This is a genomic window from Maribellus sediminis (genome assembly GCF_011799805.1).
GTDB classification, from domain to species: Bacteria; Bacteroidota; Bacteroidia; order Bacteroidales; family Prolixibacteraceae; genus Draconibacterium; species Draconibacterium sediminis_A.
The window spans coordinates 865,072-922,742 of record NZ_WXUB01000001.1; the positions used below are offsets into that span (position 1 = coordinate 865,072).

At 42.3% G+C, this 57,671-nt stretch carries 45 protein-coding genes (2 of these 45 only partly in view); 13 read left to right on the top strand and 32 right to left on the bottom strand.

Going from position 1 to position 57,671, the window contains the following annotated elements:
* Nucleotides 1-887: the 3' portion of a DUF885 domain-containing protein gene (locus tag HFD85_RS03365; protein ID WP_167605189.1), read on the top strand. It extends 832 nt beyond the left edge of the window; the window shows 887 of its 1,719 coding nt (coding positions 833-1,719); its start codon lies beyond the left edge, outside the window; it ends in the stop codon at nt 885-887.
* Nucleotides 888-1,226: 339 nt separating this feature from the next.
* Here the strand turns inward: HFD85_RS03365 and HFD85_RS03370 are convergent, their stop codons facing one another.
* The 7 genes from HFD85_RS03370 to HFD85_RS03400 form a co-directional block, all read right to left on the bottom strand.
* On the bottom strand, nt 1,227-2,978 hold the full coding sequence (locus HFD85_RS03370) for a tetratricopeptide repeat protein (RefSeq protein WP_167605190.1): 1,752 nt from the start codon (nt 2,976-2,978) through the stop codon (nt 1,227-1,229).
* Between the two features lie 97 nt (nt 2,979-3,075).
* A complete protein-coding gene (locus HFD85_RS03375) occupies nt 3,076-3,705 on the bottom strand; it encodes a deoxynucleoside kinase (protein ID WP_167605191.1) in 630 nt (209 codons plus the stop codon).
* Nucleotides 3,706-4,001: 296 nt separating this feature from the next.
* A complete protein-coding gene (locus HFD85_RS03380; protein WP_167605192.1) occupies nt 4,002-4,484 on the bottom strand; it encodes a hypothetical protein in 483 nt (160 codons plus the stop codon).
* A gap of 415 nt (nt 4,485-4,899) precedes the next feature.
* A complete protein-coding gene (gene pnp, locus HFD85_RS03385) occupies nt 4,900-7,200 on the bottom strand; it encodes a polyribonucleotide nucleotidyltransferase (RefSeq protein WP_167605193.1) in 2,301 nt (766 codons plus the stop codon).
* Nucleotides 7,201-7,302: 102 nt separating this feature from the next.
* Entirely contained in the window at nt 7,303-7,572 is a 270-nt protein-coding gene (gene rpsO, locus HFD85_RS03390) for a 30S ribosomal protein S15 (RefSeq protein ID WP_167605194.1), read from the bottom strand.
* A gap of 536 nt (nt 7,573-8,108) precedes the next feature.
* Nucleotides 8,109-8,858 carry a hypothetical protein gene (locus tag HFD85_RS03395; RefSeq protein WP_167605195.1) on the bottom strand — a complete coding sequence of 250 codons (750 nt, stop codon included), beginning with the start codon at nt 8,856-8,858 and terminating at the stop codon, nt 8,109-8,111.
* 61 nt (nt 8,859-8,919) lie between these two features.
* A complete protein-coding gene (locus HFD85_RS03400; protein WP_167605196.1) occupies nt 8,920-10,224 on the bottom strand; it encodes a DUF4153 domain-containing protein in 1,305 nt (434 codons plus the stop codon).
* Between the two features lie 237 nt (nt 10,225-10,461).
* On the opposite strand from HFD85_RS03400, the gene HFD85_RS03405 reads away from it, so the two are divergent.
* Nucleotides 10,462-10,893 carry a hypothetical protein gene (locus HFD85_RS03405; protein WP_167605197.1) on the top strand — a complete coding sequence of 144 codons (432 nt, stop codon included), beginning with the start codon at nt 10,462-10,464 and terminating at the stop codon, nt 10,891-10,893.
* Here the strand turns inward: HFD85_RS03405 and kynU are convergent.
* The 13 genes from kynU to sigZ all read right to left on the bottom strand — a co-directional run bounded on the left by kynU (nt 10,886) and on the right by sigZ (nt 26,571).
* Nucleotides 10,886-12,166 (bottom strand): kynureninase, encoded by a 1,281-nt coding sequence (gene kynU / locus HFD85_RS03410; RefSeq protein ID WP_167605198.1) that lies wholly within the window; start codon nt 12,164-12,166, stop codon nt 10,886-10,888. The two genes, HFD85_RS03405 and kynU, sit on opposite strands and share 8 nt — an antisense overlap.
* Nucleotides 12,167-12,895: an SGNH/GDSL hydrolase family protein gene (locus tag HFD85_RS03415; protein ID WP_167605199.1), complete on the bottom strand. Its 729-nt coding sequence runs from the start codon at nt 12,893-12,895 to the stop codon at nt 12,167-12,169.
* A 105-nt stretch (nt 12,896-13,000) separates the two neighbouring features.
* Nucleotides 13,001-16,222 carry a WD40/YVTN/BNR-like repeat-containing protein gene (locus tag HFD85_RS03420; RefSeq protein ID WP_167605200.1) on the bottom strand — a complete coding sequence of 1,074 codons (3,222 nt, stop codon included), beginning with the start codon at nt 16,220-16,222 and terminating at the stop codon, nt 13,001-13,003.
* A gap of 129 nt (nt 16,223-16,351) precedes the next feature.
* Nucleotides 16,352-17,587, bottom strand: coding sequence for a [FeFe] hydrogenase H-cluster maturation GTPase HydF (gene hydF / locus HFD85_RS03425; RefSeq protein ID WP_167605201.1), 1,236 nt, complete (start codon nt 17,585-17,587; stop codon nt 16,352-16,354).
* Nucleotides 17,588-17,692: 105 nt separating this feature from the next.
* Nucleotides 17,693-18,016, bottom strand: coding sequence for a hypothetical protein (locus HFD85_RS03430; RefSeq protein ID WP_167605202.1), 324 nt, complete (start codon nt 18,014-18,016; stop codon nt 17,693-17,695).
* Between the two features lie 193 nt (nt 18,017-18,209).
* On the bottom strand, nt 18,210-18,533 hold the full coding sequence (locus tag HFD85_RS03435) for a hypothetical protein (protein WP_167605203.1): 324 nt from the start codon (nt 18,531-18,533) through the stop codon (nt 18,210-18,212).
* Between the two features lie 188 nt (nt 18,534-18,721).
* On the bottom strand, nt 18,722-20,116 hold the full coding sequence (locus HFD85_RS03440; RefSeq protein WP_167605204.1) for an aspartate ammonia-lyase: 1,395 nt from the start codon (nt 20,114-20,116) through the stop codon (nt 18,722-18,724).
* Between the two features lie 69 nt (nt 20,117-20,185).
* Nucleotides 20,186-21,577 (bottom strand): [FeFe] hydrogenase H-cluster radical SAM maturase HydG, encoded by a 1,392-nt coding sequence (gene hydG, locus HFD85_RS03445; protein ID WP_167605205.1) that lies wholly within the window; start codon nt 21,575-21,577, stop codon nt 20,186-20,188.
* A gap of 143 nt (nt 21,578-21,720) precedes the next feature.
* Nucleotides 21,721-21,966, bottom strand: coding sequence for a TM1266 family iron-only hydrogenase system putative regulator (locus HFD85_RS03450; RefSeq protein WP_167605206.1), 246 nt, complete (start codon nt 21,964-21,966; stop codon nt 21,721-21,723).
* A gap of 238 nt (nt 21,967-22,204) precedes the next feature.
* On the bottom strand, nt 22,205-24,463 hold the full coding sequence (locus HFD85_RS03455; protein ID WP_167605207.1) for a VIT domain-containing protein: 2,259 nt from the start codon (nt 24,461-24,463) through the stop codon (nt 22,205-22,207).
* Between the two features lie 278 nt (nt 24,464-24,741).
* Nucleotides 24,742-25,176 (bottom strand): arsenic resistance N-acetyltransferase ArsN2, encoded by a 435-nt coding sequence (arsN2, locus tag HFD85_RS03460; protein WP_167605208.1) that lies wholly within the window; start codon nt 25,174-25,176, stop codon nt 24,742-24,744.
* Complete coding sequence (gene arsM, locus HFD85_RS03465) at nt 25,176-25,949, bottom strand: arsenite methyltransferase (RefSeq protein ID WP_206081848.1); 774 nt, start codon at nt 25,947-25,949, stop codon at nt 25,176-25,178. The genes arsN2 and arsM overlap by 1 nt, the downstream gene beginning before the upstream one ends.
* Before the next feature lie 67 nt (nt 25,950-26,016).
* Entirely contained in the window at nt 26,017-26,571 is a 555-nt protein-coding gene (gene sigZ / locus HFD85_RS03470; protein ID WP_167605210.1) for an RNA polymerase sigma factor SigZ, read from the bottom strand.
* 156 nt (nt 26,572-26,727) lie between these two features.
* Between sigZ and hydE the strand changes: the two genes are divergently transcribed.
* Nucleotides 26,728-27,843 (top strand): [FeFe] hydrogenase H-cluster radical SAM maturase HydE, encoded by a 1,116-nt coding sequence (hydE, locus tag HFD85_RS03475; protein WP_167605211.1) that lies wholly within the window; start codon nt 26,728-26,730, stop codon nt 27,841-27,843.
* 29 nt (nt 27,844-27,872) lie between these two features.
* Here hydE and HFD85_RS03480 read toward each other — a convergent pair whose 3' ends face one another.
* Together HFD85_RS03480 and HFD85_RS03485 are read right to left on the bottom strand one after the other, a co-directional pair.
* Nucleotides 27,873-29,075: a hypothetical protein gene (locus HFD85_RS03480; protein ID WP_167605212.1), complete on the bottom strand. Its 1,203-nt coding sequence runs from the start codon at nt 29,073-29,075 to the stop codon at nt 27,873-27,875.
* Nucleotides 29,076-29,266: 191 nt separating this feature from the next.
* Complete coding sequence (locus tag HFD85_RS03485) at nt 29,267-30,862, bottom strand: SulP family inorganic anion transporter (RefSeq protein ID WP_167605213.1); 1,596 nt, start codon at nt 30,860-30,862, stop codon at nt 29,267-29,269.
* A 246-nt stretch (nt 30,863-31,108) separates the two neighbouring features.
* Here HFD85_RS03485 and HFD85_RS03490 point away from each other — a divergent pair, with 246 nt between their 5' ends.
* The gene (locus tag HFD85_RS03490; protein WP_167605214.1) at nt 31,109-33,070 is read left to right on the top strand and encodes an ATP-binding protein; all 1,962 of its coding nucleotides are present in this window, start codon (nt 31,109-31,111) and stop codon (nt 33,068-33,070) included.
* A 15-nt stretch (nt 33,071-33,085) separates the two neighbouring features.
* Here HFD85_RS03490 and HFD85_RS03495 read toward each other — a convergent pair whose 3' ends face one another.
* The 3 genes from HFD85_RS03495 to HFD85_RS03505 all read right to left on the bottom strand — a co-directional run bounded on the left by HFD85_RS03495 (nt 33,086) and on the right by HFD85_RS03505 (nt 36,533).
* Nucleotides 33,086-34,282 carry a hypothetical protein gene (locus HFD85_RS03495; protein WP_167605215.1) on the bottom strand — a complete coding sequence of 399 codons (1,197 nt, stop codon included), beginning with the start codon at nt 34,280-34,282 and terminating at the stop codon, nt 33,086-33,088.
* A gap of 111 nt (nt 34,283-34,393) precedes the next feature.
* The gene (locus HFD85_RS03500; protein ID WP_167605216.1) at nt 34,394-35,872 is read right to left on the bottom strand and encodes an alpha-L-fucosidase; all 1,479 of its coding nucleotides are present in this window, start codon (nt 35,870-35,872) and stop codon (nt 34,394-34,396) included.
* Nucleotides 35,873-35,909: 37 nt separating this feature from the next.
* Entirely contained in the window at nt 35,910-36,533 is a 624-nt protein-coding gene (locus tag HFD85_RS03505; protein ID WP_167605217.1) for a copper homeostasis protein CutC, read from the bottom strand.
* A 168-nt stretch (nt 36,534-36,701) separates the two neighbouring features.
* Between HFD85_RS03505 and miaA the strand changes: the two genes are divergently transcribed.
* Nucleotides 36,702-37,619, top strand: coding sequence for a tRNA (adenosine(37)-N6)-dimethylallyltransferase MiaA (miaA, locus tag HFD85_RS03510; protein WP_167605218.1), 918 nt, complete (start codon nt 36,702-36,704; stop codon nt 37,617-37,619).
* A 56-nt stretch (nt 37,620-37,675) separates the two neighbouring features.
* Here the strand turns inward: miaA and HFD85_RS03515 are convergent, their stop codons facing one another.
* Both HFD85_RS03515 and HFD85_RS03520 read right to left on the bottom strand, forming a co-directional pair.
* Nucleotides 37,676-39,811, bottom strand: a complete 2,136-nt coding sequence (locus HFD85_RS03515; protein WP_167605219.1) for a glycoside hydrolase family 97 protein — start codon at nt 39,809-39,811, stop codon at nt 37,676-37,678.
* 235 nt (nt 39,812-40,046) lie between these two features.
* Nucleotides 40,047-40,781 carry an acyl-[acyl-carrier-protein] thioesterase gene (locus tag HFD85_RS03520; RefSeq protein ID WP_167605220.1) on the bottom strand — a complete coding sequence of 245 codons (735 nt, stop codon included), beginning with the start codon at nt 40,779-40,781 and terminating at the stop codon, nt 40,047-40,049.
* 138 nt (nt 40,782-40,919) lie between these two features.
* Between HFD85_RS03520 and map the strand changes: the two genes are divergently transcribed.
* Complete coding sequence (map, locus tag HFD85_RS03525; protein WP_277345444.1) at nt 40,920-41,720, top strand: type I methionyl aminopeptidase; 801 nt, start codon at nt 40,920-40,922, stop codon at nt 41,718-41,720.
* 83 nt (nt 41,721-41,803) lie between these two features.
* On the opposite strand, the gene HFD85_RS03530 is transcribed toward map, so the two are convergent.
* Nucleotides 41,804-42,322, bottom strand: coding sequence for a hypothetical protein (locus HFD85_RS03530; RefSeq protein WP_167605222.1), 519 nt, complete (start codon nt 42,320-42,322; stop codon nt 41,804-41,806).
* Between the two features lie 355 nt (nt 42,323-42,677).
* On the opposite strand from HFD85_RS03530, the gene HFD85_RS03535 reads away from it, so the two are divergent.
* The gene (locus tag HFD85_RS03535; RefSeq protein ID WP_167605223.1) at nt 42,678-43,061 is read left to right on the top strand and encodes a co-chaperone GroES; all 384 of its coding nucleotides are present in this window, start codon (nt 42,678-42,680) and stop codon (nt 43,059-43,061) included.
* Between the two features lie 33 nt (nt 43,062-43,094).
* Here the strand turns inward: HFD85_RS03535 and HFD85_RS03540 are convergent, their stop codons facing one another.
* The 3 genes from HFD85_RS03540 to HFD85_RS03550 form a co-directional block, all read right to left on the bottom strand.
* Nucleotides 43,095-43,865: a patatin-like phospholipase family protein gene (locus HFD85_RS03540; RefSeq protein WP_167605224.1), complete on the bottom strand. Its 771-nt coding sequence runs from the start codon at nt 43,863-43,865 to the stop codon at nt 43,095-43,097.
* Nucleotides 43,866-43,955: 90 nt separating this feature from the next.
* Nucleotides 43,956-45,425 (bottom strand): aminotransferase class V-fold PLP-dependent enzyme, encoded by a 1,470-nt coding sequence (locus tag HFD85_RS03545; RefSeq protein WP_167605225.1) that lies wholly within the window; start codon nt 45,423-45,425, stop codon nt 43,956-43,958.
* 428 nt (nt 45,426-45,853) lie between these two features.
* Nucleotides 45,854-46,204 (bottom strand): hypothetical protein, encoded by a 351-nt coding sequence (locus HFD85_RS03550; RefSeq protein WP_206081849.1) that lies wholly within the window; start codon nt 46,202-46,204, stop codon nt 45,854-45,856.
* A 56-nt stretch (nt 46,205-46,260) separates the two neighbouring features.
* Here HFD85_RS03550 and htpG point away from each other — a divergent pair, with 56 nt between their 5' ends.
* Together htpG and HFD85_RS03560 are read left to right on the top strand one after the other, a co-directional pair.
* A complete protein-coding gene (htpG, locus tag HFD85_RS03555) occupies nt 46,261-48,315 on the top strand; it encodes a molecular chaperone HtpG (protein WP_167605226.1) in 2,055 nt (684 codons plus the stop codon).
* A gap of 152 nt (nt 48,316-48,467) precedes the next feature.
* On the top strand, nt 48,468-49,103 hold the full coding sequence (locus HFD85_RS03560) for a hypothetical protein (protein WP_167605227.1): 636 nt from the start codon (nt 48,468-48,470) through the stop codon (nt 49,101-49,103).
* 56 nt (nt 49,104-49,159) lie between these two features.
* Here HFD85_RS03560 and HFD85_RS03565 read toward each other — a convergent pair whose 3' ends face one another.
* Entirely contained in the window at nt 49,160-50,368 is a 1,209-nt protein-coding gene (locus tag HFD85_RS03565; protein ID WP_167605228.1) for an NAD(P)-dependent oxidoreductase, read from the bottom strand.
* 173 nt (nt 50,369-50,541) lie between these two features.
* On the opposite strand from HFD85_RS03565, the gene HFD85_RS03570 reads away from it, so the two are divergent.
* The 4 genes from HFD85_RS03570 to HFD85_RS03585 all read left to right on the top strand — a co-directional run.
* Nucleotides 50,542-52,455, top strand: coding sequence for a sulfatase family protein (locus HFD85_RS03570; RefSeq protein WP_167605229.1), 1,914 nt, complete (start codon nt 50,542-50,544; stop codon nt 52,453-52,455).
* 96 nt (nt 52,456-52,551) lie between these two features.
* Nucleotides 52,552-54,918 carry an ammonia-forming cytochrome c nitrite reductase subunit c552 gene (locus HFD85_RS03575; protein WP_167605230.1) on the top strand — a complete coding sequence of 789 codons (2,367 nt, stop codon included), beginning with the start codon at nt 52,552-52,554 and terminating at the stop codon, nt 54,916-54,918.
* A 120-nt stretch (nt 54,919-55,038) separates the two neighbouring features.
* Nucleotides 55,039-57,237 (top strand): alpha-galactosidase, encoded by a 2,199-nt coding sequence (locus HFD85_RS03580; protein WP_167605231.1) that lies wholly within the window; start codon nt 55,039-55,041, stop codon nt 57,235-57,237.
* A gap of 325 nt (nt 57,238-57,562) precedes the next feature.
* Nucleotides 57,563-57,671: the beginning of a DUF7793 family protein gene (locus HFD85_RS03585; protein WP_167605232.1), read on the top strand. Its footprint extends 287 nt past the window's final position; only the first 109 of its 396 coding nucleotides appear in the window; the start codon lies at nt 57,563-57,565; the stop codon falls past the right edge of the window.

The following is a 57,671-nucleotide window of genomic DNA, read 5'->3' on the forward strand; positions in this document are numbered from 1 at the left end:
ACGAACTCGGACAGCAACTGGTTTCCTCAAATGTTTCAGCAATAAAAGCTCTTGGAAGTGAACTTTACGGAACTGATCAGTTCCCGGAAATTATCCAACATTTGCGTAATGATTCTTTAAATTTCTTTCATAGCAAGAATGAACTGATGACTTGTGTGGATTCTGTTCTTCTTTATTCAAAAGAAGAGTGCACATCATATTTCGCCAATTTACCGACCAAAGACATTCTGATAGACGAATATAAACCTTATGAAAATGGTGCCGGTGAAATGGATCCGGCAACTGGTAATCTGCAGGCATACATTAGAATAAATACCGGTTATCAGCTTGAATCAACCAAAACCGATTGCGAAAGATTGATTTTTCATGAGGCTTATCCCGGTCATCATTTGCAAATAGGAATTGAGCAGGCACAGATAAAGATGCACCCTATTTCGAAAATCATTTCCTTTGAAAGTTATACCGAAGGTTGGGCAATTTATGCGGAACAGTTGGCTGAAGAAATGGGGCTATATTCCAGTGAAGCCGCTACGATTGAGCGACGAAGTGAAATTGGAAGGTTCATGGTAATTGATGCAGGAATTCATTTACATGGTTGGACCAGGGAGCAAGTAGTTGATTATTGTGCAGAGATTGGCTTGGACCGGAAGGTTGGCCTGGGGATGTACTATAGAAGTGCAGTTTGGCCGGGTCAGTTAGTTGCCTATAATTACGGTGGGGAAGAGATTAAGTCGCTGAGAAAGCTGGCAGAGGAACAACTGGGTGATAGGTTTGACATTGCAGAGTTTCATACCAAAGTGTTGGAAAACGGTTCTGTTCCTTTAGATATTCTGCGTGATAATATTGTGGAATGGATTGCTCTTGACGTTAATTCACAGGGAGATTAAGTTAGAAGTGAACTGGATCTTTGGGAATTCTTTCAACCAGCTCCAGCCTATACCGGGTTGCCGGGACAATGACTCTAATGATTTTACTAATATCAAATCCGTACCGGATTGTTTTGTGGTCAACGCAGTAAGCGTTGGTTTATCGTAGTATGTGCAGATGAATGAGAGCGAAAACCCTGTATGGGTTTGATAAACTAGAGTTTAAAGTTCAGGTTTCAAAGCAGGATCATTAGCCAATTATACAGTTTTTCAATTTAGCAGTTTCACAATTTATCAGTGTTCCGGGAAATAAAAAAGGCAGCCCGAAGACTGCCTTTCCTTAAGCTTATCACAACTTAATTAGTCAACGATTGCCTTGAATTTAGGATCGTTGAAATATTTTGCAAATTCCATGTCAACTTTAGCTGCTTCTTTCAGTTCTGGTTTGATGTCGCAGGCAGCCTTCAGGCTGTCGAAAAGCAATGCTTCTTTAGCAGTGCGGGCACCAACAACAGCTTTCAGGTATTCAGCCATCCAGCAATTTGGTATTTCGCAAGCTTCCAGATCTTTTAAAGCACCGTTGTTGTCGCCGGCTAAAATTTTAGCAAGACCGGTGTTCGGATCCTGGTATTTTCCGTAGTAACGAACTGCTTTGTCGTATTCAGCTTTTTTCACGCTAACGATTCCCAGGTTGTAATTAACCTCGTCGCCGCTTCCGGCTGCTGCACCAAACAGTGTTTCTGCTTTTGCAACATCACCTTCAGTTAATGCAATGGCACCCAGGTTATTTTTGATAACCGGCTCGTTGTTTTTTAGCGTTTCAGCTTTTTCGAAATAAGGTTTTGCATCGGCATATTTCATTTGGCTGGCCAGCACATAACCTACGTTGTTTGGTCCACGCCAGTCGTTAGGGTAAGCTTTTACGAATGATTCGTAAACTTCTTTCTGATCGGCTTTGTCGGCAAACAAAGTAGCAGCGTAAAGCAATTCTGCAGGATTTAATGAAGCGGGATTAGCTTTGGCAGCAGCTTTCAGTTCTTCGTCGGTTTTACCAATCAAATCAACGCTGGTAACCAATTTTGCACGACGCAACTGAGGAAGGATCTCTTCAGCAACTTCGGTGAAAGTTTCACTCAGGTTACGGATTTCACGCTCACGAACTTCAGGATCGTTGTACATTGAAAGTACGCGGAGAATAAGTTCTTTATCCTGAATATTCGATTGTTCCATTTTTTCTTTGAACCCGTCCCAGTCTTCAGGAGTGTATTTTGTTTTCAGTTCGATATCAACGCCGGCTTCTTTCAGTTTTTTAGCTAAAAACTCTGATGAAGTGCTTTTACGTGCAGCAGCCAGTTCAGTGTTGAAATCAATGGTACCGTCAGGTGAAGCATAAGCCGAAACTTCAACATCTTTCAGGTCGATTCTTTCGTCTTCGTTTGCTTTTTTAGTATAATCTTCAAGCGCTTTTACTTCGCTTTTTTCGGTTTCGTCTCTTCTTAGGTTCGAACGGTTGATCAGGTATTTGATGTCAGCCATTTGCTCATCAGGAACAACACGTTGGAAAGCATCGATATTCGGATCGTATTTGCCCGAATTGTTGGCTTCGCGGGTAACACCCAAAATGGCTTTTGGTACCACTGCTACTCTTTCGCTGGTTGCAAGTACACCGTCGGCAATTTTGATTGGCGAGAAATCAACTGATTTTTTGCCTTGTGAAGCAGTAATGTTTACATACAATTCCGATTTAGCCATTGCTTTGTTGTAAGCAACTGCATCTTTGTAAGTAACGTTACCACCGCTGTTGGCAATAACTTTGTTGTTTGCCTGAACACTTTCGCCCTGAACAGTTACAGGTTGAAATTCAGTTTCTCCTTCAGCGTATTTCAATACCGGGGTAGCTGTCAGAGTAACTTTTTTATGGAAATATTTTGAGGGAAATCTTCCGGTAATTGCCACATCAACTTCGCTTGCATGCGCTTCAAGTACTTCCGGAGTAACCTTGAAATTAATTTGATCGGCATTCTTCTTCATTTTATTAAGCCCTGAACAGCTCGACAACACCACAGCCACAGCAACGATCAGTGCAAAAGGTTTAAAGTTGATCCTTTTCATAACAGACTAAAAATTAATAAGAGTTTAAAATTCTACGAAATCAGTCCACAAAAATATAAAGCTTTTTAAGATATGAAAGCTGCTAAGCAGGTTTTTATCACAATATTAGACGGTTTATCCCCAATTCATATTTTTGGTCGAAAATGGCCGTTTTAAGAAGCTGATATTCATCATGATTTTGCACAAAATCGATGTTGTTGATATCGATGATCAGCACCGGGAACGGGTGTTTCTGTTTCAAAAAACTGAAATAACCTTTTTCTATTTTCGAAAGGTATTCTGATGTAATGTGCTTTTCGTAATCGCGACCTCTGCTTGCGATGTTTTTCATCAGGCGGTTCACATCGGCATGGAGGTAAACATAGAGGTCGGGTTTGGGCATCGACTCCGAAACCATATCGAAAATTTGCCGAAACAAATGGTACTCATTGCCCTGCAGAGTGTTCTGAGCAAAAATGGCAGTTTTCGAGAAGTAGTAATCCGATATCAAAAAAGAATGAAAAAGGTCGAGGTTCAGAATCTCTTTTTTGATCTGTCTGTACCGGTCGGCCAGAAAAGATAATTCAAGTGGGAAAGAGTAGCGTTCCTGGTTTTCGTAAAACTTCGGAAGAAAAGGATTGTCGGCAAATTGTTCCAACACCAACTTGGCATTGAATTCCTCAGCCACCATTCCCGACAAGGTCGTTTTCCCGGCTCCAATATTTCCTTCGATTACCAAAAATTGCATGTGTTCTTTGCGTTTTCTTAAAGAATTAAGTTATTAAATGCAAATACGTTAACTAGCTGTCTGATATAGAATAATAACGTTTGATATATATGAAAATACATGTCACTTTGCTTTGAATACTCACCCTGATCGTGTCTTCGACACAATCGTCCCTCTCTTCATGCAGAGAGGGAGAAGAGGGAGAGTCAAAGAATATACATGTATAAATAATCTATCAAATTTTAAATTTAGCTTCTGACAGTTTGAATTTCAAAAATAACGGCTTTTAGCGATTCATCCCCGAAATGTTGAAAACTCTACATCAGTTTATTGTCGTTTCTTACTTTTTTGTCTTTAAAATTTCCTGCGAAGTAGGCGACGACTAATCCGATAGAAATTCCGATAGCAAACATTTCGAGCTTGTGCAGCGGTTGAAGTTTCATGAAAAGTAAACCGAGTGCTGTACCTGCAATGGCTCCGTATAAGGCGTAAATATAACTGTAATAATATGGGGCATAAAAACCATGCTCTTTTCGCATATGGCTCGAAAGGCGGCTAATCAGACGATCGTATTCGCGGCGCTTTCTACCGGGAACATCCACTGCCACATCAATGCTTTCAACCACCTCGGCAATGTCGATCATTTCTTTTTTACAGGAGGGACAGGAAGTTGAAAATTCATCAACGCGCTCTATGTTTCGCTTAAATTCTTTTATTCTGAAAAAGATGATGTCTTTATCGCGTGCGCTTTCCAGTTTGCTGTCAATTTTTGCAGTAATTTCTTCCGACCAGTTTCCCATGATTGCAATTTTGATGCGAAGTTAATGAAAGGAGAGAAATGAGTTTAAAGTTTAGGGTTTAAAGTTCAGAGTAGTCTCAGTTTTCAGTCGCAGTCGGCAGTCACAGTTTTCAGTCTCAGTCTCAGTGAGCAGATATGATTATTGAACTACAATTTTTCAATTCAACAATTTTTCAATTTAGCAGTTTAACATTGAAGCATTCCCGCATTTAAGCAATAAAGCATTTCCTTTAGCCCTTCAATCCATCAGTCCTTCAATGTTCAAGTAGGCAATTGGCATTATACAGTTGGCAGTCTCAGTGAACAGTTTTGTTTGTTAAACTACAATTTTTCAATTTAACAATCTTCCAATTCTTCCATAAAAAACGCCCCACCAACTGGCAGAGCGTTTTATATGTTTTTGAAAATCAATTCAATTAATCGTTGTCGCGACGCGGACGGAAGTCCCTGCTTTCGCCCCCACGGCTGTCTCTGCGGTCGCCCCCACGGTTATCGCGACGGTCGCCACCACGGAAATCTCTGCGATCTCCACCACGACGATCACCTCCACGGTCGCCACGGTTTTCTCTTGGCGGACGTTCTACATAACCTTCAGGTTTTGGCAGCAATACTTTGCGTGAAAGTTTCAGTTTACCGGTTTTTTCGTCAACACCGATCAGCTTCACTTCCATTTCTTCGCCTTCTTTGGTAAATCCTTCGGCTGATTCTACACGGGCCCAATCCATTTCAGACACGTGCAGCAAGCCTTCTTTACCCGGCATAATTTCGATGAAAGCACCAAACGATACTACCGATTTAACTTTTCCTTTGTAAACTTCGCCAACTTCAGGAAGTGCGGTAATGGCTTTGATTTTAGCTTTTGCAGCTTCAATCGGCTCTAATCCGGCACCTGAAATCTGTACATAACCAAGATCGTCTTTTTCTTCGATTACGATTACGGTTTGAGTTTCTTCCTGGATAGCCTGAATAACTTTTCCACCAGGTCCGATCACCGCACCAATCATATCTTTCGGAATCTGAATGGTTTCGATACGTGGCACGTTTGGTTTGTAATCCTCACGTGGTTCCGAAATCGTTTCCATCATTTTACCCAGAATGTGCATACGGCCTTCTTTGGCTTGTTGCAAGGCTTGCGACAGTACTTCGTAAGAAAGACCGTCAACTTTGATGTCCATTTGAGTAGCAGTGATACCGTCAGCAGTTCCGGTTACTTTAAAGTCCATGTCACCCAGGTGGTCTTCGTCACCCAGAATGTCAGACAGTACAGCAAATTTATCCGAACCTTTGTCGGTGATCAATCCCATGGCGATACCCGATACCGGTTTTTTAATTTTGATACCGGAATCCATCATGGCCATTGTACCTGAACATACTGTTGCCATCGATGAAGAACCATTTGACTCAAGTATGTCGGTAACAATACGTACTACATATGGGAATTCATCAGGAATCATATTTTTTAATGCACGAAGAGCAAGGTTACCGTGACCAATTTCACGACGACCCACTCCGCGAGGTGTTTTAGGCTCGCCAACACTGAAAGGAGGGAAGTTGTAGTGTAAGAGGAAACGCTCTTTTCCCTGGACGGTAACACCATCGATGATTTTTTCATCCATTTTGGTTCCCATGGTCACTGATGTAAGTGCCTGGGTTTCACCACGGGTGAAAATTGATGAACCGTGTGCTCCCGGAAGGTAATCTACTTCACCCCAAATTGGGCGGATTTCGTGAGTCTTTCTACCATCCAAACGTATGCCTTCGTCCAGAATCATCCGGCGCATGGCTTCTTTTTCTACATCGTGGTAGTATCTTTTAATCAGATTAACTTTTTTGTCAAGCTCTTCGTCTTCAGCATTTTCTGCTTTAAACTTTTCGATCCACTCATCGCGAAGGGTTTCGAAAGCTCCGTAACGTTCACTTTTGTTAGTGATCTGCTGTGTTGCAATTGCAAAACACTGTTCGTATAGCTCAGTTTTTACACGTTCGCGTAGTTCTTCGTCATTGTTTTCGTGCGAGTATTCGCGTTTAACAACTCCGAGTTCCGCAGCAAGTTCTTCCTGTACTTTACAATGTTTTTTAATTTCTTCGTGTGCCACTTTAATGGCTTCGAGCATAACATCTTCTGTTACCTCTTTCATTTCACCTTCCACCATCATAATGTTGTCGTGCGAAGCACCAACCATAATGTCGAGGTCGGCTTCAGCCAACTGCGTGTAAGTAGGGTTGATAATGAATTCGCCGTTTACGCGAACCACACGAACTTCTGAGATAGGGGTTGTAAAAGGTACATCAGAAACTGCAATTGCAGCTGATGCAGCAAGTCCTGCCAGTTGGTCAGGCATTTCGTCGATTCCTGAAGAGATTAGTGAGATCATCACTGCAGTTTCAGCGTGATAATCATCGGGGAAAAGCGGGCGTAGTGCACGGTCAACTAAACGTGCTACCAGAATTTCATCGTCGCTCGGACGGGCTTCTCTTTTCATGAATCCACCGGGGAAACGGCCCGCGGCAGAAAATTTTTCGCGGTAATCAACCGATACCGGCATAAAATCTACATCTTCTTTGGCTTCTTTGGCTGAAACAACCGTAGCCAGCAACATGGTGTCACCCATACGTACCACTACCGAGCCATCGGCTTGTTTTGCCAATTTGCCGGTTTCAATGGTAATCGACCTGCCATCTGCAAGTTCGATTGTCTTAACTGTTGCGTTTACCATAATTTCAAATAAATCTTTAAAGTTTAAATTACAACGGGTGGTGAGGTTTTGCAATTTACAAAAAAAGAAAGGCAATACCTATGCATTGCCTTTCAATATAATTTACTTACGTAAGTTCAATTCTTTGATGATCGCACGGTAACGTTCGATATCCTTCTTGATGAGGTAGTCGAGCAAGCTTCTGCGCTTTCCTACCAGTTTAATCAATGCACGACGGGTGCTGTGGTCTTTTTTGTTTTTCTTCAGGTGTTCTGTCAGGTGATTGATTCTGAATGTGAACAATGCAATCTGACCTTCTGCACTACCTGTGTTCTTAGCATCTTTGCCATGTTGGGCAAAAAGCTCCTGTTTTTTTTCGCTTGTTAAATACATTTTAAAAGAACTTTGTGTTATACAATGTTTAAGCCGTAGCATCGCGTTAAATAACAACAGCTTAAAATTAATTCGGCGCAAAAGTATATAAAAGATTTTGATTTACAAATAGATAATGCAAAGATATCAACATTGTTTTTAGCGGCAAGAACAAACGAAAATAAAGGAAAACAGGTGTTCATAACTATCGTACCAGACCCGGAGAACGCCCTGAATTTTCCTTATTCACTTTAAGTTGTTAATAACTAGCACTTTGAAAATCGCTAATTTTTTTAATGGTTTTGTAATATTGTAGTACCCTTATTTTTTATCATTAATTACAGTTGAGGGGGTGGTCAGAGGGCTACCCTTTTCTTTTTGTATATACTGGTTTTATCGGACATGTGAAACCCCACACGGACAAGCCAGAAAAGATTGATTATAGATTGAAAACAGATTGAAGTAGATTAATTCAATCCCATCAATCTCATCAATCCTTCAATCTTAATCCGGTTGAAAATATATTGCCGGATAGTACACGAGCTATATTGATGGTCCTATAATTCCAGGGTGGAATTAAAATTCACCGTGGCTCCCTGCTGCTCTAAAATGCTGGTCCACAGTTGTTCCGAAAGGTTGATCTTTTCGTCGTTTTCCGGATTTCGGGTAACCACAACAAAAATCTCAAACTCGCTTAAGTCGGGTAAAGCCGGACCATTTTTTGCCAGTTGGTCCAGGGTAAGCTCCGGATCTTCAGCCAGCTTTTCTATTTGTTGCTTCCAGTTCAATCCGTAAAAACTAAACAACTTGCTATTCTCTAGCATATCAGAATAAATGATCAGGTACTTTCGGTCAGCCTCATTTCTTTTCATTTTTAGCAGTTCGCGACTTACCTTTTGGTAGATCTTCGATGCGTCGGTTCCCCAGTCGGCATTTTCCAGAATTGTTGTAAACGATTCCTTTAGTTCGGTGCTGAAACGCTGCACTTCATCGCGCCGGTTAAGGGGATTTTCGCCCAGCATTCCGGTTTCAGCCGTGGCGATTTTTATGGTTTTCGATTTCGAATCAGAAACTTCGTTAATCAAGGAAAGTTTGATCTCGCCTCCCGAGAAGCCGTCACTTTCCTGGTCGAGCTTCATCAATTTCAGAAATTTAGGCAGGTTTTCGGTAACGAAATTGTCGTCTCTGAATTTTTCGTCGGTTACGTCGATCAGAACACAGACCTGTGTGTACTGTACTTCCTGTTTTTTACAGGATGAAAAAATCAAAACAAGAAGAAGTGCAATTATGGAATATTTAATCTTCATTTTGCCGGTATAAATTAGAAGTTCGTTCTACACAAATCAAAGGGTATCTTCGGGAAGTGGATTAGACGTCCTCTTTCCCAATTTCAATTGGCGATCTTTCGCTGAATTTTGAAAAATGTCCCTGAAGATCAGGAACGATTTCGCCCCACGATTTAGGCTGTTTATGGTTGTTTCGGAAGGTCAGGTTGGTATCGCGGTAGTTAAAGATCACCTCTTTGTAATGCGAGTTGATCTTGCGCTCCATTCCCTGGCAAAATGCAAGTATCTTATTATAGTTCCCCTCGATCTCTGTTTTTTGGGTTTTTAAAGCTTGCAGCTTGTTTTTCAGACTTTCAACTTTATCCGAAAATTCTTTCTGAATTCGTTTTCGCTCCGCATCATAATGCTCTTTTTCTGTTGACCGTTTATCGCTTACTTCTTTTTGAAACTTCAGAAACTGCTCTTCTTCCCGGTGGTATTTTTTATAAACGGTGGCAAATTCGTGGCTGCTGTCGTGAGCAAAAAATGACGCCATGGTTCCAACCATGAACAGGATAACTCCGATGGTAAAAAAGGTCCACTGATCAAGAAAAAGCTGACTTTCCTGTACTCCGAGTTCAGAAAGATAATTCGTTCGCAGAAGTGCCGTGAAGTAACTGATGGTTCCCACAGTTAAGAACAAGGCGATAAACACAAAGGGATAAATGCTGCGTTCTTTGGCTTGTTTTAAAACTTTACCCGCAGCGTGTGCCAGAAAGGGGAGTGTGATCACCAAAACGCCGGCCATGATCAAGGTGAGCAACGGAGTTTCGCGGAAGGAAATAAATACCTGGTTATTCAAGGGAAATTCGGCAATGCCAATACCAAACAACAGTAAAATATATGCCCAGTATGGTCGGAGCTGAATGTTCAGTTCCTGTCGATTGTGCTTCTCAGTAATCTGTTCCCAGCGGGCTTTTATTTTTTCGAAACGTTTTTTCCCATCCTGATAATGCGGTGAATTTTCAATGTCCTTCACTGTATCCAGATGATTCGTGTTTAATTCATTCAATTGTTTATTTTTTGCTGATTCAGCTTCATTAATCAGGACTTCAATTTTATCGGAGTCAAGTTCTCCGAGTTCCTGTTCAACCGATTTCAGCTTTTTTTTGCTTAAATCATTTAAAGCTTGTTGACCGGTCTGGTACAAAGCTTCCACTTCGGCCTGGTACTTGCTCCGGATCTCGTGTTCTACCGGCGTGGTAAAATCATCATCAACGGCGGGCAGGTTACGTTTACCGTCTTCTTCGCCTTTTTCTTTGATTTTATGCAACTGCTGGCGGTGGTTTTCGGCCAGTTTACTTTCGAGGGTTGACTGGTATTCTATTAAAAAATTATCTGCTTCCATGGCTTTATGGTTTTAGATGCGTACTGATTAAAACGATTATCCCAAGTTTAAAGTATTCAAATGCAGTGAAATACACGAGTTATTTCGTTTAACCATTTTAAAACATCGATGAAATGATACGGTACTTCGACAAAATTGTTGAGGAAAACCTGTGGAGGACAATTTCAGTACAAATGAAATGAGGCAGACATTAAACTTTTAAGGCATAAGTAGGTCAAACAGAAATACACGTGAATTATGGCAGCTGATTCTCTTTTTTCAAAACTAATAACCTGGCTGAAATCACCTGAAGTTTTTGGGAGTATTACGAAAAAAATACCCGGTGAGTGGCGCCTGTATGAATATTATATTGATTTGGAGGAAAGCCTGATCAATCTGAAAGAAGAGGATTTGAAGATCAACAAGGAATCTTTGTTGATAGCTTTCGACGAGGAAGAACAGTTCTTTTTAGAGGCTAGTCTTCCACTGTCGCTTTTCAAAAATCTTGGTAAAGGAAGTTGGAGCGTTCAACGGAACTATATTACACTTATCGATCCTGAGAACTTTAGAAACAATCTTGAATTTCAGTTTGCATTTGAAAAGGGCAACCTGAAATTGCTAAAAAAGGATAAGGCTGGGAAGATTGAGTTTTTTGGATTCTTTCGTTCCGCCCAAAAAACGCCTAAGTAACATCCGACCTTTTGGCAGAATATTCCTCGAATTCACTGTTTTCAACAATTTCCTGCATGCGTTGCACGGTTTGCCACACTTCGGTGAAAGTGGTATACAGGGGTGTAAATCCGAAACGAAGGTTGTCCGGTTCGCGAAAATCAGGAATCACCTTTATTGCTGAAGATCTTGGATGTATCAGCGCCTGGCAGATCCGGTAAGCCTCGGGATGCTTTAGTGCGATGTGCGATCCTCTGTTGCCGGGATCTGTCGGAGATCCTAATTCAAAACCAATTTGGCTGAGCTGCGATTCTACAAGTGACAGGAAGAAATCTGAAAGTTGAATGCTTTTTTTGTGTATGTTTTTTATTCCTGCCTCGTTGATTATATCAAGACCCGGTTCTATGGCCATCAGGTTGAGTACCGGCGGGGTGCCCGAAAGGAACCTTCGAATGCCGGGAGCCGGACGGTAATTCAGATCGAATTCAAAAGGTTGGGCATCGCCAAACCATCCCTGTATGGGTGAATGGAGTTTCTCCTGCAGATCGTGACGAACAAATAAAAAAGCAGGCGAGCCCGGACCGCCATTCAGGTATTTGTAGGTGCAGCCCACTGCCAAATCAACATTGTTTTGGTTGAGTTTGATTTCAACGGCACCTGCAGCATGACTAAGATCCAGTAGCACAAGCGCACCCATTTTATGAGCGTACTCTGTAATTTCATCGAGCTGATACATAAAAGCGCTTTTGAATGCTACCAGCGACAATACTACCAATGCAGTGTTTTCAGTAATTTTCGATTTTATCTCGTCTGTTACAATGCTTATGTTGTCGTTTGATCCGGCAAGCCCGAGTGTGTATTTTGGCCCAAATTCCCTGATCAGTCCCTGCAAAATATACAGGTCGGTTGGGAAATTAAGGACATCACTTACAATAGTTGTTTTCTCTTTTTGATATTTCAGGGCGGCATGTGCCAGTTTGTAGATGTTTAGCGAAGTGCTGTCGGAAACGATAACTTCACCCTTTGTAGCGCCGATTATAGGAGCGATCTTGTCGCCCAAATGAATCGCCTTTTGGTACCAGTGGCGGTTCCAGCTTTCTATCAGTTCGCGGCCCCATTGATTTTCCACTACATCAGAAATTAAGGCTTTGCTTTTTAGCGGAAGGCGGCCCAGCGAGTTTCCATCCAAATAAATTGTGCTCTCAGAATCAATATAAAACCGTTTTCTGAAGTGATATAAAGGATCCTCCTTGTCGAGTTTTTCAGCTATGGTTTTGCTTTGGTTCGTGGTCATCTATTTTTGGTTTTCCAGTATTTCGATGGCTCCAGTTAGTATTTTTTCAACCCAGCGCCGGTACATTTCTCCTGATGGGTGCAGACCATCACTTGCCACAAGAGTTTCATCGTTTAATGCTTCGCGCGATATGGCTGTTATTCCGACATAGCGAACATTGGCCTGCTTTGACTCCTCCATGTTGATCGCATTGAATTGATCGATTTCTTTTGCAATCTTATCAGAATCTCTCATTTTCCCGAATGGTGTAACTCCGTAGTCGGGGATAGAGATGACAATAACATGTTGTGGCTGCTGGTTTGCCAATTCAACAGCGGTTTTCAGAAGGTCTCTGAATTCGCCTCGGTATTCATCTGCACTTCTGCCGCGGTATTGATTATTTACTCCAATCAACAAGGTTACCAGGTTATATGATTTTTCTAAAGATTCATTTTGGATGGCTTCTGCAAGTTTATCGGTTGTCCAGCCAGTGCGTGCCACAATCTTTGCAGGTTTTATACGAAATCCCTTGCCTTTTAATTGCTCTGTCAATTGAACCGGAAAACGTTCATTCTCGGTAACACTTTCACCGATAGTGTATGAATCTCCCAAGGCGAGATAAGACAAGGTTGAATCAACATTTTCAGTAGTAAAATCTGGCTTCGGTTGCTCAATCATTAGTAAACAATTTTCTGAATTGGAACAGGCCAGTCCTGCAAAAAACAAAAGAATAAAAAGTATCCGGTCCATGTATTAAAATGTTTTACGTGCTTAACACCATGTTTCGGTTTAAAGTTGAAGAAAGCCCCCGTAAATATACGGAGGCTTTACTATATTTTCTGCTGTTGTATCAGCTTAATCGAGTTCCAGTGGTTTGTATTCCTTAAACAGGGATATTTGTGTTTCTTCCACTTTAGTTCTAAATCCGGGCCATGTATTTTCATAGAAAGCATTGATGGCATCTACTCCTTCCCTGATTTTGAGCTTAGCAAATTCGGTCAATCTTTCCTCGGTTGCTGTTGGCATTCCGGGACGTGAAGTGATCTGTCGGATGGCCATAAAAACTTTGCCATTTACATACTTATCGTAATCACGTGAAGTGATTCCCTGTGCATTCAGGTCCTGTTTGCCAAAAATCATATCCTGTATTGCAGCAATGGAATCCTGAACCGCTTTTACCTCTTTTTGCAGTGCTTTAATTTCATCACCCTCCAATCCTTTTAGCTGCGTAGAGATTTTATCAGTGACGCTTTTGCTTTCAATAAGGCGTTCAGTTCCGTTGTAAAGCACTTCAAGGTTTTTGGTCAATTCATCCACCATGGCATTTTGGGCCAGCATTACTTCATCCGATTTCGGAACTCTTGGATCCATAACAACTTTTAATTCGGTTGAATCTTTTAAGTCCTTGTATTCTGCCACAAGTTTGTAAGTTCCCGGAAGGACTGTTTTAGAGCTTCTGCTTCTACGCATGTACCTGCTCAATTCTCCTTCCTGTCCACCTCTGCGTGGCATCTTCAGATCTCCGCTATCCAATCTCCAGCGAACAATGTTCAGTCCGTTTTCCGGAATCATATCAACTGTTTTAACCAGGGTGTTTTCTGCATCGTAAACGTAAACTTTTAGCGAATCGGCTTTTGCTCCGCCGCGACGACCTCTGCTCTCACTATCCGATTCTTTTTCTTCCTTCTCTTCTTTTGCAACCAGCACTTTTATTTGCGCTCCGGTTGGCTTGTTCTCGCCCGAGAAAATAGCATCAGCAGGGAAATGTGATCCCATATTTGATAGTTCTCCATTCACGATTATGGCATTATTTGGTTCGAAAATTGCCAATTTTTGATCCAGGATTTCCCCGGAAGTAGCTGCTGTTTTTCGTAAAGGACGAATATCGTCGAGGATGTATATTGAACGGCCAAAGGTTGCAATGACAAGGTCAGCTTCTCTCTCCTGAATTGCAAGATCCATTGTTGAAACGGCAGGAAAACCGTGACTCCATCTTGTCCAGCTTTCGCCTTTATCAATACTTACCCACAAACCATGCTCTGTTCCCATGAAAACCAGGTTTGGTTCAACCGGATCCTGCAGAATTGTTAGTGTGTACCCAAAAACTTTATCATCGTTTACAATTCGTTTCCATGTTTTTCCGAAATCGTTAGTTAAGTATGCGTAAGCGGTAAAATCACCACGGCGATAATTATTGGCAACAACCCAGGCTGTTCCGGCGTCGTATGTTGAAGCGCGAACCTGGGGAATCCAGCTTGCTTCCGGAAGACCCGGCAGTTTGTTTACGTTGGCCCAGGTTTTGCCGCCGTCGCGTGTTACTTGCAGGTTTCCGTCATCAGTACCCACCCAGATCACATTTTTATCCAATTTACTGGGGGCGATGGTCAGAATGCACGTGTGATTTTCTGCTCCGGTAACATCAAAAGTTAATCCTCCACTTTCGCTAAACTTTTGTTTGGTGGTATCGTTGGTAGTCAGGTCGGGTGAAATGATTTCCCAGGTCAAACCCTTGTCGGTACTTTTGTGAACGAATTGCGAACCAAAGTATATGGTGTTGTTATCATTTGGATCCTGAGCCATGGCGGCATTCCAGTGGAACCGTAGCTGGGTGTCCATTTCGGGAGCAACCGGTTTGATGGAATAGGTGTTCCCGGTTTTTGAGTCGTATCTTCCAACATTGCCCTGTTGCGACATAGCGTATCCCCACCTGGCATCATCAGGGTCCGGAATAACATCAAAGCCATCACCAAACATTACTTCCAGCCACATCTGGTTAAGAATACCTCCGGTTTGATAAATATAACCCGGGCCTTTCCACGATCCGTTATCCTGCATTCCTCCGTAAACGTGGTAAGGCAGTTCGTTGTCAACATTAATATGGTAAAACTGACCAACAGGCAGATTCTCTACAAAACGCCAGGTTTTTCCATAATCGTACGAAATATTCATCCCTCCATCGTTGCCCTCTATCAGATGTGCCGGATTTTCGGGATTGATCCACATAGCGTGGTGGTCGGAGTGTGTCCCGCCTTCAATGGAAGTGAAGCTGCGTCCGCCATCTTCACTCATAGTAATTCCGGTGTGCAGGCTGTACAAGCGGTTGTGATCTTTAGGATCGGCATAAATTTCACAATAGTAGAACGGCCGGTTGCCGATTTCACTCTTGTCGTTTATTTTTTTGAAATTTTTTCCTCCGTCGGTTGATTTATAAAGGGCATTCTTTTTCGATTCAATAAGCGCATAAACCACATTCGGATTGCTGGGGGCAATGGCCAGTCCCATTCTACCCAGATCACCATCCGGAATGCCATTGTCTTTCGAAGTCAGTTTGGTCCAGTTTTTTCCTCCGTCCTGAGTCACGTACAAACCGGAACCCGGTCCACCTGATGTGAAGAACCACGGCCAGCGGTGATGTTCCCACATGTTCACAAAAAGTTTGTTCGGATTGGTAGGATCCATGATCATTTCACCAACTCCGGTTTTTTCATCCACGTACAGGATCTTTTCAAAAGTATCACCTCCGTCAGTTGTTTTGTACAAGCCGCGTTCGGAATGTTCGGCATAAGGATTTCCGATTACTCCGATATAAGCTACATTTTCGTCACGTGGATCAAGCAAAATACGGTGGATATTTTTTGTTTTTTCGAGACCCAGCAATTTCCAGGTTTTTCCGGCATCCATCGATTTGTACAAACCTCCACCTATATTAATCGAGTTTCGGGGATTGCCTTCTCCGGTTCCTACCCAGATAATATCGGGATTTGACTGACAGATTTTGATTGCCCCGATATTGATAAGCTTTTCATCATCGAAAATGGGATTCCAGGTTATTCCTCCGTCTTCCGATTTCCAAACGCCACCTGAGGCAGCTCCGGCATAAATAATGTCGGGATTGGTAACAACGGCATCAATTGCAACAATCCGGCCACTCATTCCTGCTGGACCGATACTTCTGGCTTCCATACTTTCCAGCTTATCGATATCAAGCTTTTGTGCTGACAGCGAAAATCCAAAAAGCGTACAAAGGATGATCAAAGAAGTAAACTTACTTCTTACATTAAACAGCAATTTTTTCATTTTAAAGGTAATTAATTGTGGTTTTGCAATTCTTTCCCTAAAAATAGCAATGTTTTTCTAAAAGCATAAAAGCCAAAACACGAAGTTGTGTTCCGGCTTAAATTTGTAGCAAATTGCAATAAGTGCTGATTAATGCATTGGTTGGTTAGCAGCTTTGTAAACTTCCAAAGCAGCAGGAAAAGGTTGAAGGGCACGTTCAAAAATTCCAAGCGAGTAGGCAATAGTGAGGCCGTAGTTGGTAATTGGAACCTTGGCTTGTCGCGCTTTCATAATGCGACTCAGCATTTCTCGGCGGTTCCACATGCAGGCACCGCAGTGAATGATCAGTTTGTAGTCGGAAATATTGGCCGGGAAATCGTGTCCGCGAATACTGTCTATCTCCAGTTTGCCGCCAACATACTGTGTTAACCAGCGTGGTATTTTTACGGTTCCAATGTCTTCGCCGATAGGATGGTGTGAACAGGCTTCGGCAATCAGCACCTTGTCGCCGGTTTTGAGTTTATCTATGGCCATCGCGCCTTTCACCATTTCGAGCAGGTCGCCCTGGAAGCGCGCAAATAATATTGAGAACGAAGTCATTGGGATTTCGTGTGGAGTATCGGCAGCAACTTTTAAGAATGCCTGCGAGTCGGTAACTACCAGCTTGGGTGGAGTGTTAAAACGTGAAATCGCTTCACGCAGTTCCCGCTCTTTTACTACAAGCGTGAAAGCATCGTTGTCGAGCAAGTCGCGTATGCTTTGTACCTGCGGTAGAATCAGCCTCCCTTTTGGAGCTTCTTTATCGATAGGTACCACCAGAACAGCCAGTTCGCCTGCTCCAACCAGGTCGGCAAGAATAGTTGGGCGTTCAATAAATTCTGCCGGTGCCGAACGCAATAACAATTGTCGGAGATCGGAAATTCCGGTTCCTTTCAGTACAGAAGTTTGAACGTATTTAATTTTAACGGAATCAAGTGTTGAAGCAATCGAAAGATCTTCGGAATGAATATCGGTTTTATTAAATACGATGATGAAAGGGATGTTCCGGTCTTTGAGCTCGCCCATAAGCCTTTCTTCGTATTTGCCCCAGTCCTGGAAATTAGATACAATTACACCCAGATCGGTTCGGTCGAAAACAGCCAGTGTTTTGGCTACTCGTTTTTCGCCGAGATCGCCTACATCGTCAATCCCTGCTGTGTCGATAAATAGCACGGGGCCGAGAGGAAGCAGCTCCATTGGCTTTTCAACCGGATCGGTTGTTGTGCCGGCCACCTCGGAAACAATCGAGACATCCTGTTGCGTAAGTGCATTCAAGATACTTGATTTGCCGGCATTTCTGCGGCCAAAAATCCCAATATGTAAACGAAATGTTTTTGGTGCTCTCATGTCTTCCTGTTTTCCGTGGTGAAAGTAAGCAATCAAAGTATTTCAAGCAACGAAAAACAAAAAAAGGGTGCAAAAGCACCCTTTAATATCTTAATTAGATGGCTGTTAATTCCCTCCGCCACAACATTTTTTTGTAGTGGTAGCCTTCTTTTCTTCGCCACAAGTTTTTCCACTGGCTGCGCAGCTTTTCTTTTGTGCCTCGCTGCAACCGGTAGATTTTTTAGCATCGGTAGCTTTTTCTGCACTTTCTGCTTTCTTTTCGGTTTTTTTCTTTTTCTCTTTATCTTCTTCAGAAAATGCAATTTGGCTGTTGTCGTCAGCAACAATGCTCACTTTGGTCTTTTCAGTAACGATTGTTTTTGCTGAAGTGTTAGCCATTGATACTCCGTAAGCTACAATCAGAGCAAGTACAAGTAGGATCTTTTTCATCATTTTAAATGTTAAAGGTTAATATGAAATTATTAATAACTATTGTTCAGTATTAAATAAAATATTGATTTTTAGCCGATTGAAAGATAAGATTTTTTCAATTAAAATGACAACTCAAAAGTACATAAACGAAAAAACCGTTTGTCAGTTTATGACAAACGGTTTTTGTATATAATCAAGGATATTCGTATCCTTATTTTCCTCCGCAACCACCGCCGCTTTTAGCTTCAGCAGTTTTTTTAGTGTCGCAACCTTCACCTTTAGCTGCTGATTTTTCGCCAGCACATCCTTCTGATTTGGCAGCTTTTTCACCACCACAACCTTTAGCTTCAGATTTTGCCTCAGCTTTGGCTTCGCTTTTCGCAGCTTTTTTCTCTTTTTCTTTTTCTACTTCGCTTTTCGCATCATCGGCAACAATTGTTACATTATCATTAATTGCAACAACAGGAGCTTGTGTCATTGCCATTGATACTCCGTAAACTGCAACCAGGGCTAATACAAATAGTACTTTCTTCATGATTTTAATTTTAAAGTTATAAAATAATTATATAGCTATTTATCTTAATTTGCAACAAGATAGAAAATCTCGATCATAAAATCCAAATAAATATTAAGATATTTTAATCTGAAAAATCAAATATTTCATAAAATACTGATTATCAGAGGTAGTGTGATTGTTAATGGCTTGTTAATAGAAGGGATTATTTAGTTTCCCAGTCGGCAAACCTGTTCAGGAGTGATCAGTTCTTCGAATTCTGAAGCAGTCATAATCTTTAATAGAAGAACTGATTCTCTGATTGTTATCTTTTTAGATTTGGAGAGAGCCGCAACTTCGCTGGCTTTTTTGTATCCTATTTTTGGAATAAGCGCTGTAATTGAGGCCGTTGAATTTTCAACCTGTTGTTTACATATTTCTTCATTCGCAATTAGCCCGGAAACACACTTTTCGCTAAATATCTTGCTGGCGTTCGATAACAAAGTTAGTGATTCGAGAAGCGAGTCGGCAATCAGCGGCATGAATTGATTCAGTTCCAGGTTGCCTGCACTGCAAGCCTGTGCAATAGCCTGATCGTTGGCCATCACTTTTATGGCAGCCTGCGCAACTGCTTCGGGAATTACCGGATTCACTTTCCCCGGCATAATCGACGAACCGGCCTGCATTTCAGGCAGTGAGATTTCACCCAGACCTGCGTCGGGGCCACTCGACATGAAACGTAAATCGTTACTTATTTTAAGAAGATTGGTCGCACAGGCTTTTAGAATGCCTGAGACTTCCACAAAAACATCGGCGTTCTGCGTGTTGTCGATCAGGTTTTCACTACGGGCGAGACCGATATTTGTATTTTCGCGGAGTTTGTCAACTACCTGAAAGATAAATTTCTTAGGTGCGCCCAAGCCGGTACCGATGGCTGTTCCACCAAGATTAACCACCCGTAGTCTTTCTTCGCATTTGTAAATTCGCCATCGGTCGCGGTTAAAAGCTTCGGCATAAGCACTCATTTCTCTTCCAAGCGTTGTTAACACAGCATCCTGCAACTGAGTACGGCCGATTTTTACAATGTGGGCAAATTCTTTTTCCTTTTGCTGAAAGGCTTCCTGAAGCGCCAAAACTTGCTGCTCCAGTTCGCGAAGCAAGCGGATGGCTGCAACTTTAAACGCGGTGGGGTAGGTGTCGTTGGTACTTTGGTGAAGGTTGATATCATCAAGCGGAGAAATGAGGTCGTAATTTCCCGGTTCTTCACCTAAGATTTGTAATGCCCGGTTTGCGATTACCTCGTTCACGTTCATGTTGGTAGACGTGCCTGCACCGCCTTGTAAGGCATCAACAACGATGTATTCTTTCAAGAGCCCCTGCGCCAATTCGGAACAAGCCTGCCCGATGGCAGAAGTCTTTTCAGGATCTTTCCAATACGCAAGTTGCGAATTGGTTTGTGCACAGGCCAGTTTTACTTCGCCGTAAGCTTTAATTAATTCATGATTTATTTTCTGATTGCTGATCGGAAAGTTCTCAACCGCACGGGCAGTATGGATTCCCCACAACATGTCTGCCGGAATTTGTTTGGTGCCTAGTAGATCTTTTTCTTCCCTCGTTTTGACCATGATTAACTTGATTTTGGGATTACATGATTTTGTTGAATTCTTGCTCAATGCTCAAAGCACAAGGCCATATTAACAGTACACATCATCTCTTCCGGCTTCTACTCGCTTCACCAGTTTTTCGGCTCGTTGACGTGCAATGCCATTCATTTCTGCAATGTTTTTCTGAATAAATTCATCACCTACAGCTACCGTATTAGGGCTGGCAAAGTTCTGCAGGTATTCCTTAAACGAACTTAAAGCGTTAGGAGCACAGTGCAGTTTGATGTCGCCGGGTTTTGCCAGGTCCATAAAATCTTGACCGGTTCTTCCCATCCGGTAGCAGGCTGTACAAAACGACGGTACATAACCCATCGAAGCGACGTCACGAATAACTTCGTCGAGTGGGCGGTGATCGCCTAGGCTGAACTGCCCTGAAATTGCATCATCTTCTTCATAACCTCCCGGATTGGTTTTGCTTCCGGCGGAAATCTGACTAACTCCCAGCGCAAAAGTTTCGCGGCGCATTTTGGCTGTTTCGCGGGTCGACATGATAATGCCGGTGTAAGGAACTGCCAGACGCAGAATAGCTACAATTTTTCTAAAGTCGATATCGGAAACAGGGAAAGGCGGATGCGAAGCCATATCGCTGTTTGTCGCAGGTTCCATTCGCGGAACGCTGATGGTATGCGGCCCAACACCAAACTTTTCTTCCAGTTCGTTAATGTGTTGCATCATGGCCAGCATTTCGAAACGGTAATCAAAAAGTCCGAAAAGAACTCCGATTCCTACATCGTCGATGCCGGCTTCCATTGCCCGGTGCAAGGACCAGACGCGCCAGTTGTAATCACGTTTTTTGCCGCCAACGTGAACCTTTGCGTAGGTTTCGCGGTGATAGGTTTCCTGGAAGATCTGATAAGTTCCAATATTCTCCGCCTTTAATTGTTTAAACTCATCAACGCTTAACGGAGCTACATTTACATTTACACGACGAATTTCGCCATGCTCCGATTTTACGCCATATACGGTACGTACCGAATCCAACACGTATTGAAGTCCTTCTTTGGGGTACGACTCACCGGCAACCAGCAAAATTCGTTTATGCCCCTGCTTGATCAGTACTTCCACTTCGCGTGCAATGTGCTCCTGCGACAATGCATGCCGGTCAATTTCCTTGTTCGTGGCCCTAAAAGCACAGTAAAGGCATTCGTTGGCGCAAAGGTTCGAAATGTATAAGGGAGCGAACAGAACCAGACGCTTTCCGTAAATGGTTTCCTTAACGTGATTGGCTGTGTTGAACAATTCAGCCAGCATTTCCGGATCGCTAATACAGGTCAGCACGGCAACATCTTCGAGGCTGAGCCCCTTCATTTCTTTCGCTTTTTCAAGCACTTCCCTGATTTTGGCAGCATCCGGATTTTTATTGCTTTCCAGCGTTTCCCAAATTTTTTGTTCGTTGATATAATCGGCTTCTATTTTGTACATGGTAGTTGAAAATTTTAAAGTTAATCGTTCGAGGCTCTGTGAAATTTCATCCCCCTAATCCCCCTTCAAAGGGGGAAGCGATCCGTCATTTGACGGAGAGCGGGGGATGATTGAATACTTTTTCATATCTGTTTTGTTTATCGCTATTTTTTTGCTAATCCTGATTTTACCGAAACCCCTGGAATCGATCCCAGTTTCCCGGTCAGTTTTCCAAGTTCGTCGGTGGTTGAATCGATCACCAGTGTGATTACTGAAGTATTTTCTTTAATGTGGGGTAGTCCGGTGCGGGCCAGAATGAGGTCAGAAAAGTCGCTTAACACCGTATTTACAATACCGGCGCATTTTTCACGATCTTCAATAATAATTCCCACAAAACCTAATCGTTTCATTTATTTGAGTACTGAGATTTCAGTTCTGAGTATTCAGACTAAAAATCGGTTCATAAATAATTTCTGCGGGAATAGTGGAGATACAGGAATAAAAAGACTTTTGCCTTTTTACCTCATACATCTTGTGTTGTTCCCCCTAAAGTCAGCTATTGCCTTCCCGCAGGATTCGGGCGTAAAGGTAAGTTAAAGAGCCTCAATTTTATATGAGAATTATCTTTAAATGCTATGTTGTTTAATATTAATTTGAAATGATAATGTTTTTTGAACTTACTGATTTGCCATCGATAATTAACGCCACCCGATAAATTCCGTTTGGCAGAGCACCTAAATCGCTTCGGGCAAGACTAACTTTTATAAATTCATCAACAATGTTATTTATTTCTACGGTTTTAAGAAGATGCCCATTCATGTCGAAGAAATACAGTTTTTTATTAAAGAGTAAATCTTCTGTATCGATATGCAACCACACTTTAAAGTCTAGCTTAGCCGGATTTGGATAAATCCTGTTGATATTCGATCTTGACTGTTCAGCTTCCGACTCTTTGAAAGACATGGCATCAGCCGAGTACAAGCCGGTTGCGTAGTTTCCTCCAACTGCCAAATCGCCAACTCCTTCGGGCAGGGGTAAAGGCTGTGTTACCGTTGTAACTGAATCTCCCGTATTCCTTATCAACGAATCGATTGCGATAAATGAAGTGTATCGTGTCAATAGATTGTATTTCAATCCGAGTTCTGTGATTATCGCTTTAAGCTCTTCATTATTACTATTGCTTACGCCACTGTAATCGTCGAGTCGTTGAATAAGGTATCGTGCCCATAAATATTTAAGTGCTTCGTTTTCCGGATCCGGGGAGTAGTCGGTAATATTAAGGCGCTGGAAAAAGTTACTGGTTCCCGTTTGTCCGGAAATTTCAACGTAGCCTGTCGGATTTCCCGTCCATTTACCAAAAGTAATGATCGGACGTGCGGCAAACACATCAGGAATCGTTAAGGGTTCAACATCGTATACATTAAAATTATTGTAATTGATCTCAATATTGGTAAGAACTGGTGTCTGTATGTACTGTCGGAACTTCTCCGATTGCACCAGCGCTTCATCTTCATTCAAAATAACAAAAGGTTCGCCCATCCCAACATGTGCAATTCCTTCAATGAGGTAGCGGTTTACCGAGCTGCCTATTCCAAATGCAAAAAAATTGGCTTCCGAAAGGTTATTTCGAATCAGGTCGAATGCTTCCTGCTCTACACTCACATAACCATCAGTGACTATAACGAAAGTTCTCGAAAAATCTTCAGTGCCAGGTAAGGCCAATGCTTTCTGAAGGGCAAGTAACATGTTGGTACCGCCACTCCCGTCCTTATTGTTAATTACATCAAGGGCTTTGTCTATATTTTCCTGAGTGGCGTCCAGTGAATGATCTGCAAGTGTTTGTGTGCCACCTGCAAAACAAATAACATTGAATTTATCCCCGGGACTTAAATTTGAAATCAGGTCGGTTAAAAGAATTTTGGAAATATTTATAGGAAAACCATTCATCGATCCGGAAACGTCCATGATAAATACATATTCGCGAGGTGGAATATCTCCTGCAGTTGGTGATTTCGGAGGTTGAATCATGGTCAGGAAGAAATTTTCATCTTCACCTTCGTAAAGCAACATCCCTGAACTCAGGCCTTCACCCGAAAGTACATACCGTAACACAAAATCTTTGTTTCCCGACTTCTTTTCACTTTCGGGAAGCCGGCACCGGGCGCTGTTATCCGATAAATAATCGATTTCAAGGTTTGAGTGTGAAGGTGAGCTGATTTCCTGAATTGGCATTCCGGCATTTATTGTTGTGCTAATGTCGAAGTCATATGTTGGAGCTTCTCCCTCATGTGTATAGGGGATTTCAATCCACGAACTGTCTCCTTCGTGCGAAAGTTCTGCATACCGGGGACCTACAACGGTTGGATAAACAAATTCGTAAACACCTTCAAGCGGCGTCAGTAGTTCAGTATATCGCATTTCAATGTTGATGGTATCTCCGGGAAGTATGTTCGCTACATTCATCTGAAAAACATTTGGGCGTTGTTGTTCAAGAAGCGTGGTTGTTTTACCTTCTTCTTTTGCCTCTTCATACTCTTCTCTGGCTTGTTCTTTTTCGCGTATTTCTGCTTTTAATATTCTGCCACCCAACTCCATCTGCATAAAATAAACGGCTGCTTTGGTCGATGCCGGGAAAATATAGATAGCCTCAAGCGGCTTTTCGCCAACGTTGCAATAAGTTTGTTTTACGGTAACATCGGCAATTACTCCACTTATTATGACATCGGCAGAGGTCGCTTTTAACGGAAGCTGGTCAACAGTTCCATCATCGGATTTTACAAAAAAGAAGGGTGAGGACGTTTGATCGGTGACGGAATCTTGCTCTTGTGCTTTGAGTTGAACAGTAAGCGTTACGAAAAGAAGAGCGAGTAAGGTTGGGATAGACCTTGTTAACATTAATGTTTTCATTTTTATTGGTTTAAAAGGTATTTGAAAGAAAGATGCAAGAACGTGATAAATGGTTGCGTATTCGCTTTTTGTCGTTTAAAACGAACATTTGACCAATAAAGATATTTAAAACATTTTAAACTGAATTGGAATCTTATCTTTTTATAATCGCATTGTCGATTACTAGCTGAAGAGTCAGAAAATGAATGAGATCAAACAGGTAGTTACGATTTCAGGCGAAGTACGAATCGAACTTATAAATCTCCGCAGAAAGTTCAAATAACAACAACATCTTTTTGCTACAAAATTGCTTTGTAAAAACAAACAGCCGATGAAGGACAAAGTGCAGAATATTCAGATGTCGATTGAATTTCCGAAGGGCATAAATCACGCGAAATCTCCTGATAATTTAATTGGCTGAAAAATGATTCCGCGGTAGTTGTTAACAGGTACAGTCTCTGAATATTAAGTTCTTTAGCCTTGTTCTCGAGAAAGGTGATAATCTGTTTTCCAAGGCCCTTTTTTTGATGATCGGGATGAACGGCTACAGACCTCAGCAAAGCCACCGGCTTAATAATTTCCAATGCGCCAATGGCGATTAACTGTTCGTCTTTCGTTATCCCGTAAAAAACTACCGGTGCTGTTTCCAGGTCAGAAACCGGCAAATTATGCGATTCTAACAGGGTTGCTATTGAGGTTCGGTCGCTGTTGTTTAATTTCAGAATCTCATCCATTAGCTTAATGGTTTTGTCGCTTCTATGTAAGCCGAAACAATCCGCTCATTCAAATTATTGTTTTGAGGAGTAATTTTAATATTTACGAATCCCGAATTTTCCAGCATGTTCGTTAGGCTATCAATTGAAGATGCTCCAGATATACAGGAACAGTAAAGATCCATGTTACGTTTGTCTTCTTCAGCAATCTCGCCAAGGCTTACCGGATCGGAAATGGCGAGTCGCCCACCGGATTTTAAAACGCGGAAAGCTTCGTTGAAAACCTGTTGTTTCTCCGGAGAAAGATTGATCACGCAATTCGATATGATTACATCTGCAAAATCATTGCCAACCGGAAGGTGTTCTATTTCTCCCAGGCGGAATTCAACATTGTTTGATTCGATTTTAGTCGCATTTTTTCGTGCTTTGGCAATCATGGCCTGAGTCATATCAACTCCAATTGCTTTTCCTTTTTTACCCACTTTCCCGGATGCAAGAAACACATCGAATCCAGCTCCGCTTCCCAGATCAACTACTGTTTCCCCTTCTTGCAGGTTTGCAATCGCAATTGGATTTCCGCTACCCAGGCCGAGATTTGAATTTTCAGGAACTGCTCTAATATCATCCTCAGTATATCCAATTCTTAATGATTGGAGATCAATATTGTCGTGGGTAATGCAGCAAGGTTCGCTTTCGCTGGTTGTGCAACATCCGTTTTGCAATTCAACACTTGAATTAGCTATTCTGCTGTATGCTTTTTGTACAGTTTCCCTGATTTCATTTTCATTTTTCATGATCTTCATTTTTTTATTCATATGGTAGACGGGGAAAAATGAAATCGGACACAGGTTGAAGCTACTTTTAGCATTTTTTACAAACCGGGGCATTACGATGATAGTCGATAATGTTGCCGTAAACGTCCACATGAAAGGTACAGCAATCAGTAAGACTTTTCTTCAACGCTTGTCGTCCACGGTGAACACGGGCCCGTGCGTTGGTGTAACTGATGTTTAGTTTTTCTGCAACTTCACCAATCGACAATCCGTTTAATTCCGATAATACCACGGCCTCTTTATAATTCTCAGGCAGCCCATCGATGTACAATCCAATCCAGCTTTCAGCTTCCTTCATCGATGAATTGTCTTCAGGTTCATCTTCCTCTGATGTAACATAATGAATTTGTTTGTCTTCCTTTTTCTGTAAACGGAAATGATCGATAATGGTGTTACGTGCAATTTGATACATCCAGCTTTTAAGCTTTTCAGAATCTTTCAAAGAATCTATCTTATCCAATATCTTCAGAAAGACTTCCTGCAAAATATCCTCCGCCTCAATCGGATCTTTTGTTCTTTTTCGAATAAAGTCAAGCAGTTGGTCGTGATGTTCTTTCCAGATATGGTTGATTTCGTCGTTCATAATAATCCATATAAAATTAGAATATTTAATTTGCTTTAGATGCTAATAGCAAACGCTATCTATTTCTGTTGACGGAAAAGTGATGTTTTGGATACACCAAAATTAGAAACTAAGTAATAAAAATGTTAATGGCGAAACATATTTTGAAAGTAACACATGGTAAATTTCTATCTTCGCAGCGTGAATAATTTTCAGGAAATATTAAAGCGAAAGACCTTTTCAAAGGAAGAGCTGATTGTTTTAATCCGATCAAAAGGCGAGGAGCGAATCCAACTTTTAAAACGGTCGCAGGAGGTTAAAAACCGCGAGGTAGGCAACAAGGTCTATTTTCGTGGACTGATTGAATTTTCGAATATCTGCTCGAAAGATTGTTTGTACTGTGGCATTCGTAAAGGCAACGAAAAAGTGCTGCGCTACCATGCAAAAGACGAGGAGATTCTGGACGCCTGCCGCTTTGCCTGGAAAAACGGATTTGCTTCGGTGGTGCTGCAATCGGGCGAATTGTCGACACCGGCATTTGTCGACCGCGTGGATAAGCTGCTGAAAAAGATTAAGCAACTTTCGAATAACGAGCTTGGCATCACTTTAAGCTGCGGTGAGCAAACGCTGGAAACGTACAAGCGTTGGTTCGAAAGTGGGGCACATCGTTATTTGTTGCGCATCGAATCGAGCAACCGTGAGCTTTATTATAAAATTCATCCCAAAAACGACGATCATTCGTTTGAGAAACGAATTGAAGCGCTTGGATTTTTAAAGGAAGCCGGTTACCAGGTGGGCACAGGAGTTATGATCGGACTGCCTTTTCAAACCTATGAAGACCTGGCTAATGATCTCTTGTTTATGAAAAAACTCGACATCGACATGTGTGGAATGGGGCCTTACCTCGAGCATGAAGATACGCCGCTTTACCAATACCGGAATATGTTGATGAGCAAACAGGAACGGTTTAACCTGGCACTAAACATGGTTGCTGTACTGCGTTTACTGATGCCCGATATTAATATAGCTGCAGCAACCGCTTTGCAGGCCATCGATCCGGCCGGGCGTGAAAAAGCACTGGCTGTTGGTGCCAATGTGATCATGCCTAATCTGACTCCCTGCGAATACCGCGAAGAATACCAGTTATACGAGAACAAGCCTTGTTTGGATGAAGACGCAGAATTATGTCGTAATTGTCTGGAAGCCCGGATTGAACTGGCAGGCGCTGAAATTGGTTACAACGAGTGGGGCGATTCCAGGCATTTTATAAAGCGAATGCAAACCGGCAAATAATTGTCGAATTAGTCCAAGCTCGATTACAATCAGTGAATCCGGATTCCTGCATTTACGCCAATCCAGAACCGAAGGTTGGTATTGCCATTAGTTTTACTCCAGATTGAATAAGGCGGAAAATCGGAACCAATCTTGCCATTTTTATTCACATAATCCGAAACCATCAGGTTAAACGTTGGTCCGGCGTAAAACTGAACGTGCTCGTTCTGGCCTCCGGCAAAAGTCAACTTTAATTGTTGTAGCCCATTGTAGGCGTCAGTCCACTCCGTACCCTCGTTTATCTGGTACGAAATGGCTTCGAGATTTACCTTGAAATCAGTATTTTTCACAAGGTGAGTCCCGATTCCGTAACCCACACCCCAGCGAAAATCGTTGAGAAACTGCGTGCCAATTGCAAAAATATTGTAGAACCGGTCGACCCCGAGTTTTAACGATGCAGTGGTATTCAGACCTTCGCTAAATCCAATTTCAAATTCATGAAATCCATTTCGAACTATACTTAAAACACCTATCGGAACTCCGCTAACCACACTGTCGGCAACATTTAAAACCGATAATTGAAGTCCTTCTACTTTTTGCGCAACGTTTAGTATTCCGGCAATTTGAGCTCCATGCACATATTTTGTTGCATTAACAATCCCGGCTGCCTGAAGTCCGCGAACACTTTTCCCGGCGTTGACAATTCCCGCCAGCTGTGCACCGTTCACATCGCGAAGGGCAAAGTTTACAATACCGGCAAACTGCGCACCGTTTAACTCCTCGGCATAATTTACGATTCCGGCTGCCTGGATCAGGTTTGAACTACCCATGGTATAATTAACAATTCCGGCTCCCTGGAAAATTTGAGAACTGCCAATATTAACATTGCTTATTCCTGCAAACTGAAAAGCATTTGCATTGCCCAGGTTAACATTTGAAATACCTGCCCACTGAAAACCGGTTACATCAGCACCGGTATAATTGGCGATACCTGCCCATTGAAAGCCGTTCACAAAATCGCGGTTCAGGTTGGCAATACCTCCAAATTCGAATCCCCTGACAGCGGAATGATATCCGGCCAGAATGTTGAATGAAACCGTATTAATGGTATTGATTGAATTGGTCCCGTTTGTTCCAATCGGCGTGATCAGTGTAATTTGGAGCTTGGCTTCTTTTAAGGTTCCGGTACTTTGAGCTCTGCCCTGAACAACGAGAAGTGCCGTAAGCAGGAGTATGAGGATAGAAATTTTCATAACGATGGTTAAGTTGTAAATTTACGCAAACTGATTCATTTATAGTTTATTAATTGATGCAATACATTAATTACATCAAGTTCTATCCTAAAAGACAAGGCAATAAACAAGAGGTTGCATTTTGAAGGGATTAATTATCAGATTTTTTGTGAGGAACAGGCTATTTAGAATTCCAGCCTGTCGTAACCGGACTAGTTAAATGGTGTGCTGCTCTTATTCACAATCCGGTTGTAGTTGTCGATGGCTACAAAATAGTTGGGGTCTTCCAGTACATTCACATCGCAAATTTTTTCAGCCCGTTTCACCAGTTTGATACAATCCTTGCTGAGGTGGCGTAAATGGATGGTTTTACCAACTTTCTGGTAACGCTCGGCCAGTTTGTTGATCGCTTCAATGGCCGACTGATCCATAATACGCGATTCCTTAAAATCTACGATTACTTCGTCCGGATCGTTTTGAACATCAAATTTAGATTGGAATAAGGTAGTAGATCCGAAAAACAAGGGGCCAAAAATTTCGTAATGTTTAATGCCGTGTTCGTCAACGCTTTTGCGGGCCCGAATGCGTTTGGCGTTTTCCCACGAGAAAACCAAAGCTGATACAATTACACCGGCCAAAACTGCAATGGCCAGATCGAAAATAACCGTAAGCCCGGTTACCAAAACAATCACAATTAAATCGGACAAAGGAATTTTATTGATGATGTTGAAAGTACTCCAGGCAAAAGTTCCGATTACTACCATGAACATCACACCAACAAGTGCCGCAATCGGGATCATTTCAATATAGCTTGATGCGAACAGGATAAACATAAGCAACATAACAGCTGCAAAAATTCCTGACAAGCGACCGCGCCCACCGGATTTAATGTTGATAATACTTTGCCCGATCATGGCACAACCACCCATACCGCCAAAAAATCCGTTAACAATGTTGGCAGTTCCCTGCGCTACACACTCGCGGTTTCCACTTCCGCGTGTTTCAGTGAGTTCATCTACAAGGTTCAGTGTCATCAGCGACTCGATCAAACCAACTGCGGCAAGAATCAGCGAGTAGGGAAGAATCAGTTTCAGTGTTTCAATATTGAATGGAATTACAGGCACATTGAAAGTGGGGAGACCTGCTTTAATGCCTTCTCCTCCGCCCGACTGTATAAATGATTTAACGGTTTCAGTTTCAATATTTCCAAAAATAACGATGGCCGAAACAACCAATATTCCGACCAGGGCTGCAGGAATGGCTTTGCTCAATTTGGGGAGGAAATACATAATTGCCATTGTTAATGCTACCAGCCCGAGCATTGTGTACAGCGGGGTTCCGCTTAACCATTCGCCTCCTGCCTTAAACATGTTCAGTTGCGACAGAAAGATTACAATTGCCAGACCATTCACAAAACCCATCATTACCGAATGAGGAACCAAACGAATAAACTTTCCGAGCTTGAAAACACCAAACAGGCTTTGTATTGTTCCGGCAAGAATGAGGGCTGCAAAAAGATACTGCAAGCCTTGCATATCGCCCATTGCGTTTCCTTTTTGTACCAGGCTAACCATCACCACTGCCATGGCTCCGGTTGCCCCGGAAATCATACCCGGGCGGCCACCAAAAATAGAAGTCACCAGGCCCATCATAAATGCACCGTACAAACCAACAATGGGCGAAACACCTGCTACAAAAGCAAATGCTACTGCTTCGGGTACCAACGCCAGCGACACGGTTAATCCTGAAAGGATATCATCTTTAATGGTTCCTTGTTTTTTATCTATAAACTGAAATTGAAACTTCATGGTAACTTATTTTTTCGGGAGAATTCTTGCTTATTCGTATTTGGTCTAAATAATTCTCTGAATGAGCGCGCGAAAATAGGGCATAATCCCGGAATAGAGTTCTGCAGCGCTATTATTTCAGGATTGTTAATATTGAGGTAAACTGGTGTTCAGTGCTAATGCATTGTAATTAAGCATGTAGAATGGTTTAAACTGATGTTTGGATTACAGTATTTTTTTATCTTTGGCGCAAATCCGATTAAGTTTATGGGCCAATTACGGGTATATTTCTTAGTAATCGTTATGTGTTTTTTTGTTCCGAAAGTAAAAAGTCAGGACGAACAGACGGTATCAATTGCGGCATTGGATTCGCTACCTGCAATCGAACAGGTTCATCTGCTTTCTGAACTATGCTGGAAGAACCGTGAGAAGCATTCGGATAAAGCCATAGAATATGGACTGAAAGGAATTGAAATAGCAAAACGTAAGGGATTTACAAAAGAGCTGGGAGTACTTTATAATTACGTAGGTGTGGTTTACCAGCACTACAAAGACGATGTTCATAAGGCCATTTACTATTATAACCTGGGATTGCCAATTATTCTGGAGGTGGACGATGCTGTTGAACTGGCCTATGTTTACAATAATTTGGGTGACGCATTTTATCGGATCGGAAATGTTTCGCTGGCCCAGGAATATGCAGAACGTTCGGGTGAATTATTTCAAAAATTGAAAGATAAGAAGGGTATCGCATACAGTTTCATAAACCTGGGATACCTCAATCGCTTGAACGAGGATTATGATGCGGCTCTTAATTACTTTAACAAAGCAATTGCCTTACGTGAAACCTTTAATGATACTGTAGGGATCGCTTCGGCAAAACTGGAAATTGCCCAGACTTTATTTTTGATGGGACAGACCGATGAGGCTATGAAGAATTTCAGGGAATCGCTTCAAAGCCATCTCCGACTCGACAATAAAAGCTATATGGCCTATGCGTTGGAAGGGCTGGGCGATGTTTATTTTAAAAAGAATGAGCTGGATTCGGCATATGTTTACTACATAAAAGCTTTGGCGCTTTTTAAGGAGCGGGAAAACAGGACAGGGCAAACAGAGTGCCAATTGGGGATTGCCAATGTGCTGGCGAAAAAAGGCGAATATGCCGCTTGCGAAAAAGTTTTGAATGAGGCTTTGCTTGTGGCGGGCGAATCAAAGCTTACTGGCAATATTTTGAAAGTTTATAAGGCAAAAGGCGAATTTTATTTCGATCAACACGAATATAAAACAGCTTCAGAGTTTTATCAGACGTATTTGGCTGTTTACGACTCATTGTTTTCAGCTGTTCAGTTTCAAAATTTATCTCAGATTAAAGATCGTTTTAGCATTACAGAGCAACTATATACGGTTCACATGAATCTCAAAAATAAGCAACGAATGCAGGGATTTGCTTTTGCTTTTATAGTGATGCTGCTATCGTTTCTGATAATTTTGGTTTATCGCAATAAGAAGATTTCGAAACTAAGTGCTGAACTGGCTGAATCGAATGACGCAAAGGATAAGATCTTTTCCATTATTTCGCACGACCTGGTGAGCCCTTTTCACGTGTTACTCGGGGGAAGCGAATTGCTGGTTGAAAGTCTGGAAGAGAAAGATCTGGAAAATGCTAAAACCAGCGCTTCACTTATTCAGCAAACTTCAGAAGAAGCCTATCGCTTTATTTCAAACTTGCTGGCCTGGTCGCGTTCGCAACGCAAAAAAATCAAACTCTACCGTGAAGATTTTCCTGTTGGAAATCTGACTTCCAAAGTGCGGGATATGAGCATTAATCAGGCCAAGCTGAAAGGCATTGATATTACACTGAATCAGGACGAACAACTCACGATTAATGCAGATATGAACCTGTTGCAAATTGTTTTGATCAACCTGGTTAACAATGCCATCAAATTTACTCCGAAAAACGGATCTATCGAAATTGGAGTGAAAGAAGATATGGAGAACATTCGAATTGCGGTGAAGGATTCCGGTATCGGGATTCCGGCAGATCGTTTAAAGTTGCTTTTCTCGGAAGGCAGTATTGAGAGTACACACGGAACAAACAACGAAAAAGGAACGGGCCTAGGCTTGTTGCTTTGTAAGGAATTTGTTGAGCTGCACGGCGGGAAAATAGGTGTGCGAAGCGAAGAAGGAAAAGGTTCTGAGTTTTGGTTTACGATTCCGGCAGGTTTATAGCTGTATTGATTGTTTTTATTCAACAGTAAAGGGTTGATGCCAACGACTCCAGTCTGACCAAATATTGTTGTAATTTTTTTGTCGTACCCGGCAAAAATATGTTTCTCCCGAAGTCAATTTAGATTTCTTTTGCAGCATGCCCGAAAAGGTTCCGTTCTCACTTGCTATTTTTATGGCTTCCTGTGGTCGTATTTCTTTTGATTGAAATACAATGCTGTTTCCGGAATAGTCCGTTGCAAGTTCTATTTCCCACGCCGATAATGAGTCTCGGCCGTGGTAAGGGGTCTTATGGATTACCGGATTTGCCGGACACACAACCGGCCCAATCGCCTGGGTAGAAATCACAAAATTGTCAAACCAACGATTTTCTGTTTTTATGGCTCCGTCGTTCCAGTAAGCTTCCAGAAAAACTGCATTTATGCCGTGTTCGGTGTAAGTACCTCTCAGGTTCAGGTTGGTACGCTCGGCTTCCAGTCGCCCATCAATCCATAGTCGATTCAGCCCGTCGTTTTTCCCCGGTGTGTTAAGCCGTACCATCGATTCTACTAAAACCCAGTAACCTGATTCCTCGGTTGAAGATATCTGAAACTCGGAACACGGACTATTCCCCAGCCAATGAAAATTCTTAAAATCGTTATAATGCTGTGTTTTTACTTTTGCACTTTGTTCATCAACTCCCCGCACAGGATCAAGTGTCAGCGAATTTCCTTCTCCACTCCAAACATGGGCAATCATTGCTTGTCGCCATGATCTGGCTGATACGATACTTGTTGCCCGCGACATTTTTGCAGGTGCACCTTCCCAGCCGTATTCGTGTTTCACATATATGCGCCAATAAATTTCATCGAAATGTTCTCCTGCTCTGAGTACATTTCTGTTTGAGGGAAAATCGCCAAATGCAACTTTGCGATTTCCTTTCCCCTCAATCATGTCTTTTTCAAATCCGGCTTCCATCGATCCACCGGTAATTCCAAACTTTACTTCGTAATCGATTTTTCCTGAAGACTCCAGGTACGCTTTTTCGAGTCTAAAATCATCATACCAAATAACATCAGGATTTGATTCGTGAGGCTGCACAGCCGACATCTCAATGAAATCGATATGCGGAGTTTCCACAACGGTTGATACGCCGGATAGTGGTTGATTATTGTCCGCAACGTGAATGGTTATTAAAGTGATTATCAGTAAGAAAGTATTTGTGCTAATTGGCATAAGTGGTATTTTTGGCGATTTTAAAGTTATTTAAATTTAGTAACTCGCAATAAAAAAAGAGCCATTCGTTAGAAACGAATGGCTCTCAAACATTGAAATTTATCTATGAATTTATTCTACTTCCGAAATTTTAACTGCCCAGGCTAAACCGCAAGGCAGGTTCTTCCTGATGTTTTCAGGAACGCTGATTTCGATTCCTTCAGCTGTATTTTTCCATTTCAGACTGCCTTTGGCGCCAAGCATGCTCAATTTCGCATTTTTAGCAGCTTTAATACCATTTACTGTAAACGATTTTGGAATACCAGATCCGTCTTCCTGCTCCAGGTAGATGGCATAAACCGCTTTCGTATCCTTTTGCTGAGTCAAACAAACGTTCTCGGTTTTATAAGGTGCAATGGCGCGGGTTGAGTAGATGGCTTCGCCGTTAACATCAATCCATTTTCCCATGGCATCAAGCAGTTCGTATGCTTCTTTGTGCCAGCTTCCGTCAGGTCCCGGCGCGATGTTGTACAATAAGTTTCCGCCTTTTGCCACAATGTCAACTAACATGTGAATGGCTTGTTTTGGGCTCATGTATTTTGCATCGGGCACCCACGACCAGCCACCGCCGGCAATTATACACGACTCCCATGGATAAGGAAGTTGGGTGTCGGGAACACGGTTTTCCGGAGTGAGGTAATTCTGGTTAGGTCCCGGAACGGCACGGTCGACCACAATAAGTCCGGGTTGTTTTTCGCGTGCTTTAGCTGCCAGTTCACTCATTCGAATATCCTGGTCTACAACGCGGTTTTTAATAAATCCACCCGGCGCCTGTGCTGAACGACTTTCGTAAAAAGCTTTCATCGCCTCATCCGACTTTTTACTGACCCAACCGCCATCGAGCCACAGGATGTCAATTTTACCGTAGTCTTCCATCAGTTCCATAACCTGGTTGTGCGTAAATTCTACAAATTTCTCCCATTTTTCAGGATAAAGATGTGGATCGTAATTTACGTTTCTGTCGAACGGAGGAAATTTAGGATCCCAGTAATATTCATTATTCCAGTCAGGTTTCGAGAAATAAGCTCCTGCCCACATTCCTTCTTCGCGAAATGCATCAAAAACTTCCTTGGCAACATTGGCTTTTTCATTTTTGCCGAAAGCGCATTCATCCGAAGTGATCTTATAATCGGTGTATTTCGAATCGAACATACAGAAACCATCGTGGTGTTTGGTTGTAAAAACCACATATTTCATCCCTGCATTTGAAGCAGCAGCTGCCCATTTTTCAGGATTGAAATTTATGGGGTTGAATGTTAGTTTCAGGTTTTCGTATTCTTTTTTATACGTGAAATAGTCGTCAGGATTACTTCCTTTTTTACGCTCGCACCAACCTTCATCTTCGGGGCAAAGCGACCATGATTCAACAACACCCCACTGACTGTAGGCTCCCCAGTGCATTAACAAGCCAAATTTCAGGTCTTGCCAATCTTCAAGTTTTTGTAATAATTGCTCGTCTTCCGGCCAAACGTAGCCGGTAACTTCATGCTCGTATTGCGCATGGGCCGCAAATACAAACAGAAAAGGTAAAATGAATATCAGTTTTCTCATCGTGATAAAGTTTATTGAATTTTCATACTAATTGATTTCATTGTAAGTCGCCGACAATTCTTCTGCCGTGAAGTTCCGCTGCCCCGGTCTTATCGCTTACTTCGTCAACATTCGAATCAAGCACCTTACCGGCTACCAGAATAATGATCTGCTCGCCTGCTATCTGAATCATTTCCCGAATGGTTTCCTGGCCTTCCATAGCAGTGGCTTTTCCGCCGGAGGTAAGGATACGTTTAATTCCCGGAATTTGTTTTAAAATCCGAACGCCTTCAACCGGATCATCAAGTTCGTCGATGGCCTTGTGGAAAGTAACCGGAAGTGGTTGAGCATATTCTGCCAGAAGTCGTGTGTTGGGCTCGTCGATTTGGTTGTCAGGAGTTAAAAGACCAAAAACTACACCCGCAGCATTCGCAGCCTTGGCACGATCAATTGCGGCTTTCATTTCTTCTATTTCAGACTGGGTGTGTACGAAATTTCCGGCTCGTGGCCGAATCATTACCATCACCGGAATGTTCAACTCAGTACAGGCTTTTTGCATTAATTCGTCCGAAGGAGTAAGCCCGTCGTTAGCCAGATCGGAGCATAGCTCAATGCGACTGGCGCCACGTTCCTGTGCTTTGGCAGCTTCTTCAAAAGTCTCAACACAAGCTTCTTTGATCATGATATTTACAGTTAAAAACGGACTTCAAATATAAGTCAATTTGCATTTATTTTAAAAAATATGAGAAAATACTTAAAAATTTTAAAAAGTATTAATCCGGGTTTTAATCCGGAAAAACACGGAAGAAGACATGATTTATTGCTTATTTTGCAGAAAAATTGATCGGCTTTGAAATACAATCTGCTTACCATACTCGGACCCACAGCAACAGGAAAGACCGGACTGGCTGCACATGTTGCGGCTAAAATAAATGGCGAAGTTATTTCAGCCGATTCACGCCAGGTCTATCGCGGAATGGATTTAGGGACCGGAAAAGATTACGGGGATTATTTTGTCGATGGTGTTGAAGTTCCGTCGCACCTGGTTGATATTGAGGCTGCCGGTGTTCATTACAATGTTTACCGCTTTCAAACCGACTTTATTAATGTTTTTGGAGAAATACAGGGCCGGAACAAATTCCCGGTTCTGTGTGGCGGAAGCGGATTGTACCTGGAAGCCGTGCTGAAAAATTACAGGTTGATTGAGGTGCCGCCAAACAAAGAACTTCGAAAAGAACTGGAAGGTAAATCGCTGGAAGAACTCACCGAAATTCTGAAAGCAATGAAACCGGAATTGCACAACGACACCGATGTTGAAACCGACCGGCGAGCAATTCGTGCCATAGAAATTGAAAAATATTACGCCGAACATCCTCAGGAAGATTCGGAGATGCCCAATATTCAAAGTCTGAATATTGGTATTGATTTCGATAGGAACATACGTCGCGAAAGAATTACTAAGCGGTTGAAACAACGATTGGACGAAGGAATGCTCGATGAGGTTCAGCGGCTGCTTGATTCGGGACTCACACCCGAGCAGTTGATTTATTACGGACTTGAATACAAATTCCTGACTTTACACTTGATTGGCGAATTAAGTTTCGACGAAATGTTCTCGAAACTCGAGATTGCCATCCACCAATTTGCTAAACGTCAGATGACCTGGTTCCGCGGCATGGAAAAACGTGGTACTAAAATTCACTGGGTGAACGGCCACTTGCCAATGGAAGAAAAAGTGGAGGAGGTTATTCGTTTATTAAAATCATAAAGATCCGGTCTTTATCAGTTCAAACTAACAAAAACCAGATCTTTAAATTATCCTGATTAAAGCTTTTTCAAGCCATTTAATTCATCTTTATTTTCAGCTTTTATAATGCTAATGGCATAACCACCACCCGGTGCGCAATCCTGTTTTAGTTTCGATTTGCTGTTCACCACATACTTTCTTATTTCATATGCCTTTGGATTTGTGAGATAGTGTGCATCTTTTGCATCAGCATAAACTGTTGCAATGTATTTCACATCCGGATCGAGAAAGTCAAAACTGATCTCCGAAGTTCTTTTTTCTTCATCATTCGTTCTGCCCACAAACCAGTTATCGCTGTTTTTTGCTTTACGCGCATAGGTAATGTAATCGCCGGGTTCGGCTTCCAGAACAAGTGTTTTGTCCCAGTCGATCGCGACATCTTTTATAAACTGAAAAGCATCGATGTGTTTGTTGTAGGTTTCAGGAAGATCGGCGGCCATTTGCAGCGGACTGTACATGGTAACATACAAGGCAAGCTGACGTGCAATGGTAGTATTAACATGCGAATTGTTGTTCGGATTGTACTGGCTAACATCGGGCTCGAAAATACCGGGTGTGTAATCCATCGGACCACCAAGCAACCGGGTAAACGGCAAGATGGTGGTGTGGTCTGGATGATTTCCGCCAAAGGCTTCGTATTCCGTTCCACGTGCCGACTCGTTCCCGATCAGGTTGGGATAAGTCCGGCACAAACCTGTGGGGCGAACCGCTTCATGTGCGTTCACCATGATTTTGTAATCACCAGCTTTTTTCAAAGCGTAGAGGTAGTGGTTTACCATCCATTGTCCGTAATGGTATTCACCACGAGGAATAATGTCGCCAACATACCCGCTTTTTACCGAATTGTAGCTGTGGTCAACCATAAACTGGTAAGCTGTATCAAGGTGACGCTCGTAATTGCGAACCGAACCTGAAGTTTCGTGGTGCATCATCAACTTTACATTTTTACTTTTGGCGTAAGCCTGAAGCTCGTCTACATCAAAATCGGGGTAGGGCGTTACAAAATCAAAAACATAGTCTTTTGATTTACCGAACCAGTCTTCCCAACCTTCGTTCCATCCTTCCACTAAAACGGCATCAAAACCATGTTGGGCGGCAAAATCGATGTATTCTTTTACATGTTTGGTGTTTGCTGCATGTGTACCGTTCGGCGTTGTTTTGGAATAATCCGTTTCGCCCAGTTTCACGCTCGGGAGATTCGTGTAGGACCACGTACTCTTACCTGTGATCATTTCCCACCAAACACCAACATATTTTACAGGTTTAATCCAATCGGTGTTTTCGTATGCGCACGGTTCGTTCAAATTTAAGGTGATGTTCGAAAGTAAAATGTCTCCGGCATTTTTACCTGCAATAATGGTTCGCCAGGGCGTGGAGCAGGGAGCCTGCAAGTACGCCATATTTCCAAGGGCATCGGGTGTTAAAACCGATTCGAATATCATGTTTTTATCATCCAGTTCAAGATGCATACACGAATAATCTTTTAATGCAGCTTCATGAAGGTTGATGTAGTAACCATCGTCGGTTTTCATCATCAGTGCAGTTTGAACAGCGGTTTCCGAAATTGGTGTTTGCGAAGCGTTGGGTGTAATGGCGCTTTCCATCAAAGCTCTGATTTCTGAAAGTTTCGAAGTCGTGTAGTCATATTCCTGCGTGTCGTAGTCTCCCGGAATCCAGTAAGCGGTGTGGTCGCCGGCCATGGCAAATTGGCTGTGTTCGGCCTTAACAACAAAATAAATCAGGTTGTTTTGTTCGGGAAATTCGTAACGAAAACCAAGTCCGTCGTCGAACACACGGAAGCGCAGGATCATTTCTCGTTGTGTGGAAGCCTGTTTTAAGGTTAGCTCGAGTTCATTGTAATGGTTTCGAATGGTGCTACTCTCTCCCCAGACCGGTTTCCAGGTTTCGTCGAACGTCGTAGTTAGGGTGTTTTCGATAGAAAAGCCGGTCATTAAATCATCAGCATCTTTTAATTCCAGTCCCAGTTTGCTGGGTTTTATTATCGGGTGTCCGTCAAGAGCCAGTTGATAAACTGGAACGCCCTTTTCAAGGTCGAAAGTAAGTTTCATTTTGCCGTTGGGTGAACTCAGTTCTTCGGCAAAAGCGGTGGTGAACAGAAATACCGCCAGTAAAATCAAGATTATTTGCTTCATACTACATAAGTTTTATTGGCCTGAATGCGATACGTGAAACTTCAGTTTAAGTTTTAGCTCAACCTGAAATAGTTTACGAATGATTACAGGCAAATGGTTGTGTAAATAATTTAAGATAAGACATTTGAGAAAATGCAAACGTTTGAAACCGTTTCATTTTTTTTATGTTCTGTAAATTATTTGCCTTATGAGTAGTGTTGCAAATAGTCTTTGTTCACGAAGTGCTTAATGCAGTTTATTTACGAGAATCCCAAACCAAACGGGCCCTGATCAGATCGGCCCCATCGCTTTCGCGAACAACGCTGCAAATATGGTTATTTTTATCGAAGATCTGTTTTTTTATTGAAAGATTGTCTTCAGGCACACCTTCCTTTACAAAATTGATCTCCAGTTCTTTTAGTTCAAATGCTTCATGAAATGCGAAATCGTAACTATCGATAATGCGTTCGAGGTAGCGGCCTGAATTAAAATGCTGGTTTACATCAATCTCGTTAAAAAGAACGGGGGAGAATACCGAAATTTCATCTGATTTTGCAGGTTGAACTTTGCCGGCAAATCCTTCAAAAACACGTTCATCATGAAAAGGAAAATCCCTGAAATCCTCGAAGCGCAAAATACGCTTGGTTTTCATGTCGAGGATCAGCCAGCTGGTGGTAGCCTTAATGATTTGTTCGCCTTTTTCATCGATAAAACGAATGTCGCGGTGTGCCAGAAAACCATCCGACCCTGCCGGCCAGGTTTCTATTGTAAATTTTTCGCCCCAAACCGGTCGGCGGTCAATTTTAATAAGCATGCGCGAAAGCACCCAAAATTGTTCATCTTTCTTCAGGTTATCGAAACCAACACCCAGCATCTCGGCGTGTTCCCATGCGATGTCCTGAATTTGCCAAAAAAGGTACGAGGTTGAAAGTTTGCCAAAGCGATTAACGAAATACGATTTTGTAGTGAGTTCCTGGCGATGTATATTCATTTTCCTGATGCTTGAAATTAGATACTTGTTTGTGGATGTTGCATTTTCTTCGTGCTTCCAACTTCACACTTCCAGCTTTTTTAAACTTTTTAGCAAATTTATTGTTCGGTTTTGAAAATCGCTCACAAATGTTCAATTTTGCGCGAAGAATTAAAGTTTATGGGAAAGATTGTAATTAAAACACCGGAACAGATCGACGGAATCAGAAAAAGTTCGAAACTGGCTGCGCAGGCACTCGATTTTGCTGAACAGTTTGTGCGCCCGGGTGTAAATACTGAATTTATCGACGACAAAATTGATGAATTTGTTCGTTCCCATGGAGCCATTTCGGCAACCAAAGGTTACAACGGTTATCCAAAATCGAGCTGTATTTCGCTTAACGACGTAATTTGCCACGGTATTCCTTCTAAAACTACTGTTTTAAAAGAAGGCGATATTTTGAATATCGATGTAACAACGATACTTGATGGTTATTATGGCGATACTTCGCGAATGTTTACGGTAGGAGAGATTACCGAAGAGGCAGATCGCCTGATAGAAACCACCTTGCATTGTCTCGACCTTGGTATTGAGCAGGTAAAACCGGGCAACCGATTCGGAAATATTGGATTTGTAATTAACCGCTATGCCAAAGCGAAAGGTTATAGCGTTGTCTATGAATTTTGCGGACATGGTGTAGGGGTTGATTTTCACGAAGAACCCCAGGTGGATCATGCCTCACGCAGGAATTCAGGCCCCGAGATGCGTCCGGGAATGATTTTTACCATCGAACCCATGATCAACCAGGGAAAACCAAAAGCAGTGATCGACAGAAATGATGGCTGGACAGCCAGAACAATCGATAAACGGCTTTCTGCGCAGTTTGAACATACTATCCTGGTAACTCAAACGGGTTACGAAGTACTTACCGACATACACAACGACTACCCGATCACCTAAAAATTCTGATCAGATTTTTACAAAGAAAAACCGCCACCCATCCAACGGACGAGTAGCGGCTTTAACATAGGATATTATTCGTCTTAAATTCTCCAGGTTTTTGAACTGGTCATCCAGGTATCCAATTGAAGTGCGGCTTCATGTTCGATTTCAACTTCAACGGTGCGAACTCCAAAGTAGTTAGTATTGGTCATCCAGTCTTCGAGTTCGAGTGCGGCTTCGGTTTCTACATTTAATCCTGTTAATCCGGTGAAAAGATTTTCATTTACCATCCAATCTTCCAATTCCAGACTATTTTCAGTTTCGGTTTCATAGTTTAAACCTGTCCCAAAGTAGTTTTCGTTTACCATCCAGTCTTCAACATTAAGCGCTTCATCAGCTTCTTCTTCGTAGTAAAAGGTAGCTTCTGTTGTTGCAGGTGCAACATCCATTTCAACACTGGCTTCGTCAACCATGGCCATTGCAATTTGGTGGAAGCTATTGTTTTTCAATACGCTTTTCCAAAATTCCTGGGCCTGAACTGTGATGCTGATAAGAACTAAACTGATGATTACTGCGAATGCTTTTGTGATTGTTTTCTGAACATTGTTTTTTGTTTTCATGACTTTTGCCTCCCGTTTCTTGTTTTTGTTTTTGCTTGCTTGTTTTCTTGCTTTTTGTTTGTTTTCTCGTTTGCTTGTTTTTTGTTTCTGTCTTTAAGACGATCGATTTTTTAATTCGTTACAAATTTTTAGAACTTTTTTTTAGATATTACTTTATTTAGCCTTGAACATTGTATTGCAAATATATGAATAAAAACTAATACCATGCAATACATAGTAGTGTATTTTTTGAAATTATTTTTCGAAAAATTAGATAAAATACTGTAAATGAGATAAGAAGAAAATGTGATTAGAATGGAATATTTTTAAACTTTATATCTAAAATTCTATATTTGCAGCATTAACAGAGGAAAATATGTCGTTAGTAATTGAAGAAAAAGATCTGGAGAAGTTCATAATGGTTGGCGATCGGGTATTAGTGAAGCCAAAAAATCCGAGCGGAAAAACAAAATCGGGCCTGTACCTTCCGCCAACCGTTCAGGAAAATGAAATGATTCAAAGCGGTTACATCGTAAAAGTCGGACCGGGTTATCCAATTCCGGCCGTAAGCGATGAGGAAGAGGTGTGGAAGGAAAAGAAAGATGAAGTGAAATATGTGCCTTTACAAACACACATTGGCGACCTGGCCATTTATCTTAATAAAAGTGGTCACGAAATCGAATTCAATAACGAAAAATACATCATTTTGCCACACTCGGCTATTCTGATGATCATTCGCGACGAAAATTTATTTGATTAAAAGCTGAAGATTATGAAAATGCCGGTAGCTATTTCATGAAATTGAGATAGCTTTCTTTTTGAAAACGTCCATGGTGTTTTTGTAACCAAGTTCGTACAACTCATCGGCATGTTTTCGCATTAATATGTCATACTTGTCAATTCCTTTCGGCTCGATATAATAGGTAGCCAGTTCTTTTACCCGTTCACTTTTCACATTCACACTCATATACACTGTCCGGGTGGCAATTTGCACCAGGTTTTTCAGATTCGCTTTCGGATTGATCGGGCTGATATTTGATACAATCAGGTTTTCACAATCTTTTTGAATCGGTTCCACGGGAATATTATCCATGAGTCCGCCATCGACATATAAATAGCGCCCGAGCGAAACAGGAGCGAATATAATAGGTATAGAAGCAGAAGCCAGTACCGTATCTCCCAATGGGCCTTTATTCTTATATTCAGCTGTACCTTTATTTAAGTTTGACACACATATATGAAAAGGAATTTTCAGGTCTTCAATTTTTTTGATCGCAATTTCTTTTTCAATAATTTCTTTAACACCATCTAATTTCAGCAGGCCGTCAACCGGCAAATGAATTTTGGTATACTGGAAAAACCAACCTTTTTTGAAGATGTTAAGCACATCGTGTGGCGAAATTCCTGCGGCTATAAATGCACCAACAATAGCACCGGCACTAACTCCGGAGATCACATCGGGCTGGATGCCTAACTCCTGCAGTGCCGAAATAACACCAAGGTGGGCAAATCCACGCGTGCCACCTCCACTTAAAACAAGTCCGTATTTATACTTGTGTGTCATGCGAGCAAAGTTAATGTTCGCAGATAAAGATACGAACATTCGGGGCTAATAAATAATGCTCAGTGCAATGTCAGAATGTTATCTGTTCTGTTAGTCCAGGCTAAACCATTTTTGCATAAGATCGTTGTCGCTTCCTTGTTTTTTATGCTGGAAATCGTTTTTACGCATTACATGTTCGTAATCTTCGCGGTACACATCAATGTTGGCAACAATATCATTTAGTGCCTCAATCATCAGGTCAACCTCTGCATCAGTCATGGTAGGGTGGAGTGACCAACGCACCCAACCCGGTTTTTCCGACAAATCGCCAAGGTTGATCATATTGGTTATTTCCTCCGATTGCTCATACGATACTTCCAGCAGAAAATGGCCATAAGTTCCGGCACAGGCACAACCGCCACGTGTTTGGATACCGTATTTGTCGTTCAGCAAACGCACCAGAAGATTGTAATGTATACCTTCAACATAAAAAGAAATTACCCCCAAACGGTCGCGAACATTATCGGCCAGAATATTCAGTCCCGATATTTTATCCAGCCCAGCAAAGGCGCGCTCCAGCAATTCTTCTTCGCGTTTACGAATGTTTTCTATCCCCATTTGGTCTTTTAACTCAAAGCAAAGTGCAGTTCTTATCGATTGCATGAATCCGGGAGTACCTCCATCTTCGCGGGCTTCAATATCGTCAACATATTTGTATTTTCCCCAGGGATTGGTCCAGTCAACGGTACCACCGCCCGGTTGATCAGGAACTTCGTTTTTATACATCGAAGCATCGAAAACGATCACACCCGAAGAACCCGGGCCACCTAAAAACTTGTGTGGTGAAAACATTACGGCGTCCAGTTTTTCCATCGGATCTTCAGGATGCATGTCAATTTCGTCGTAAGGAGCCGAAGCTGCAAAATCAATAAAACAAACACCACCGTATTCGTGCATTATTTTGGCCATTTCGCGATAAGGCGTGCGCACTCCGGTTACATTTGAGCAAGCCGTGAAAGATCCTATTTTGAATGGTCGGTCCTTGTATTCCTCCAGCGCTTTTCTGAGGTTGTAAGTGTTAATCAGCAACCCTTCACCGGGTTCAATAACCACTACATCGGCGCTTGTTTCGTACCACGAAGTCTGGTTCGAGTGGTGTTCCATGTGGGTAATAAAAACAACAGGGCGTTCGCGTTCGGCAATACAGTTTTTCCCCGAAACTTTACCGCAGTACTTCAGTCCGAGAATACGCTGGAATTTATTTATCACCGCAGTCATACCAAAACCTGCTGTAATAATCACGTCGTTTGGCCCGGCATTTACATGTTCTTTTATCAGCTGATGTGAACGGTGATAAGCATGTGTCATTCGTATCCCTGTTTCGCTGGTTTCGGTATGTGTATTTCCAACAAACGGGCCTATGTCGTCGCTTAAGCGTTTTTCAATCGGGCCATATAAACGACCGCTGGCAATCCAGTCGCCGTATACGATCTTTTTTGTGCCGAAGGGAGTTTCAAACTCCTGATCGATACCAACAATGTTATTCCTGAATTTCTCGAAGTACTTTTCCAGACTACTCATTCTCTTTTATCTTGAAGACGCAAATTAAGTGACTTTGGGTGAGTTGAAAAAGGGGTAATGTCATAAAAAGACCGTGACTAAGGTTACATTCACTTTCCAGGAAAAATATTTACAGCGGTTAATTCTGAGGGAATCTGTTCTATTTCTTATTTAACTTGGCTGGATTTTGCCTGTTGTCGAACAAGGTAATGATTCTGATTTCGTAATGCTCAATTCTGTAAAATAGGCTCGTTTGCTTCGTTATTACAGATTTCTTTAATCCCTTCGAATGAATTGATTCAGCAAAAATAAAGGGATTGGATTCTATTAAATTAAGTTTCTTATCAAGCAGTCGTGCGAATTTCCGAATTTCTCTTTATGTCCAATTGAGCTCAAGATATTCAAGAATATGTTTTAAGTTTTGAATTGCTTCGTTGGACCAGATCAGTTTATAGGTATTTTTCATAGAGTTGACGGGCAGTTTGGTCGGATTGAGTTTGTCCTTCTTCAAAATCTTTTAATCCCCGTTCAATCGAATCTAACTCTTCTTGTTTCAATTCATTCCACCAATCGTTCGTTGATGTGTAATCATCCCTCAATTTTAGTAGTTTATCGATTACCGACGTATCTTTCAGGGTAGATATCCACTCAATTAAACTTAACTTTTCAGCCTGAATATTCATAACCATTGTTTTCATCAAAATTATAACAAAAAGCGGAATAAGAAAAATCAGAACAGACCATTCTGTCGGAGTACAAAGTTGTCCTGCTGTCAAATCGTCATTAAAACCAAATGGCACACGGTTTGATTTTATGCCCCGCGTAAAATTGAGTTGAAAATTAAAATCATAAAACAATGCAGACAGGAAAAATTGGAGTAAGCAGTGAGAATCTTTTTCCAATCATCAAAAAGTTTCTCTATTCTGACCACGACATTTTTTTAAGAGAGATTGTATCAAACGCTGTTGATGCTACACAAAAATTAAAAACACTGGCTTCGAAAGGCGAGTATAAAGGCGAAGTTGGCGATGCCAAGGTTACCGTGAAACTTGATAAGGATGCCGGTACCATCACCGTTTCTGATAACGGTATCGGTATGACAGCCGAAGAGGTTGAAAAATACATTAACCAGATTGCCTTTTCAGGTGCCAACGAGTTCCTCGATAAATATAAGGATGATGCCAACGCCATTATCGGTCATTTCGGACTTGGTTTCTACAGTTCGTTCATGGTTTCCAACAGGGTTGAAGTCATCACCAAATCGTATAAAGAAGATGCAAAAGCAGTAAAATGGAGCTGCGACGGTAGTCCTGAATTTACGCTCGATGAGGTTGAAAAAGAAGACGTTGGTACCGATATCGTAATGCACGTGATGGAAGAAGAAAAGGGTTTTCTGGAAGATGCCCGCATTTCTGAAATCCTGAATAAATATTGTAAATTCCTTCCTGTTCCGGTTATTTACGGAAAGAAAAAAGAATGGAAAGATGGCCAGCAAGTTGACACTGCTGAGGACAACCAGATAAACGATGTTGCACCGGCCTGGACAAAAACTCCGGCCGATCTGAAGGATGAAGATTACAAGAACTTCTACCGTCAGTTGTACCCGATGTCAGATGAGCCACTGTTCAACATTCACCTGAATGTGGACTATCCGTTCAATCTAACCGGTATTTTGTACTTCCCGAAAATCAAGAACAATTTCGAAGTTCAGAAAAATAAAATCCAGTTATACAGCAATCAGGTTTTTGTAACCGATTCAGTTGAAGGTATCGTTCCTGAATTTTTGACATTGCTGCACGGTGTGATCGATTCGCCTGATATTCCGCTGAACGTTTCACGTTCGTACCTGCAAAGCGATTCGAATGTGAAGAAGATCAGCAGCCACATCAATAAAAAAGTGGCCGACCGTTTAAGCCAGATCTTTAAGGATAACCGCGAAGATTTCGAAAGTAAATGGGACGATCTGAAGATCTTCATCGAGTACGGAATGCTTACAGAGGATAAATTCTACGATCGCGCCATGAGTTTCTTCCTATTGAAAAATACGGAAGGAAAATATTTTACCTGGGAAGAATACGAAAAGCTGGTTAAAGACAACCAGACTGACAAGGATAAGAACACGATTTATCTGTACACCACAAATGTTGAAGAGCAATTTACCTTTGTGGAAGAAGCCAAAAACAAAGGCTACGATGTGTTGATCCTTGACGATGTACTCGCCCCTCACCTGATTAACAAGTTCGAGCAGAAATATACCGACAAGCGTTTTGTGCGTGTGGACTCTGATGTGGTTGAAAACCTGATTAAAAAGGAGGACAACCAAAAAGAAGAATGGAGCTGGGAGCAAAAACAGGAATTGTCGCCGGTTTTCCAGGCTGTTTGTCCTGAAAATAAAGACCTTCAGTTTATTGTTGATTTCCAGGACCTGGGTGAAACGGGTTCGCCGATGGTAATCACCCGCAACGAATTTATGCGACGCATGAAAGATATGAGTGCTGCACAGGGAGGCATGAATATTTATGGCGATCTGCCCGAATCGTTAAACCTGGTCGTGAACACATCGCACCCCCTGGTGAAGAAAGTGTTGGATGCAAAAGATAAGAAACTGGGTAAAAAACTGGAAGAAGTAGGTACACAGTTACAGGTAAAAAAAGATGAGATTGCAGCGCTTGAAAAAGCAAAAGAGGGTAAAAAAGACGAGGAAATTCCACAAGCCGACAAAGAAAAACTTGATGGATTAAATTCGGAGTTGGCTAAACTGGAAGAGGCTAAACGCGAAAAGTTGACCGATTTTGGTAAATCGAATAAACTGGCCAAACAAATGGTTGACCTGGCATTACTGGCTAACGGCATGCTTAAAGGAGCCGACCTCGACAAGTTTGTAAAAAGAAGCGTTGAGCTGATAAAATAAAAAATCGTGTAACACGATTAGTGGTCAAGGGAAAATGATTGTAACGCCGGCCTGTCGATTGACAGATCGGCGTTCTTTTTTGCCTGAATTTTTGGCTTAGTTTTTTTTCTTGTTTTATTCCTTTTATAATTTTTTCGTAATAAATTTACTTTATGAAAATAACAAAATTGCTAGCAATCGCTGTCCTAATCGCTTTAATGTCGTGTTCGCCAACAATGACAAAGATCTGGACAAAAGAGAATTATAAGGGGAAAGCATTTGAAAAGATTTTGGTAGTTGCCATCACCAAACACAATACAAAGGCAGGACAGGTTTTTGAAGATGCCGTTGTACAGGAACTAAAGAAGAAAGGAATTACGGCAACCAACAGTACAAACGTGCTTCCTGAATCTTTAAGAAACGGGAATTTAAGCGACGAGCAGATTGAAGAAAACGTTAGAAAAGAAAATTACGATGGTATTTTAGTTGCCTGGCTCGCAGATGTGCAAACCAAACAGATTACTCTTAGTAACCCCGATGGATATCGCTCCGAAGTAAGCAATTACAGAAGCTATATAAATAACGGTATTCAGTTTGATTATGCTCCCGATGATGTGCGGGTAGAGACAACTTATGTTTTGGAAACCAAATTGTTTGATGCCAAAATTTCAGGAGCAGCAGAAGCTGCTTTATGGTCGGGCCAGTCAACACTCACCGAGCCCGAATCGTTTTATGCAGGCGCCAAAGAATATGCCTCTTTATTGGTGAAAACACTCACGAATACAGGAATAATCAAAGCCCCTAAGTAACTTTTATTGCATAAAAGCTCGAGGTATTCAGGCAGACAAGGCTTCAGTTGAGTCTGTTATTTTCCGTCAGCAAAATCCTGTAAATAAGCAAAGCGCTCGGTTAGTTTGCCGGCTTTTGTAATACTTGCCCGTTCAATAACTGCATCGCTGTCTTCGATAAACAAGCTAGGGAAAACCTTTTCGATCAGGTTTCGGCCAAAATCAAGTGAGGCATCTTTTGGTAGCTCGCACGGTAGGTTATCCACCGCCTGAACCGAAAGGTTATTTGGATTTGAAAAAGCTTCTTCCAATTCTCCGGTCTGCAGGTTGTAGTCGTAAAACGGATCGTCGATAGTAGAAGCCTTTTTTGTGGATGGAATCGAACCTTCAATATCGCAGGTAATGTCCGAAATTACACTGATCCTGAAATCCGGATCCTTCATTTCTTCAGCAGTGAACAATACCGGTGCTTTCGGATCCCAGTATGCTGAGGCAATCAACAAATCAGTGGCTTTTGCGAAAGGCTGAAATGCATTCTCATACATTTCCGGATGATTAAAAAAGTGCATCAAATCGAAGGCTTCTCCATCACTTCTTTTGGCGTAATTGTTGGGTAGCAGCTGGACATAAATTGGTGACTCCGGTTCTACTTCATTCAGAAAACCTTCGGGGGTCACCCGCATAATATTCATGTGTTTCAGAATTTCGAGTACACCACCTGCTACACGTCCGTCGCCTGTAACAGCTATTTTTACGGGTGGCAGGTTAGTTTTCTTAAGGTGTCCCAGCATTTCAGCGAGATCGGCACACTGATGTGCCGGTTTCAATTCGAAAAGTTCGTTTTTCAGCCCAAAAGCCCGAAGTCCGTTATAAGCGCCTACCAATCCGGCAAATCGCCCAAAACCAATTATCCGGAATCCTTCCTTGTTTGTAAGCACTTCGTAATCGACCAGTTGAATGTTTTTAGCCAAAACCGTTTGTAGTAGCTTACGGTTGTATTCCTGTTTTTTTATGGTATGCGAGAAAAAGAAATATATTTTCCCGGGGATAAAGTCTTCAATCCGAACCTCTTTAACACCAAGCAATACGTCACAATCACTAAGATCTTCCTGAAGTGTGATTCCAAGTTCAGCATATTCGCTGTCTTTAAAACTTCGTATCGGGCTGGGTTGAACAACGACCTTCACTCCCGGAAACGTTCGCATAACCTCAAGGCATTGTTCGGGTGTTAAGGGCACGCGCTTGTCAGGAGGGGTCTTTCCTTCTCTCAGAATACCTATCTTCATTTTAACTTTATGTTTAAAACTGTCTGTTGATGTGAATTCCGTGCATAAGTTATTTCCACGGATAAAATATTTCTGCTAATTTACACAATATTATTTGGCCAGCCATTTACTCGCGACAGCGAAATTTGTACCGGGTTAAATGAGAGCATTTATAAACCTAAAACTAAACTAAAATGATAAATCGAATTCCGCTGCAGTCAAAGCGTACCAGTTTCATTATCCTTCTTTTTTTGATTGCATTTATAAATCCTTCATGCAAAACAGAGTCGGGCAAACCAACAGACAAACCAAACATTTTAATGATTACTTCGGAAGATAACAGCGCTTATTTTTTGGGCTGCTACGGAAACGAAATGGCAACTACGCCCAACCTTGATAAACTGGCCGCCGAGGGATTTATGTACACCCGGGCTTTTGCTAATTGTCCGGTTTGTGCTCCCGCGCGTAACACAATTTTAACCGGTGTTTATGCCGCTTCAAACGGGAGCGAACAAATGCGTAGTAAGTACGCCAAGTCAGAGATTGTTAAAACCTACCCCGAATATTTTCGTGAAGCCGGTTACTACTGCACCAACAACGTAAAAACCGACTACAATTATGCCGGCGACTGGAATGCCATTTGGGACGAATGCAGCCGGACCGCCACCTATAACAACCGGCAACCTGGCCAACCTTTTTTTGCGGTATTCAGCAACTTTACAACACACGAAAGTCAGATACACAAGCAGATTCCAACAGCTGAACTGAAACACGATCCGGCGAAAGTTGAGATTGCTCCTTACCATCCCGATCTGCCTGAAATTCGACACGATTGGGCGCAGTATTACGATCGGAACGAACAAATGGATGCCGAGATCGGACAAATACTGAAGGAACTGGAAGAAAGCGGCGAAGCAGAAAACACCATTGTGATTTATTATGGCGATCATGGCGGGGTTTTGGCGCGAAGCAAACGTTACGTATACGAAACCGGAACCCGCGTGCCTTTCATAATTCGAATTCCTGAGAAGTACCAGAAGTTATTCCCGGCTAAAAATCCGGGAGAACCGGTTGAGCGCATTGTCAGTTTTGTCGATCTGCTGCCAACTTTTTTGAGTATTATAGGTGTTGAAACTCCTGATCACCTTCAGGGAAATGCTTTTCTGGGAGAACAGAAAACCAAAAATCCTGAATATGCTTTTATGACCCGGCAACGGATGGATGAACGTTTTGATATGGTGCGGGCCGTCAGGGATAACAAGTACCGGTATATTCGGAATTACATGCCGTTTCGAATTACGATGCAGCATCTCGATTACCTTTTCAGAGCTTCCTCGGCGCAAGCCTGGGAAGATGCATTTAAAGCCGGCAAAACCAATCAGATTCAGAGCCTCGCTTTTCTGGAAAAGCCACTTGAAGAATTGTACGATACAGAGAATGATCCCTGGGAAATCAATAACCTGGCAGAAAATCCTGAGTATGCCGAAGTATTGGAACGCATGCGAAAGGCTGAAACAGAATGGATGCGTGAAACCCGCGATGTTGGATTGATTCCGGAAATGGATTACCAGTATTTTGCCGGGCAAGGTGCGCTTTACGATTACATGCGATCGGAAGATTGCCCGTTTGAGGAATTGCTTGAGGCGGCTCAGCAGGCAACAATTCCTGATACGGACATCGAATATTTTATTCGGAATTTGCAAAACGAAAACCGCGCAATTCGCTATTGGGGAGCTGTCGGTCTGTTGATTCACCGCGACAAAGCTGCTTCGGCCGTAAATGCTTTAAAAGTGGCTGTAACTGATTCATCAAGTGCGGTAGCCACTCTTGCAGCGGAAACACTGTTCCGGATGAATTATCAGGATCTGGCCATTTCGAGCTACGAACGAATATTGGCCGACACGATAACCTACTCCTCCCTCGACCGATGTTTTGCATTAAACAGTGTTGATGCAGTAAATGCATCTTCACCTTTTCTGAAAAGTCAGGTTGAAAAAGTGTATTTCATGAAACCGGATCAGCAGGCGACAATGGTTGAAAATTACGACCAAAGAATTGCAAAAACACTGCTATTAAAGTGGGATATGCTTGCTGATGAGACAAATTGAGATGCTAAGATGGCGAACAATGAAAACGGGTGGGGCTAAAATAGATTTATTCTTATTCAATATTTTGCAATCTTTGTTCCATTAAATCAATAAGCTGTGAGGAAATTGAATTCAATAAAATGGGTATTGGTGCTGGGAATCATTGCGAGTTTATTCTCGTGTAAGCAACGGAGTAACAACACAATGGCCGACTCCGATTTTATGGGGTCGCAAAGTTGTATTGAATGCCACCAACGTTTCTACGACTTGTGGTCGCCATCGTATCATGCACAGGCCATGATGCCCGTTAATGCTGAATTCATGGCAAAGCATCAACTGCCGGATAGCAAGCCGATTTATGTTGAAGGAAATATGTTTCAGGTTGAATTTAAAGATTCAACCATGGTGATGTATGAACGAAACGGCGATGATTTAGTCGCAACTTACGAAGTGATCTGGGCTATGGGCGGACACAACGTCTATTGTTTTCTAACGCCTTTCGAAAAAGGGCGGCTCCAGAATATTCCGCTGGCCTACGATGCCAACGCGAAAAAGTGGTTCAATTATCCCGAGGCCGGTGTGCGTCATTTTGGAACCGAATATCCCGACGATGAGGCCTTGCCCTGGAAAGATGACCAGTTCGCTTTTAATACCGGATGTTACAGCTGTCACATCAGCCAGTTGAGCACCAACTTCGATTTGGAAACCGATACCTACCACACTACCTGGAAAGAGCCGGGGATTAATTGCGAAACCTGTCACGGGCCGGCCGGTGAACACGTACGGATTTATAAGAATCTGAAGGAAGGAGAGAAAGCTCCGAAGCTGGGATTGATTAGCACTTCGGTGTTTACGCAGCAACAAGATAACGATGCCTGTTCAACCTGTCATTCAAAAATGCAGCCGATTACACCTAGTTACATGCCCGGCGATAAGTTTTTTGATAATTATAACCTGACTACCCTCGAGGATCGCGATTTTTATCCCGACGGACGAGATTTGGGAGAAAATTATACGCTCACAGGCTGGATGTTAAATGCCTGTGCCGAAAACAGCGAATTGCATTGTGTTTCCTGCCATACTTCCAGCGGTCGCGATCGTTTTAAGGACGATCCAAACCAAGCCTGTTTGAAATGCCATGGTAAACGCAATGATGATTTGGCAGAACATACCGGGCATCCGGCTTCAGCAGGATTAACCTGTTTGAGTTGCCACATGCCAAAGCGCGAATTTGTAGGGCATTTCCTGCGAAGTGATCACTCTTTTCGACCGCCAATGCCTGAGGCCACCATTAAATTTGGTTCGCCTAATGCCTGCAATCAATGCCACAAAGATAAATCGCCCGAGTGGGCCAATAAAATCGTTAAAGCGCGTCCTAATGGCAACTACCAGGAAGAAACATTGAGATGGGCGCAACTCATCAAAGAAGCCCGTGAATCGGAATGGAAGAATGTAGATAAAATGTTCGCGCTTGTTCGTAATCCGGAAACCGACGACGTGGTGGCAAACTCTATGATTCGCCTGCTGAATAATTATCCCGATGCATCGAAAGCGGAGGTGTTGATTGATGCACTGAACAACAAATCGGAACTGGTGCGCTCGTCGGCAGCTTATGCTTTAGGTGGAATTCTAACGGACACGGTAAAAGAAGCCCTTTTAAAGGCTTGCCAGGATGATATTCGTTTGGTACGCATACAGGCAGCAAATGCTATTTTAACCTTTCCGGAAGATGATTTTACCGCCGAGCAGAAAACCATTATTGCAGGTGCCGAGAAGGAATATGTAACTTCGATGACATCGCGGCCGGATAACTGGAGCAACCATTATAACCTGGGACTTTACCATCAGAATAAAGGTGATGCACAGGCTGCGTTGGGTGCCTATGAAACTGCCGCCCGACTGTATCCCGAATCAGTGTTGCCGCTGATAAACAGCAGTGTGTTGTATTCGTATATTGGTAACCCTGAAAAAGCAGAGGAAAACCTGAAAAAAGTGTTGGATTATGAACCTGGTAATGAAGCCGCTAATTTGAACCTGGGACTTTTGCTGGCCGAGCAGGGAAGAATGAATGAGGCGGAAAAAGCTTTGAAAGCCGCACTCGAAGCTAATCCTGATGATCAGCCGGTAGCCGCGAAAAACTTAAGTGTTATTGTGGGTCAGAAAGGTGATTTTGCAGGTGCCGTAAAATATGCCGAGCTGGCGCTAAAAGCCCGCCCCGACAATCCGGAATATGCGTATACACTTGCTTTTTACCAGGTGCAAAACGGACAAAAAACAAAGGCCATCAACACCCTTAACAAGGTTATTGATTCGCATCCGCTTTATCTGGATGCCCGGCAGTTTTTGGCCGATATTTATCTGCGCGACGGAAACCGGAACATGGCCCTCAAATTGTATCAGGATGCTTTAAAACTTGAAGGAATTGGCGAGCAGAATAAAGCCGCTTTGCAACAGGTAATTACAGCGCTCCAACAAAGTATGTAATCAACATGTTTTCGATAGTTAAGAATTGCATTATCAATTCTTCTTTTAGTAGTTAGTATGCTTTTTAATAGAGGCATTCTTTGCTATCTTCGTGTATCAGAAACTAACAAATCTAATACTATGAAGAGATTATTGCTCATGCTGGTCTGCGCACTTTTTTTTGCAGGCCTGCAAGCCCAGGATGTAATCATCCCGATTTCCACAAAAGATAACCTGATGTTGCTTCAAACATCGCGTGAAGGACGCCTGAATACGGTGTATTTTGGCGAACCGCTTCAGAACGAGGCTGAATACAAGGAAGTAGCTGATCGCTTTAATTTCCGGGATAACAATGCCGGAATTTACAACGCCACCTACACCACATCCGGAACATGGAACCTGGTTGAACCGGCCATTGAGGTAGTGCAATCTGATGGAAATACGTCGCTCGAATTGAAATATGTGAGTCATACGCAGGAAAAGACCGATGACAATGCAACGCTTACGGTGATCAACCTTGAAGACGCGCAATATCATTTCAACGTAAAGCTTTTTTACAAAGCATGGACGGCTGAGAATGTGATTGAGCAGTGGACCGAAATTGAGCACAACCAGAAGAAGGCAGTTGTTCTGAAAAAATTTGCCTCGGCCAACCTGTTTTTTACCGGAAACGATTTTTACCTGACCACCTATGGAAACGAGTGGGCGAAGGAAATGCAACGGAACGAGGAGAATCTCACCCGCGGGATCAAATCGATCGATAGCAAACTCGGGACACGCGCTCACCTTTTGCAATCGCCCAACTTTATTCTTTCGTTTGATAGCAAAGCAGCCGAAAATACAGGAACTGTTGTTTTGGGACAGTTGGCCTGGAGTTCCAATTTTCGTTACGATTTTGAGATCGATTCGCACGATAACCTGCGTTTTAATGCCGGTATAAATCCATTCGCATCGGAATATACTTTACAGCCCGGAGAAAGCTTTAAAACGCCTTCGCTGGTGTATGTGGTTTCGCACAAGGGAACGGGTGAAGCCAGCCGTAACCTGCACAGTTGGGCAAGAGATTACCGTGTACTGGATGGCAACGGCGAACGTTTGACTTTGCTGAATAACTGGGAAGCTACTTATTTCGATTTTGATGAAAATAAGATCACCGCTCTTTTTAAAGATGCCAAGAGTTTGGGTGTTGATCTGTTTCTGCTCGACGACGGCTGGTTTGCCAATAAATATCCGCGAAATTCTGATCGCGCCGGCTTGGGTGACTGGCAGGAAAACAAAGCTAAGCTTCCGAACGGTATCGGTCATTTGGTATCAGAGGCAACAAAAGAAGGGATCAAGTTCGGCATCTGGATTGAGCCTGAAATGGTGAATCCGAAAAGTGAATTGTACGAGAATCATATTGACTGGGTGATTCGTCAACCCGAACGCCCCGAGAAATATTTCAGAAACCAGCTGGTGCTCGATCTGTCGAATCCCGAAGTACAGGATTTTGTATTCGGCATCGTCGACAAGTTGTTTACCGATAGTCCGGAACTGGCGTTTATTAAGTGGGATTGCAACTCGGTGATCTACAATGCGCATTCTGCCTATCTCGAAAAGAAAAATATTCCGCAAACGCATTTGTACATCGAATATACCAAAGGCTTGTACAAAGTGATGGAACGTGTTCGGGAGAAATATCCCGATGTTCCGATCATGATGTGTTCGGGTGGCGGTGGCCGTGGCGATTACGAGCTCTTTAAATATTTCACCGAGTTTTGGCCAAGCGACGACACCGATCCGCTGGAACGCGTGTTTATGCAGTGGAATTATTCCTATTTCTTTCCGTCGATTGTTACCGATTGCCACGTTACCGACTGGAGCAACCTTCCGCTAAAATACCGTGTGGATGTAGCCAGCATGGGCAAGCTTGGTTTTGATATTGTGGCGCACGAACTCAGTGAAAAAGACCTGCAGTTTGCACAGGAAGCTGTTCAGAATTACAATTCGTTTAAAAACATAGTTTGGCACGGCGACCTGTTCCGATTGGTAAATCCATATGAAAATAATTTTGCAGCACTGATGTATGTCAACAACGATAAAAGCCGTGCAGTGGTGTTCAACTACCTGGTGAACTTTCGCTACATGCAAACCGCATCGATGTTGCCTGTTAAATTTGCAGGCCTCGACGCAACTAAAAAATACACGGTAAAAGAGCTGAATGTTTATCCCGGAAACAGATCGCGGATTGATTCAGAAAAAACCTATTCGGGAGATTTCCTGATGAAAGTGGGTTTTAATCCGAACATCAATAAATGGAATATGAGTGTAGTTCTGGAAGTGAACGAAGTAGAAGATTAATACCCGATTATTAAGTCTGTTTAATATTGATAATTACAATTCTGTTTGAATAATAAAGGCTTAAGTTGTTTTTTTTGACAAGCAGCTTCAGCCTTTTTCTTTTTTAAAAGATTGGCGTACCTTCTGCTTTTCAGTCGGCAAGACATCTGTTCGGATGAATGCTTTTTTACTTTTAAGTAATTTGAAGTATGTAGGCAAATTTGATCTTCCCGTATTAAATTAAAGTCCTAAGTGTCTTGTTTCTGGCGAGTTAGTTTGCCCGATTGGTGGAATACATTATTTTTGCGGACAATACAGAAGGAAGAAGACACAACATTCGGATTTAATGAAGGAAACAGAGGTTACCAAATATCAGGTTGGTGGCGACACGATGTATATTCGTGAAGGCAATGTTATACATGTTGTCGTCGTAGGGTACCAGAGCCATGAATTTG

What these genes read in the sequence shown, in the direction of transcription:
- HFD85_RS03520 (WP_167605220.1), bottom strand. Translation starts at nt 40,781, where the DNA reads ATGAATATACATCGCCAGGAACTCACTACAAAATCGTATTTCGTTAAT.
- pnp (WP_167605193.1), bottom strand. Translation starts at nt 7,200, where the DNA reads ATGGTAAACGCAACAGTTAAGACAATCGAACTTGCAGATGGCAGGTCG.
- HFD85_RS03485 (WP_167605213.1), bottom strand. Translation starts at nt 30,862, where the DNA reads ATGAAGTTTCAATTTCAGTTTATAGATAAAAAACAAGGAACCATTAAA.
- HFD85_RS03370 (WP_167605190.1), bottom strand. Translation starts at nt 2,978, where the DNA reads ATGAAAAGGATCAACTTTAAACCTTTTGCACTGATCGTTGCTGTGGCT.
- hydG (WP_167605205.1), bottom strand. Translation starts at nt 21,577, where the DNA reads ATGTACAAAATAGAAGCCGATTATATCAACGAACAAAAAATTTGGGAA.
- HFD85_RS03435 (WP_167605203.1), bottom strand. Translation starts at nt 18,533, where the DNA reads ATGAAGAAAGTACTATTTGTATTAGCCCTGGTTGCAGTTTACGGAGTA.
- HFD85_RS03480 (WP_167605212.1), bottom strand. Translation starts at nt 29,075, where the DNA reads ATGAAAATTTCTATCCTCATACTCCTGCTTACGGCACTTCTCGTTGTT.
- HFD85_RS03450 (WP_167605206.1), bottom strand. Translation starts at nt 21,966, where the DNA reads ATGAAACGATTAGGTTTTGTGGGAATTATTATTGAAGATCGTGAAAAA.
- HFD85_RS03380 (WP_167605192.1), bottom strand. Translation starts at nt 4,484, where the DNA reads ATGGGAAACTGGTCGGAAGAAATTACTGCAAAAATTGACAGCAAACTG.
- HFD85_RS03455 (WP_167605207.1), bottom strand. Translation starts at nt 24,463, where the DNA reads ATGAAAACATTAATGTTAACAAGGTCTATCCCAACCTTACTCGCTCTT.
- HFD85_RS03545 (WP_167605225.1), bottom strand. Translation starts at nt 45,425, where the DNA reads ATGAGTAGTCTGGAAAAGTACTTCGAGAAATTCAGGAATAACATTGTT.
- sigZ (WP_167605210.1), bottom strand. Translation starts at nt 26,571, where the DNA reads ATGAACGACGAAATCAACCATATCTGGAAAGAACATCACGACCAACTG.
- HFD85_RS03490 (WP_167605214.1), top strand. Translation starts at nt 31,109, where the DNA reads ATGGGCCAATTACGGGTATATTTCTTAGTAATCGTTATGTGTTTTTTT.
- arsN2 (WP_167605208.1), bottom strand. Translation starts at nt 25,176, where the DNA reads ATGGATGAGATTCTGAAATTAAACAACAGCGACCGAACCTCAATAGCA.
- HFD85_RS03565 (WP_167605228.1), bottom strand. Translation starts at nt 50,368, where the DNA reads ATGAAGATAGGTATTCTGAGAGAAGGAAAGACCCCTCCTGACAAGCGC.
- HFD85_RS03570 (WP_167605229.1), top strand. Translation starts at nt 50,542, where the DNA reads ATGATAAATCGAATTCCGCTGCAGTCAAAGCGTACCAGTTTCATTATC.
- HFD85_RS03405 (WP_167605197.1), top strand. Translation starts at nt 10,462, where the DNA reads ATGGCAGCTGATTCTCTTTTTTCAAAACTAATAACCTGGCTGAAATCA.
- HFD85_RS03375 (WP_167605191.1), bottom strand. Translation starts at nt 3,705, where the DNA reads ATGCAATTTTTGGTAATCGAAGGAAATATTGGAGCCGGGAAAACGACC.
- arsM (WP_206081848.1), bottom strand. Translation starts at nt 25,949, where the DNA reads ATGAAAAATGAAAATGAAATCAGGGAAACTGTACAAAAAGCATACAGC.
- HFD85_RS03500 (WP_167605216.1), bottom strand. Translation starts at nt 35,872, where the DNA reads ATGAGAAAACTGATATTCATTTTACCTTTTCTGTTTGTATTTGCGGCC.
- HFD85_RS03430 (WP_167605202.1), bottom strand. Translation starts at nt 18,016, where the DNA reads ATGAAAAAGATCCTACTTGTACTTGCTCTGATTGTAGCTTACGGAGTA.
- HFD85_RS03535 (WP_167605223.1), top strand. Translation starts at nt 42,678, where the DNA reads ATGTCGTTAGTAATTGAAGAAAAAGATCTGGAGAAGTTCATAATGGTT.
- rpsO (WP_167605194.1), bottom strand. Translation starts at nt 7,572, where the DNA reads ATGTATTTAACAAGCGAAAAAAAACAGGAGCTTTTTGCCCAACATGGC.
- HFD85_RS03415 (WP_167605199.1), bottom strand. Translation starts at nt 12,895, where the DNA reads ATGGACCGGATACTTTTTATTCTTTTGTTTTTTGCAGGACTGGCCTGT.
- HFD85_RS03440 (WP_167605204.1), bottom strand. Translation starts at nt 20,116, where the DNA reads ATGGTCAAAACGAGGGAAGAAAAAGATCTACTAGGCACCAAACAAATT.
- HFD85_RS03580 (WP_167605231.1), top strand. Translation starts at nt 55,039, where the DNA reads ATGAAGAGATTATTGCTCATGCTGGTCTGCGCACTTTTTTTTGCAGGC.
- HFD85_RS03395 (WP_167605195.1), bottom strand. Translation starts at nt 8,858, where the DNA reads ATGAAGATTAAATATTCCATAATTGCACTTCTTCTTGTTTTGATTTTT.
- hydE (WP_167605211.1), top strand. Translation starts at nt 26,728, where the DNA reads ATGGTAAATTTCTATCTTCGCAGCGTGAATAATTTTCAGGAAATATTA.
- hydF (WP_167605201.1), bottom strand. Translation starts at nt 17,587, where the DNA reads ATGAGAGCACCAAAAACATTTCGTTTACATATTGGGATTTTTGGCCGC.
- HFD85_RS03560 (WP_167605227.1), top strand. Translation starts at nt 48,468, where the DNA reads ATGAAAATAACAAAATTGCTAGCAATCGCTGTCCTAATCGCTTTAATG.
- htpG (WP_167605226.1), top strand. Translation starts at nt 46,261, where the DNA reads ATGCAGACAGGAAAAATTGGAGTAAGCAGTGAGAATCTTTTTCCAATC.
- HFD85_RS03495 (WP_167605215.1), bottom strand. Translation starts at nt 34,282, where the DNA reads ATGCCAATTAGCACAAATACTTTCTTACTGATAATCACTTTAATAACC.
- kynU (WP_167605198.1), bottom strand. Translation starts at nt 12,166, where the DNA reads ATGACCACGAACCAAAGCAAAACCATAGCTGAAAAACTCGACAAGGAG.
- HFD85_RS03540 (WP_167605224.1), bottom strand. Translation starts at nt 43,865, where the DNA reads ATGACACACAAGTATAAATACGGACTTGTTTTAAGTGGAGGTGGCACG.
- HFD85_RS03505 (WP_167605217.1), bottom strand. Translation starts at nt 36,533, where the DNA reads ATGATCAAAGAAGCTTGTGTTGAGACTTTTGAAGAAGCTGCCAAAGCA.
- HFD85_RS03530 (WP_167605222.1), bottom strand. Translation starts at nt 42,322, where the DNA reads ATGAAAACAAAAAACAATGTTCAGAAAACAATCACAAAAGCATTCGCA.
- HFD85_RS03400 (WP_167605196.1), bottom strand. Translation starts at nt 10,224, where the DNA reads ATGGAAGCAGATAATTTTTTAATAGAATACCAGTCAACCCTCGAAAGT.
- HFD85_RS03420 (WP_167605200.1), bottom strand. Translation starts at nt 16,222, where the DNA reads ATGAAAAAATTGCTGTTTAATGTAAGAAGTAAGTTTACTTCTTTGATC.
- HFD85_RS03515 (WP_167605219.1), bottom strand. Translation starts at nt 39,811, where the DNA reads ATGAAGCAAATAATCTTGATTTTACTGGCGGTATTTCTGTTCACCACC.